The 54,377-nt window shown below is 63.6% G+C and carries 59 protein-coding genes and 2 pseudogenes (1 of these 61 running past the window's edge); 28 read left to right on the forward strand and 33 right to left on the reverse strand.

The annotated features are described in order from the left end of the window. A pseudogene (locus X730_RS145035) lies at positions 1–668 on the reverse strand (hypothetical protein); the annotation flags it as partial. Between the two features lie 228 nt (positions 669–896). Between X730_RS145035 and X730_RS145030 the strand changes: the two are divergent. Continuing rightward, positions 897–1,319: a metallopeptidase family protein gene (locus X730_RS145030; RefSeq protein ID WP_023702572.1), complete on the forward strand. Its 423-nt coding sequence runs from the start codon at positions 897–899 to the stop codon at positions 1,317–1,319. 163 nt (positions 1,320–1,482) lie between these two features. On the opposite strand, the gene X730_RS145025 is transcribed toward X730_RS145030, so the two are convergent. After that, positions 1,483–1,689 (reverse strand): DUF1737 domain-containing protein, encoded by a 207-nt coding sequence (locus X730_RS145025; protein WP_023673921.1) that lies wholly within the window; start codon positions 1,687–1,689, stop codon positions 1,483–1,485. Between the two features lie 39 nt (positions 1,690–1,728). Continuing rightward, the gene (locus X730_RS145020) at positions 1,729–2,625 is read right to left on the reverse strand and encodes a CoA ester lyase (protein ID WP_023826845.1); all 897 of its coding nucleotides are present in this window, start codon (positions 2,623–2,625) and stop codon (positions 1,729–1,731) included. A gap of 848 nt (positions 2,626–3,473) precedes the next feature. Between X730_RS145020 and X730_RS145015 the strand changes: the two genes are divergently transcribed. The 4 genes from X730_RS145015 to X730_RS145000 are packed head-to-tail and all read left to right on the forward strand — an operon-like array spanning position 3,474 to position 8,492. After that, complete coding sequence (locus tag X730_RS145015; protein ID WP_023826846.1) at positions 3,474–5,012, forward strand: DUF4173 domain-containing protein; 1,539 nt, start codon at positions 3,474–3,476, stop codon at positions 5,010–5,012. Between the two features lie 4 nt (positions 5,013–5,016). Next, positions 5,017–5,712, forward strand: a complete 696-nt coding sequence (locus tag X730_RS145010; protein ID WP_023826847.1) for a response regulator transcription factor — start codon at positions 5,017–5,019, stop codon at positions 5,710–5,712. Further along, positions 5,700–7,295: a HAMP domain-containing sensor histidine kinase gene (locus tag X730_RS145005; protein ID WP_023826848.1), complete on the forward strand. Its 1,596-nt coding sequence runs from the start codon at positions 5,700–5,702 to the stop codon at positions 7,293–7,295. The genes X730_RS145010 and X730_RS145005 overlap by 13 nt, the downstream gene beginning before the upstream one ends. A gap of 30 nt (positions 7,296–7,325) precedes the next feature. Then, a complete protein-coding gene (locus X730_RS145000; RefSeq protein WP_023828759.1) occupies positions 7,326–8,492 on the forward strand; it encodes an FAD-binding oxidoreductase in 1,167 nt (388 codons plus the stop codon). 386 nt (positions 8,493–8,878) lie between these two features. On the opposite strand, the pseudogene X730_RS01000000164625 reads toward X730_RS145000, so the two are convergent. Together X730_RS01000000164625 and X730_RS144995 are read right to left on the reverse strand one after the other, a co-directional pair. Then, positions 8,879–9,361: pseudogene (locus X730_RS01000000164625) on the reverse strand (DUF72 domain-containing protein); the annotation flags it as partial. A 146-nt stretch (positions 9,362–9,507) separates the two neighbouring features. Beyond that, positions 9,508–9,933, reverse strand: a complete 426-nt coding sequence (locus X730_RS144995; RefSeq protein WP_023826851.1) for a GNAT family N-acetyltransferase — start codon at positions 9,931–9,933, stop codon at positions 9,508–9,510. 166 nt (positions 9,934–10,099) lie between these two features. Between X730_RS144995 and leuD the strand changes: the two genes are divergently transcribed. From leuD to leuB, 5 genes are all read left to right on the forward strand, one after another. Beyond that, positions 10,100–10,705: a 3-isopropylmalate dehydratase small subunit gene (leuD, locus tag X730_RS144990; protein WP_023687648.1), complete on the forward strand. Its 606-nt coding sequence runs from the start codon at positions 10,100–10,102 to the stop codon at positions 10,703–10,705. Between the two features lie 64 nt (positions 10,706–10,769). Beyond that, positions 10,770–11,693: a hypothetical protein gene (locus X730_RS144985; RefSeq protein WP_023826852.1), complete on the forward strand. Its 924-nt coding sequence runs from the start codon at positions 10,770–10,772 to the stop codon at positions 11,691–11,693. 306 nt (positions 11,694–11,999) lie between these two features. Beyond that, entirely contained in the window at positions 12,000–12,383 is a 384-nt protein-coding gene (locus X730_RS144980) for a RidA family protein (RefSeq protein ID WP_023826853.1), read from the forward strand. Between the two features lie 13 nt (positions 12,384–12,396). Further along, positions 12,397–12,747 (forward strand): VOC family protein, encoded by a 351-nt coding sequence (locus tag X730_RS144975; RefSeq protein WP_023826854.1) that lies wholly within the window; start codon positions 12,397–12,399, stop codon positions 12,745–12,747. 148 nt (positions 12,748–12,895) lie between these two features. Beyond that, positions 12,896–13,999 (forward strand): 3-isopropylmalate dehydrogenase, encoded by a 1,104-nt coding sequence (gene leuB, locus X730_RS144970; protein ID WP_023826855.1) that lies wholly within the window; start codon positions 12,896–12,898, stop codon positions 13,997–13,999. Between the two features lie 8 nt (positions 14,000–14,007). Here the strand turns inward: leuB and X730_RS144965 are convergent, their stop codons facing one another. The 4 genes from X730_RS144965 to X730_RS144950 all read right to left on the reverse strand — a co-directional run bounded on the left by X730_RS144965 (position 14,008) and on the right by X730_RS144950 (position 17,966). Next, positions 14,008–14,406: a MarR family winged helix-turn-helix transcriptional regulator gene (locus X730_RS144965; RefSeq protein ID WP_245261393.1), complete on the reverse strand. Its 399-nt coding sequence runs from the start codon at positions 14,404–14,406 to the stop codon at positions 14,008–14,010. Positions 14,407–14,455: 49 nt separating this feature from the next. Further along, a complete protein-coding gene (locus tag X730_RS144960; protein ID WP_023826857.1) occupies positions 14,456–14,884 on the reverse strand; it encodes a polyketide cyclase in 429 nt (142 codons plus the stop codon). A gap of 193 nt (positions 14,885–15,077) precedes the next feature. After that, complete coding sequence (locus X730_RS144955; protein ID WP_023826858.1) at positions 15,078–15,800, reverse strand: DUF805 domain-containing protein; 723 nt, start codon at positions 15,798–15,800, stop codon at positions 15,078–15,080. 324 nt (positions 15,801–16,124) lie between these two features. Next, positions 16,125–17,966: a DEAD/DEAH box helicase gene (locus tag X730_RS144950; protein WP_023826859.1), complete on the reverse strand. Its 1,842-nt coding sequence runs from the start codon at positions 17,964–17,966 to the stop codon at positions 16,125–16,127. A gap of 423 nt (positions 17,967–18,389) precedes the next feature. Between X730_RS144950 and X730_RS144945 the strand changes: the two genes are divergently transcribed. Together X730_RS144945 and X730_RS144940 are read left to right on the forward strand one after the other, a co-directional pair. Beyond that, positions 18,390–19,424 (forward strand): aspartate-semialdehyde dehydrogenase, encoded by a 1,035-nt coding sequence (locus X730_RS144945; protein WP_023671698.1) that lies wholly within the window; start codon positions 18,390–18,392, stop codon positions 19,422–19,424. A gap of 226 nt (positions 19,425–19,650) precedes the next feature. Then, complete coding sequence (locus X730_RS144940) at positions 19,651–20,103, forward strand: GNAT family N-acetyltransferase (RefSeq protein WP_023826860.1); 453 nt, start codon at positions 19,651–19,653, stop codon at positions 20,101–20,103. A 3-nt stretch (positions 20,104–20,106) separates the two neighbouring features. On the opposite strand, the gene X730_RS144935 is transcribed toward X730_RS144940, so the two are convergent. Continuing rightward, positions 20,107–20,508 (reverse strand): ACT domain-containing protein, encoded by a 402-nt coding sequence (locus X730_RS144935; RefSeq protein WP_023826861.1) that lies wholly within the window; start codon positions 20,506–20,508, stop codon positions 20,107–20,109. Positions 20,509–20,865: 357 nt separating this feature from the next. Between X730_RS144935 and X730_RS144930 the strand changes: the two genes are divergently transcribed. The 3 genes from X730_RS144930 (at position 20,866) to X730_RS144920 (ending at position 22,235) form a co-directional block, all read left to right on the forward strand. Beyond that, positions 20,866–21,276, forward strand: a complete 411-nt coding sequence (locus X730_RS144930) for a DoxX family protein (protein ID WP_031197130.1) — start codon at positions 20,866–20,868, stop codon at positions 21,274–21,276. A 14-nt stretch (positions 21,277–21,290) separates the two neighbouring features. Continuing rightward, a complete protein-coding gene (locus X730_RS144925) occupies positions 21,291–21,818 on the forward strand; it encodes an SRPBCC family protein (RefSeq protein ID WP_023826863.1) in 528 nt (175 codons plus the stop codon). A 153-nt stretch (positions 21,819–21,971) separates the two neighbouring features. Next, positions 21,972–22,235, forward strand: coding sequence for a YMGG-like glycine zipper-containing protein (locus X730_RS144920; protein WP_023687657.1), 264 nt, complete (start codon positions 21,972–21,974; stop codon positions 22,233–22,235). A gap of 88 nt (positions 22,236–22,323) precedes the next feature. On the opposite strand, the gene X730_RS144915 is transcribed toward X730_RS144920, so the two are convergent. From X730_RS144915 to X730_RS144885, 7 genes are all read right to left on the reverse strand, one after another. Further along, complete coding sequence (locus X730_RS144915; RefSeq protein WP_031197131.1) at positions 22,324–23,169, reverse strand: acyl-CoA thioester hydrolase/BAAT C-terminal domain-containing protein; 846 nt, start codon at positions 23,167–23,169, stop codon at positions 22,324–22,326. An 86-nt stretch (positions 23,170–23,255) separates the two neighbouring features. Further along, positions 23,256–23,657: a 30S ribosomal protein S16 gene (gene rpsP, locus X730_RS144910; RefSeq protein ID WP_023671705.1), complete on the reverse strand. Its 402-nt coding sequence runs from the start codon at positions 23,655–23,657 to the stop codon at positions 23,256–23,258. A gap of 104 nt (positions 23,658–23,761) precedes the next feature. Continuing rightward, entirely contained in the window at positions 23,762–24,088 is a 327-nt protein-coding gene (locus tag X730_RS144905; RefSeq protein WP_023671706.1) for a chorismate mutase, read from the reverse strand. Positions 24,089–24,095: 7 nt separating this feature from the next. Continuing rightward, a complete protein-coding gene (gene ffh, locus X730_RS144900; protein ID WP_023826865.1) occupies positions 24,096–25,682 on the reverse strand; it encodes a signal recognition particle protein in 1,587 nt (528 codons plus the stop codon). A 383-nt stretch (positions 25,683–26,065) separates the two neighbouring features. Further along, complete coding sequence (locus X730_RS144895) at positions 26,066–27,016, reverse strand: type II CAAX endopeptidase family protein (RefSeq protein WP_023736747.1); 951 nt, start codon at positions 27,014–27,016, stop codon at positions 26,066–26,068. A 147-nt stretch (positions 27,017–27,163) separates the two neighbouring features. Then, positions 27,164–27,763, reverse strand: coding sequence for a DUF1236 domain-containing protein (locus X730_RS144890; RefSeq protein WP_023671709.1), 600 nt, complete (start codon positions 27,761–27,763; stop codon positions 27,164–27,166). Between the two features lie 62 nt (positions 27,764–27,825). After that, a complete protein-coding gene (locus X730_RS144885; protein WP_023726017.1) occupies positions 27,826–28,923 on the reverse strand; it encodes a putative zinc-binding metallopeptidase in 1,098 nt (365 codons plus the stop codon). A 294-nt stretch (positions 28,924–29,217) separates the two neighbouring features. Here X730_RS144885 and X730_RS144880 point away from each other — a divergent pair, with 294 nt between their 5' ends. Beyond that, positions 29,218–30,015, forward strand: a complete 798-nt coding sequence (locus tag X730_RS144880; protein ID WP_023671711.1) for a lytic transglycosylase domain-containing protein — start codon at positions 29,218–29,220, stop codon at positions 30,013–30,015. Between the two features lie 100 nt (positions 30,016–30,115). On the opposite strand, the gene X730_RS144875 is transcribed toward X730_RS144880, so the two are convergent. The 3 genes from X730_RS144875 to X730_RS144865 all read right to left on the reverse strand — a co-directional run bounded on the left by X730_RS144875 (position 30,116) and on the right by X730_RS144865 (position 32,403). Then, complete coding sequence (locus X730_RS144875; RefSeq protein ID WP_023671712.1) at positions 30,116–30,394, reverse strand: hypothetical protein; 279 nt, start codon at positions 30,392–30,394, stop codon at positions 30,116–30,118. Positions 30,395–30,609: 215 nt separating this feature from the next. Then, positions 30,610–31,032 (reverse strand): hypothetical protein, encoded by a 423-nt coding sequence (locus X730_RS144870; RefSeq protein ID WP_023834707.1) that lies wholly within the window; start codon positions 31,030–31,032, stop codon positions 30,610–30,612. 138 nt (positions 31,033–31,170) lie between these two features. Further along, complete coding sequence (locus X730_RS144865; protein WP_023745437.1) at positions 31,171–32,403, reverse strand: argininosuccinate synthase; 1,233 nt, start codon at positions 32,401–32,403, stop codon at positions 31,171–31,173. Positions 32,404–32,591: 188 nt separating this feature from the next. Between X730_RS144865 and X730_RS144860 the strand changes: the two genes are divergently transcribed. Next, positions 32,592–33,233: a LysE family translocator gene (locus tag X730_RS144860; protein ID WP_023826867.1), complete on the forward strand. Its 642-nt coding sequence runs from the start codon at positions 32,592–32,594 to the stop codon at positions 33,231–33,233. Here the strand turns inward: X730_RS144860 and X730_RS144855 are convergent. The 5 genes from X730_RS144855 to X730_RS144835 all read right to left on the reverse strand — a co-directional run bounded on the left by X730_RS144855 (position 33,205) and on the right by X730_RS144835 (position 36,608). Continuing rightward, positions 33,205–33,672 (reverse strand): hypothetical protein, encoded by a 468-nt coding sequence (locus X730_RS144855; protein WP_023694539.1) that lies wholly within the window; start codon positions 33,670–33,672, stop codon positions 33,205–33,207. The genes X730_RS144860 and X730_RS144855 overlap by 29 nt on opposite strands. Continuing rightward, positions 33,669–34,901: a 23S rRNA (adenine(2503)-C(2))-methyltransferase RlmN gene (gene rlmN, locus X730_RS144850; RefSeq protein ID WP_023826868.1), complete on the reverse strand. Its 1,233-nt coding sequence runs from the start codon at positions 34,899–34,901 to the stop codon at positions 33,669–33,671. The genes X730_RS144855 and rlmN overlap by 4 nt, the downstream gene beginning before the upstream one ends. Before the next feature lie 110 nt (positions 34,902–35,011). Then, positions 35,012–35,515, reverse strand: a complete 504-nt coding sequence (locus X730_RS144845; RefSeq protein WP_023671718.1) for an invasion associated locus B family protein — start codon at positions 35,513–35,515, stop codon at positions 35,012–35,014. Positions 35,516–35,829: 314 nt separating this feature from the next. Further along, positions 35,830–36,192, reverse strand: coding sequence for a YkvA family protein (locus X730_RS144840; RefSeq protein ID WP_023826869.1), 363 nt, complete (start codon positions 36,190–36,192; stop codon positions 35,830–35,832). A 119-nt stretch (positions 36,193–36,311) separates the two neighbouring features. Beyond that, positions 36,312–36,608, reverse strand: coding sequence for a 4a-hydroxytetrahydrobiopterin dehydratase (locus tag X730_RS144835; protein WP_023671720.1), 297 nt, complete (start codon positions 36,606–36,608; stop codon positions 36,312–36,314). Between the two features lie 104 nt (positions 36,609–36,712). Between X730_RS144835 and X730_RS144830 the strand changes: the two genes are divergently transcribed. Then, positions 36,713–37,240, forward strand: a complete 528-nt coding sequence (locus X730_RS144830; RefSeq protein ID WP_023702599.1) for a low molecular weight protein-tyrosine-phosphatase — start codon at positions 36,713–36,715, stop codon at positions 37,238–37,240. Here the strand turns inward: X730_RS144830 and thpR are convergent. Then, positions 37,144–37,740, reverse strand: a complete 597-nt coding sequence (gene thpR, locus X730_RS144825; protein ID WP_023671722.1) for an RNA 2',3'-cyclic phosphodiesterase — start codon at positions 37,738–37,740, stop codon at positions 37,144–37,146. The two genes, X730_RS144830 and thpR, sit on opposite strands and share 97 nt — an antisense overlap. A gap of 273 nt (positions 37,741–38,013) precedes the next feature. Beyond that, positions 38,014–38,658, reverse strand: a complete 645-nt coding sequence (locus X730_RS144820) for an arylesterase (RefSeq protein ID WP_023702600.1) — start codon at positions 38,656–38,658, stop codon at positions 38,014–38,016. Between the two features lie 86 nt (positions 38,659–38,744). Between X730_RS144820 and X730_RS144815 the strand changes: the two genes are divergently transcribed. From X730_RS144815 to X730_RS144800, 4 genes are all read left to right on the forward strand, one after another. Continuing rightward, on the forward strand, positions 38,745–39,446 hold the full coding sequence (locus X730_RS144815; RefSeq protein WP_023732872.1) for an ABC transporter ATP-binding protein: 702 nt from the start codon (positions 38,745–38,747) through the stop codon (positions 39,444–39,446). Then, positions 39,446–41,995, forward strand: a complete 2,550-nt coding sequence (locus X730_RS144810; protein WP_023826871.1) for an ABC transporter permease — start codon at positions 39,446–39,448, stop codon at positions 41,993–41,995. The genes X730_RS144815 and X730_RS144810 overlap by 1 nt, the downstream gene beginning before the upstream one ends. Positions 41,996–42,234: 239 nt before the next feature. Next, positions 42,235–42,975, forward strand: coding sequence for a Bax inhibitor-1/YccA family protein (locus tag X730_RS144805; RefSeq protein ID WP_023826872.1), 741 nt, complete (start codon positions 42,235–42,237; stop codon positions 42,973–42,975). 117 nt (positions 42,976–43,092) lie between these two features. Further along, positions 43,093–43,674, forward strand: coding sequence for a GNAT family N-acetyltransferase (locus X730_RS144800; RefSeq protein ID WP_023698867.1), 582 nt, complete (start codon positions 43,093–43,095; stop codon positions 43,672–43,674). A 112-nt stretch (positions 43,675–43,786) separates the two neighbouring features. Here X730_RS144800 and X730_RS144795 read toward each other — a convergent pair whose 3' ends face one another. The 3 genes from X730_RS144795 to acnA all read right to left on the reverse strand — a co-directional run bounded on the left by X730_RS144795 (position 43,787) and on the right by acnA (position 48,611). After that, entirely contained in the window at positions 43,787–44,173 is a 387-nt protein-coding gene (locus X730_RS144795) for a DUF2794 domain-containing protein (RefSeq protein WP_023683844.1), read from the reverse strand. Positions 44,174–44,783: 610 nt separating this feature from the next. Beyond that, positions 44,784–45,563 carry a thioredoxin family protein gene (locus X730_RS144790; protein ID WP_023683845.1) on the reverse strand — a complete coding sequence of 260 codons (780 nt, stop codon included), beginning with the start codon at positions 45,561–45,563 and terminating at the stop codon, positions 44,784–44,786. Between the two features lie 357 nt (positions 45,564–45,920). Continuing rightward, entirely contained in the window at positions 45,921–48,611 is a 2,691-nt protein-coding gene (gene acnA, locus X730_RS144785; protein ID WP_023715753.1) for an aconitate hydratase AcnA, read from the reverse strand. A gap of 285 nt (positions 48,612–48,896) precedes the next feature. Between acnA and ccmA the strand changes: the two genes are divergently transcribed. The 4 genes from ccmA to X730_RS144765 all read left to right on the forward strand — a co-directional run bounded on the left by ccmA (position 48,897) and on the right by X730_RS144765 (position 51,292). Continuing rightward, a complete protein-coding gene (ccmA, locus tag X730_RS144780) occupies positions 48,897–49,505 on the forward strand; it encodes a heme ABC exporter ATP-binding protein CcmA (protein WP_023747386.1) in 609 nt (202 codons plus the stop codon). A 229-nt stretch (positions 49,506–49,734) separates the two neighbouring features. Further along, positions 49,735–50,400: a heme exporter protein CcmB gene (ccmB, locus tag X730_RS144775; RefSeq protein ID WP_023826875.1), complete on the forward strand. Its 666-nt coding sequence runs from the start codon at positions 49,735–49,737 to the stop codon at positions 50,398–50,400. A gap of 122 nt (positions 50,401–50,522) precedes the next feature. Then, positions 50,523–50,714 carry a heme exporter protein CcmD gene (gene ccmD / locus X730_RS144770; RefSeq protein WP_023671735.1) on the forward strand — a complete coding sequence of 64 codons (192 nt, stop codon included), beginning with the start codon at positions 50,523–50,525 and terminating at the stop codon, positions 50,712–50,714. Then, positions 50,711–51,292, forward strand: coding sequence for a DsbE family thiol:disulfide interchange protein (locus X730_RS144765; RefSeq protein ID WP_023826876.1), 582 nt, complete (start codon positions 50,711–50,713; stop codon positions 51,290–51,292). Before ccmD ends, X730_RS144765 begins: the two co-directional genes overlap by 4 nt. Before the next feature lie 181 nt (positions 51,293–51,473). On the opposite strand, the gene X730_RS1000000168200 is transcribed toward X730_RS144765, so the two are convergent. Continuing rightward, entirely contained in the window at positions 51,474–51,641 is a 168-nt protein-coding gene (locus tag X730_RS1000000168200) for a hypothetical protein (protein ID WP_023742107.1), read from the reverse strand. 286 nt (positions 51,642–51,927) lie between these two features. Between X730_RS1000000168200 and X730_RS144760 the strand changes: the two genes are divergently transcribed. Together X730_RS144760 and X730_RS144755 are read left to right on the forward strand one after the other, a co-directional pair. Further along, on the forward strand, positions 51,928–52,848 hold the full coding sequence (locus X730_RS144760; RefSeq protein ID WP_023706748.1) for an SMP-30/gluconolactonase/LRE family protein: 921 nt from the start codon (positions 51,928–51,930) through the stop codon (positions 52,846–52,848). A 165-nt stretch (positions 52,849–53,013) separates the two neighbouring features. Beyond that, positions 53,014–53,220 (forward strand): 4-oxalocrotonate tautomerase family protein, encoded by a 207-nt coding sequence (locus X730_RS144755; protein WP_023683852.1) that lies wholly within the window; start codon positions 53,014–53,016, stop codon positions 53,218–53,220. Positions 53,221–53,303: 83 nt separating this feature from the next. Here the strand turns inward: X730_RS144755 and X730_RS144750 are convergent, their stop codons facing one another. Together X730_RS144750 and X730_RS144745 are read right to left on the reverse strand one after the other, a co-directional pair. Further along, positions 53,304–53,852: an NADPH-dependent FMN reductase gene (locus X730_RS144750; RefSeq protein WP_023683853.1), complete on the reverse strand. Its 549-nt coding sequence runs from the start codon at positions 53,850–53,852 to the stop codon at positions 53,304–53,306. 59 nt (positions 53,853–53,911) lie between these two features. Beyond that, on the reverse strand, positions 53,912–54,377 hold the 3' portion of the coding sequence (locus tag X730_RS144745; RefSeq protein ID WP_023683854.1) for a pyridoxamine 5'-phosphate oxidase family protein. Its footprint extends 155 nt past the window's final position; only the last 466 of its 621 coding nucleotides appear in the window; its start codon lies off the right edge, out of view — the gene reads right to left on this strand; the stop codon is at positions 53,912–53,914.

Raw genomic sequence — 54,377 nt, forward strand, 5'->3', positions numbered from 1 at the left:
GGCTCGGCTTCGCCGGCCTGGCGCAGCAGGAACACCGGCCGGCCGGCGTTTTGGGCGCGCGCGTGCAGCCGGCGCGTCGCGGTGAGGTCGAGCCGCTGCGGGCTGCCACGGATTTCGAGGATGATTGCGGCGAGCGCCGTCATCTTCGCGGCCTCCTCGGCTACCCACAGCGCATCGGTGAGTTTCGGCGCCTCGGAAAACAGCAATTGCTCCGGTGCGATACCGAAAATGCCCTGCAATCCCCTGGCATAGGGAAAGCCGGCCTCGCGAAAAATCTCCGATGTGCCGATCCACAGCACGGGCAAGGGCTGGCCCTTGAGGATCAGGCTGACAAGCGACAGCACAAAGCCGGCGACGGCCCCGGCATTGCGGGTCTCAAGGCCATGGATTTCGCTCAAGGCGGCTTTCGGAAGGCCGCCGCTGAGGGCCGCATCGAGGCGCTCGACGCCGGTGGCCAGGAAAGCATCCGGCGAAGCCACGGCAAGCCCGCGCCGGATGATGGTGACATCGGCATCGGGTTCAGGCGCGGCGTCGAGACCGCCGCCAGGACCCGCGCGCAGCCCCTCGCCGGCCGGCGCGGCCAGGCGCTCGGGCAGCGTTCCCTCGATCTTCGCGATCTGGCGGCGCAGGGCAAAAACAGTCTCCCGCGCCACGGCTGATGTCGCCATGACGGTCAATTTCTCTCACAACTGTTCCTGTTATGTTCCTATAGATTCCAGAGGGTGCCGGAAGAGTCAAGCGGAGTCAGAAGGAATTTATTCCTTGATCAAAGGTGGCGAGGCCAACCTTGGACTTTGGTCGCAGCCATTCGGCGCAAAGAAACAGTCATTGGCCAGGTACCCGTCCATTTGCCGAGTCCGGAGGGAAAGCCTATATGCCGGATCAAAGGACAAAGCATGGCCCGCATCTACAAGACCCGCACCTGGCACGATGAACTCTCGCCCTCGATCGAGGAGATGGAGTTTCTGGCGCTGGAGGCGTACGCGCATCTGCCCGACGATTTCCGCAAGCTGACCGGCGAGATCGTCATCATGATCGCCGAATTCCCGACCGACGAGATCATGGACGATCTGTCGCTGGAGACGCCGTTCGACCTGCTCGGCCTGTTCGAGGGCCGCGGCATCGCCGAGCGCTGGAACCCGCAGACCGGCGAAGGCCCGAACCGCATCACCCTCTACCGCCGCGCCATCCTCGACTACTGGGCCGAGAACGAAGAGACGCTGGGCGACATCGTCACCCACGTGCTGATCCACGAGATCGGCCACCATTTCGGCCTGTCGGATGATGATATGGAGAAAATCGAAGAGGCGGCGGAGTGAGGCTGCGCCGATATTCAGGTGAAGCCGGCCTGCGAACGGCAGCTTCCTGCGCTTCCGGTGCTCGCGTACTTTAAGTACGCTCCGCTCCGGTTCTCGGAAACCACTGTTCTCGGCTCGGCCTGACCTGAATCTCGACACAGCCTGCGTCCGTGCCTGGCAAAGCCTACCAGTCGCTCAGCTTGGTATCCGGCCCGTATTCCTGGCCGTCGATATCCTTCACCACCGCCTGGCCGCAGCGCATCGATTTGGTCTTCTTGTCGTAGGCGTAGGTCGGTGAGCCGTACAGGTGCCAGCCCTTGTTCAGCGCCGCGGTGACCTTGTGGCAGAAGGTTGAATCGTCGGGGGCGGACAAAAAGCGGTAAAGTCTCATGGGTCAGATCCTGTCGTGAGTTCGTCTTTTCGGGGCGGATCATGCGCCGATGGCGGCGGCCTTCGCCAGCAATTTCTCGGCCTGCGCCAGATGCAGCCGCTCGACCATCCTGCCGTTCAGAGCAATCACGCCCTTGCCGGCATTTTCCGGCAAGGCGAAGGCATCCTTCACCGCGCGCGCCTCGGCGAGAGCTTCGGGCGCGGGCGCAAAGGCGCGGTTGGCGGTTTCGATCTGGGCGGGGTGGATCAGCGTCTTGCCATCGAACCCCATGGCCGCCCCTTCCGTGCATTCGCGCGCAAACGCGTCGAGGTCGCGAAAATCGTTGGAGACGCCGTCGAGCATGTCGATGCCGCCGGCCCGCGCCGCCAGCACCATCTGCATCAGCCAAGGCACGAGGTAGCGCCGATCAGGCGTCGCCAGAATGCCGGTTTCCTTGACCAGATCGTTCGTTCCGGCAACGAAACAAGCTAGGCGCGAGGCCGGGTCGCGGCCGAGTTCGGCAATGGCGCCGATATTGAGCATGGCCTTGGGCGTCTCGATCATCGCCCAGAGCTTGACGCTGTCGGGGGCAAAATTATCGTCGAGCACGTCGCCGACTTCGAGGATATCGCGCGGCGTGGCGACCTTGGACAACAGGATGCCGTCGGGCTCGAATTTCGCCGCGGCGAGCAGGTCATCGTTGCCCCATTCGCTGGACAGCGCGTTGACGCGCACGATCATTTCGCAGCGGCGCCCATGCTGATTGGCAACTGGTCGGCTGGCGAAAATGCCGGCCAATTTGTCCCGCGCGGCGATCTTGTCTGAGGGCGCGACGGCGTCTTCGAGGTCGATGATCACGGCATCGCAGGCCAGCGTCGCGATCTTGGCCAGCGCCTTGTCATTGGAGGCGGGGACGTAAAGCACCGAGCGGCGCGGGCGGTAAGGTTCGCTTGTCATGGCCGATCTATGCCGCGTGGGGGCGGGGGAGGCAAGCGTCCGACCGGTACCTGATGACGAGCCAACTGCGAAAGCTTGCGCTGCCCCGCCCGTCCCGCAGCAGTTGCGGAAGGGGGGCCTTTCCTCTCCCCCGTCGATCGGGGGAGAGGTGTCGAGCGAAGCTCGACGGAGTGGGGGTCGACGGAGTGGATNTTGGCGCTGCGGCGGACACATAGGGGGAGAGAAGTGTCACCTATGTATCCGGTTCAAAGTGTTACCCATCTATCGGCTGGACAAGCCAGGCGCATAAGTTCGCGCCCCTGCAAGGCTCGCGCCTTTCCTCTCCCCCGTCGATCGGGGGAGAGGTGTCGAGCGAAGCTCGACGGAGTGGGGGTCGACGGAGTGGATGTCGACCCTTGGGGCGCAAGGCGAGGCGATGTTTGCACCGAATGCCCTTCCTGTGTCCGTTCGCGGCGACTGCCAGGTGGTTCCCCCACTCCGTCTCGGCTTCGCCGAGCCACCTCTCCCCCCTCCGGAGGGAGAGGAAAGGAGCCTGGCTGGGACAGCGCCAACGTCCGGAAAGATGGGGGGGAGCGCCCCGGCCGTAAGCGCAGGTCCTGCACGAAAACTGCACATCCCTGCGGAAAACCTCCTCCGCTCCGCCCCGCCGTTTCCATGCGAGCCCGCGACAACAGCGGCATGCAACAGCGAAACGCTCACCTTTGGTCCTTGCCCTATCGCCTGCGCAGCGAAAGCTGGTGGTTGGTCGATCCGCCCCGGGCGGAGGCCCGCCCTTACCTGGAAGCGAGCCTGCTCCCTTTTATCCGCCCACCGGCCGAGCGGACCCAGCCCATCAGGAAAATCCGCGCATGACATCGTTTGCAAGCTTTTCCAGCCGCTTCGGCATCGCCGTCCTGCTCGTCGCCCTGGCGGATTTTTTCTTCTATGGCCAGCCCGCCGGGATCACGGTGCTGCTGTTTGCCATCCTGATCGCCGGCGCGGTGGTCGCTGTGCATCCTGCCGCGCTGAATTCCACCCGATCCTGGCTCAAGCCGGCCGCTTTGTTCGTCGTGCTGCTGCCGTTGGCCGAGAACGTCAGCCCGCTGTCGGTGGCGATAGCTGTCGTGGCGCTGGTGGTGTTTGCGCTGTCCCTGTCCGGGCGGCTACGGCACGGCATCGCCCGCATTGCCGGCCAGGTCGCGCTGTTCCTGCTGGCGGCGCCGCTGCGCCTTATCCGTGACTTTTTCCAATGGCGCCGCACGGTGCGCCGGCTTGGCGGCCGCCGCATCCGCCTGGCGTCCATCATCGTCTGGGTCATGCCGGTGACGCTGGGCGCGGTGTTCCTGCTTTTGTTCGGCGCCGCCAACCCGGTTATCGAATACTGGCTGTCGCTGATCGACCTGATGAAGCTGCTCGATCTCATCCAACTGGCGCGGATCGTCTTCTGGCTGCTCGTGCTCGCCGGCGTCTGGGCTTTCCTGCGGCCTCGCCTGCCGCGTTTCCTGCGCCGCCTTCCACGCCGCCTTCCACCTTTGACGCCGCCTGCAGCTGTGGCCGCACCGGCCGCGACTAAACCAGCGACAACGATCGAGGCCGTCGTCTTCGGCAAGGCCGCGATCCTGCGCGCGCTGATCGTCTTCAACGCCTTGTTTGCGCTGCAGACCGGGCTCGACGCAGCCTATCTCTGGGGTGGGGTCGCCCTTCCGGACGGGTTGAGCTATGCCGCCTATGCGCATCGCGGCGCCTATCCGCTGATCGCCACCGCGCTGCTGGCCGCCGGCTTCGTGCTGGCGGCGCTGCGGCCGGGCAGCGAAACCTCAGGCGATCCGCTGATCCGCCGGCTGGTCTATGCCTGGGTCGCGCAGAACATCGTGCTGGTCATCTCGTCGATTCTCAGGCTCGATCTCTATATCGGCGTCTATGCACTGACCTACTGGCGCATCGCCGCCTTCGTCTGGGTGGGGTTGGTGGCGTCAGGGCTTGCACTGATCATTGCCCGCATCGCGCTTGGAAAATCCAACGAATGGCTGCTCTCCGCCAATCTTGCGACGCTATCGGCGACGCTTTATGCCTGCTGCTTCATCAACTTCGCCGCAACGATCGCCAATTTCAATGTCGACCATTCCCTTGAAATGACCGGCGACGGCACGCCTATCGATACCGAATATCTGCGCTCGCTCGGCGCTGCCGCCATGCCGGCGCTGGACCGCCTCTACATGCACCAATTCGGAAACCAAACCACCTATCTGGCCGAGCAAATGATGATCGACGACACTATCGCCGAGCAGAAGCAGTGGCGCGCCTGGAGCTTTCGCGGCTGGAGGCTCGTGCAGGTTCTCGACAAGAGAGGTCCGCTCGTGCTTCCTCCCCCTACCCAGCCCTCGCAACCTTCAGTGCCGGACCGTTAGATCCATGCCGCATCAGATCCTGGTCGCCGACGACGATCCGCACATTCGCGAGATCATCTGCTTTGCGCTGGAGAGGGCCGGGATGAAGACGCAGGCCGTCGCTGACGGCGCAGCCGCCCTGCAGGCGATCGAAGGCCGCGAGCCCGACCTCGTCGTGCTCGATATCGGCATGCCGGAGATGGACGGGCTGGAAGTCTGCCGGCGGCTGAGGCAGCGCTCCGATGTGCCGATACTGTTCCTGTCGGCGCGAGACGAGGAGATCGATCGCATCCTCGGGCTCGAAATGGGCGGCGACGACTATGTGACGAAACCGTTCAGCCCGCGCGAGCTGGTGGCGCGCGTCAACGTTATCCTGCGCCGCGCCCGCCCGGTGGCGCCCGACCCGGCCGACGACAAAAACTTCGCGCATGGCAAGCTCAGCCTGGTGCCGGCCAGCCACGGAGCCAGTTTCGACGGCAAGGCGCTGGCGCTGACGGCGATCGAGTTCTCGATCCTCAGGGGATTTCTGGCGCGGCCGGCGCATGTGCTGGGCCGCGACCTGGTGGTCGCCAGCGCCTATGCCGCCAACATCCACGTCGCCGACCGTACCGTCGATAGCCACATCCGCAACATCCGCGCCAAGCTGGCGGCGGCGGGCTGTCTCGACGCCATCGAAACCGTGCATGGTGTCGGTTTCCGGCTCGGCCGATGCGGCGCCTGAGCGACGCCAAATGGATCGGCACCAAATGGCGGCCAAGGCTGGCCACGGTGGTTCTCGCCATCCTCATCATGGTGCTGGCGCTGCCGCTGGTCGGCCTGTTCTTCTTCCGGCTTTATGAAAACCAGCTGATCCGCCAGACCGAGGGCGAGTTGATCGCGCAAGGCGCCGTCATCGCCGCCATCTATGCACAGAATATCAGTGACGCCGCCATTGCCCCGGAGAAGCTAGGGGTGCCGATGCAGGCTGACAGCGGCGATGCCAGCCGCGGCGACGACTCGCCTTACCAGCCGATCGAGCCGAGCCTCGATCTCGCTTCCGACTACCTGCTGCCGACCCGACCCGCCGGCATCGCCGCGGCCATCGATCCAGCCTTCGCGGCGATCGGCGCCAGCCTGTCCGGCATTCTCGACACGACGCAAAAAACCACGCTGGCCGGCTTCCGGCTGCTCGATCCGCGCGGCGTTGTCATTGCAGGGCGCGACGAGGTCGGACTATCGCTGGCCAATGTCGAAGAGGTGCGCACCGCCCTTGCCGGCCACTACGCCAGCGTGTTGAGACAAAGAATTCCCGACCAGCCGCCACCGCCCCTCTATTCGGTCAGCCGCGGCACGAAAGTTCGCGTCTTTGTCGCCATGCCGATCGCGGTCGACGGCCATGTCGCCGGCGTGATCTACCTGTCTCGAACGCCGAACAACATCGTCAAGCATCTCTATGGCGAACGCGGCAAGGTGACGCTGGCGGCCATCGCCATGCTCTCTGGCACGCTGGTGATCGCGCTGGTGTTCCTGCGCACCGTGAGCCGGCCGATCTACGCGCTGATGGAGCGCACGAGGCGCATCGCCGCCGGCGACCGCGACGCGATCCGGCCGCTCGACCATCACGGCACGCGCGAAATGGCCGAGCTGTCCGCGGCCTTTCTCGACATGGCGGAAAAGCTGCAGGCGCGCTCCGACTCGATCCAGACCTTTGCCACCCATGTCTCGCACGAGCTCAAATCGCCGCTGACGGCGATCCAGGGCGCGGCCGAACTCTTGCGCGATTCCGGCGAGGCGATGGACGCGGCAGAGCGCAAGCGGTTTTCCGGCAACATCGTCAACGATGCCGGAAGGCTCAATCTGCTGGTACGGCGCCTGCTCGATCTGGCGCGCGCGGAAAACCTGGCGCCGAGCGGCGAAAGCACATCGCTCGATGCGGCGCTGGCATTGCTGCCGGTGGACGGCAGGCTGGCTGTGACCATCGAGACGGGCGGCGAAACCGGTCTGCGCATCTCGGCCGAGAATGCGGCGATCGTGCTTGCCAACCTGATCGACAATTCCGCCAGGCACGGCGCGACCCAGGTTTTGCTGGCGGCTGCCAGCGCCGACGGCAAAGTGACGATTGCGATCAGCGATGATGGCGCCGGCATTTCGCCGAGCAACAGGGCGCGCATTTTCGAGCCGTTCTTCACCACGCGGCGCGAATCCGGCGGGACCGGCATGGGCCTCGGCATAGTGCTGGCCCTCCTGAAAGCGCATGATGGCACGATCGCGCTGGTTGACTCCGGGCGCGGCACGCGCTTCGAGATCATTGTGCCGGGGGCATGAAGGATGCCGGCGGCCGGATCGGAGAAAAACGTGCGCTACGACATCGTCATCATCGGCGGAGCCATCGTCGGCTCCTCGGTCGCCTATTACCTTCGCGAGGAAGGCTTTTCCGGCTCCATCGCGCTGATCGAACGCGACCCGCAATTCGCCCATGCGGCAACGACGCTGTCCATGGCCTCGATCCGTCAGCAATTCTCGATTCCGGAAAATATCCGGCTGTCGCAGTTCACGCTAAACCTGTTCCGGCGGCTGAAGGAGACCTTCGGCACCGACGCCGATATCGGTTTTCGCGAAGGCGGCTATCTCATCCTGGCCGGCGAGGCCGGGTTGCCGATCCTGAAAGCCAACCACCAAGCACAGGTCGCCGAGGGCGCCGACATTCTGCTCGAGGATGCCGACCAGCTGGCAAAGCGCTTTTCGTGGCTGTCGACGGAAGGCATCAGCGCCGGCGCCTTCGGCCGCAGCGGCGAGGGCTGGTTCGACGCTCATGCGATGCTGACGCTGTTCCGCAAGGCGCTGCGCGACAGACAAATCGATTTCATCGCCGCCGACGTCACCGGCATCGAGAGGCAGGGCAACCGCGTCACCGGCGTGGACCTCGACAACGGCGAAAGACTGCAAGCCGGCATCGTCGTCAATGCCGCCGGGCCGAATGCCGGCAAGGTGGCCGGCATGGCGGGACTCGTGCTGCCCGTCGAGCCGCGCAAGCGCAACGTTTTCGTCTTCGAGGCGCGGGCAAAATACGCCGACATGCCGCTGCTGGTCGACCCATCCGGCATCTATGTCCGGCCTGAAGGCTCGGTCTATCTCACCGGCGGCGCCGAGCTGGAGGAGGGCGATGGCCCCGCCGACCCCCGGGATTTCGACGTCGACTGGCCGCTGTTCGAAGAGGTGATCTGGCCCGTGCTGGCAACCCGCATCCCCGCCTTCGAGGCGATCAAGCCGACCCGCGCCTGGGCAGGCCACTACGACTACAACACGCTCGACCAGAACGCGGTGATCGGACCGCATCCCGAGGTCGAGAATTTCATCTTCGCCAACGGGTTCTCAGGGCATGGGCTGCAGCAGGCGCCGGCCGTCGGCAAGGCGCTGGCGGAGCTTTTGGTGCATGGCGGGTATCGGACCGTGGATTGCTCGGCGTTCGGGTACGCCAGAGTGGCCGAGGGAAGGGCGTTCCGGGAATTGAATGTGATTTGAGGCGGGCGGAATAGGATCGCTCTGTCGAGTTCCCGCCCACCCCCCTCTGCCCTGCCGGGTATCTCCCCCGCAAGGGGGCAGATTGGCAGCTTCGGCGAAGGCGCCATTCTTGCAACGTCGGCGATTGGCGAAAGCGGTCGCGGCATCTGATCTCCCCCCTTGGGGGGGAGATGGCCGGCAGGCCAGAGGGGGGTGCTGTCCCGCGAGAGTCTAAGCAACCATCGCACTGACAGCCATCGCGTTGCCCAGTGCATGCCCGGCGGCCGTGTTGTCGAAAATGCCCCAGACCTCGGCACCGGAAGCGGCCGCTGCTTCCACTTGCCGCGCAAACCGGTCGAGCCACCTGGCCCTGCTGCCTCCGGAACCGAAGCCGGGTCGGAGGCGACCCGTGCGACCTGGTGACCGGCCAGCAGTGCGTCCGCCTCGGCACTGAACCAGGTGGGATGGCGCGGCTCGCATGCCAGCCTTGCCCGGATACGCCTGCCCAACATGTCGAAGAAGCCGCCGGCGACCTCCGGCTCGAAGGGCAAGCTCGGCGGCAGCTGCACCAGAAGCACGCTCAGCTTTTCGCCGAGACCTTCGACCTGCCCGAGAAAGTCCTCTGTCAGCCCCTCGCAATCGGCGAGGCGATGATCATGGGTCATGTTCTTCGGTGCCTTGACCGCGAAGCGGAAGTGCTCCGGCACGGCGTGCGCCCAGCGCTCATAGGTCTCGCGGCGGTGCGGCTTGTAGAACGTGGTGTCGATCTCGACGGCCGGAAAGCGTTTTCCGTAACGTTCGAGATGCGAACCGGATTGCGGAAAGTCAGCCTTGTATCGAGACGGAATTCCCCAGCCGGCGGTGCCTATGAGAGATCGGCGATTTCCCATGCTGGGGATGTGGACCGGATGAAGCGCGGGTCAAGGGCGGCGCCGGCAGGCGTTGTTCCGCGGGGTCCTGAACACCGTTCCGCATTGCCCGAGAACCTTGCCCGCCTTGACTGCCCAACCCGATCGGCAATTGCGCCCGACGCTCGTCAGCCCTCGCGGGAGAACCAGAACGCGTCGGCCATTCGCGTCATGCCAATACGCTCATAGAAGCCGACGGCGTCGGGCATCGAGATCAGGCTGATGGCGACCGAAGGCCCAAGCTGCCGGCGGGCCTCGTCCATCAGGCCCTTGCCGATGCCGACGCCTTGCGCCGATTGCGACACGGCGAGCTCTGAGACGTAGCACACCCAGGAAAAATCGGTGATGGCCCTGATAACGCCGATCAGCGGCCTGCCTTCGATGTCGAGCCGCGCCGTGAGCACCAGGTTCGCGCCTGAAAGCATCGCCTGCAGCCGGGCGTCGTCATCGACGGGGCGTGTTTCGCCGAGCGTGGATTCGACCAGCACGCGGCGGAACTCGGCGACGTCGAGCTCAGGCTCCCTGGCATAGATAATCTTCGATTGTCCGGTCATGGGCGTAAGGTGCACCAGCGGCAGCCGGTTTTAAAGACAGTGCCGCGTCGATCTTTCTATCGGGCCGCGCACCAACAGTTGCCTTTTATTTGCCGGCGGCTTTGTGTAAACCGGGCGCCAGCAAACCCTGACGCAACGAATTATCGATCAAGAACGGGCAAAAGCCATGGAAAAATTCACCAAGCTCACCGGCGTCGCCGCACCGATGCCGATCGTCAATGTCGACACCGACATGATCATCCCCAAGGATTATCTCAAGACGATCAAACGCACCGGGCTCGGCAGCGGCCTGTTCGCCGAAATGCGCTACAAGGACGATGGCTCGGAAAACCCCGACTTCGTGCTCAACAAGCCGGCCTACCGCAAGGCGCAGATCCTGGTCGCCGGCGACAATTTCGGCTGCGGTTCGAGCCGCGAACACGCGCCGTGGGCGCTGCTCGATTTCGGCATTCGCTGCGTCATCTCGACCTCGTTCGCCGACATTTTCTACAACAACTGCTTCAAGAACGGCATCCTGCCGATCACCGTCAGCGCCGAAGACCTGGAGAAGCTGATGGACGACGCCTCGCGCGGCTCCAATGCGACGGTGTCCGTCGACCTCGAGGCCAAGGAAATCCGCGGACCGGATGGCGGCGTGGTGACGTTCGAACTCGACGACTTCAAGCGCCACTGCCTGCTGAACGGTCTCGATGATATCGGCCTGACCATGGAGAAGGCCGGCGCCATCGCCTCGTTCGAGAAGAAGAACGCTGCCGAGCGTCCTTGGGCCTGAGTGGTACGAGATGGCCCGGCCGCCACAAAGCCGGGTTCGTGGCGGCTGAACGGAGGGGACAGTCATGACACGTTTTCTTCTTGCCGGCGCCTGCGCGCTGGCGTGGATGCTGATGCCGGTGGCCGGCGCGCAAGCACAGACCGACAAGATACTCGTGCCGGCAGAAGATCCGTCCGCCGCCGATCCGGGCGCGTCGGGCAATGCGGCCCTGGCGGACGATGACAGCCAGGGGCCGGTCCCGTTCGAGGGCGGGCAGCTGACCATCACCCAGCCGGAGCAGGATGGCGAAAAGGTGCTGGCCTATGACGGCGAGCAGCTGGCCAGCAATTACGACGTGTTCTTCGACAGAACAGTCAAGGTCGGCGGCGTCGACGTGGCGCTGGTCGATGTCGGCGACGGCGGCAACCAGTGCGGCCCGGCCAAGGTCATCGTCTGGAAGCCGGAAGGCGGCGAGATACAAAGCCTCAAGGTCGAACAGGACGAATGCGGCGCGCCGCCGGCGGCGGTGGCCGACAACGCCATCTATTTCGTGCCGTATCTGTTGCCGGGCGATACGAAGCAAGCGCTGCAATGGTCGCCCAGCGACGGGCTGACGATCTCGGGCGACCTGACCTACGCGCCGGAGCCGGGTACGGACTGGAAGGACGTCGATCCGGCCAAATACCAGAACATCATCGACGCCTTCCACAATGAGGCCGTCTACAAGGCGGCGCAGACGCTACTCGGCGACACCATGCCCGACATGGCGACCAGCCTGCTGGTCGGCGGCGGCACCGAAAAGACGGCGTCGGGCGCCTTCTACGCCACCGGCTGCGTGCCGCACGCATGCGGCAGCAATGACGGTTTCATGGCGGCCGACCCGGCCAAGCACACGCTCTACTTCGCCCGGCGCGGCGACAATGGCGAGCCGCAGGCGTGGCCTGACGTGAAGACCTGGCCTGCGGATGTGAAGGAAGCAATGGACAAGGCGCAGGAGTCGGGGAACTAGAGTTCGCGGCAGCGCGGCGAACACTCGGTGTTCATGCTTGTTCCGTCGCGATCCGTCACACCCCCTCTGCCCTGCTGGGCATCTCCCGCTCAAGGGGGGAGATCAGACGTCACTCTGGCTTTCGCCAATCGCAAATGTGGAAAGCGAGAAAGGCGTCCGAACTGCTAATCTCCCCCCTTGAGGGGGAGATGGCCGGCAGGCCAGAGGGGGGTGCTGTCCCGCCGACGACCAAGATTTGCACCTGACTTGGTCCATGGCCTGGCCGGCCCTTTTCCTGCAAAGTGTCCGAAACCACAGCGAGGCTCCATGCGCACACTCATCTCCACCGGTTCGCCCTTCGAAAAAACCGCCGGCTATTCGCGCGCGGTGGTGCAGGGCGACTGGTGCTTCGTGTCGGGAACGACCGGCTACGACTATGCGACGATGACCATGCCGGAAACGGTGGAGGCGCAGACGCGCAATTGCCTGGCGACCATCGCCGAGGCGCTGAGGGATGGCGGCTTCGACATGGCCGATGTGGTGCGGGCGCATTACTACATCACCGACCAGGCCATCGCGGACGTCGTCTTCCCCATCCTCGGCGAGGCTTTCGGCGAGATCAGGCCGGCGGCGACGATGATCGTGTGCCAGCTCAACAAGCCGGAAATGAAGATCGAGATCGAAGTCACGGCGCTGCGGCGCACGGCTTGAGGAGGCCAAAGCCATGACGGTCCGGCGCATCGTAGCCAATATCGGGACGCAGGACGCGGCGGCGGCGAAACGCTTCTATCAGGACGTGCTTGGCCTCGATGTGCTGATGGATCAGGGCTGGATCGTCACCTACGGGTCCGACGAACGGATGCAGGTGCAGATCAGCTTCATGGCCCGGGGCGGCTCCGGCACGCCGGTGCCGGACCTCTCCATCGAGGTCGACGATGTCGATGCGGCGCTGCAAGGCATGAAGGCCGCCGGCTTTGCCGTCGAATACGGTCCGGCCGACGAGCCGTGGGGCGTACGGCGGTTTTATGTGCGCGATCCGTTCGGCCGGTTGGTGAATATTTTGTCGCACAAGTGATTTGTTCCTCTCCCCCGCCTCTGGCCACGGCGAGGAACCCAGGTCTTGAGAGGCGGGCGCCGTCGTAGCGTTCTTCATCCCCTTGCGCCGCAAGCTCTTGGCGTTTAGCAAGGCCGCGGTTTCTCCAAACAGCATCGGACGGTTCTCCATGGCTTCGAAAAATCTTCTCCTGCTCGCCGGCGACGGCATCGGCCCCGAGGCGATGGCCGAGGTGAAGAAGCTGATCGCCGCCATGAACGCAAAGCTCGGCAGCGGTTTTGCCACTGATGAAGGCTTGGTCGGCGGCTGTGCCTACGACGCGCATGGCGCGGCGATTTCGGATGGCGACATGGCAAAGGCGATGGCTGCGGACGCCGTGCTGTTCGGCGCCGTCGGCGGGCCGAAATGGGACAAGGTGCCTTACGAGGTGCGTCCCGAGGCCGGGTTGCTACGGCTGCGCAAGGATATGGAGCTGTTCGCAAATCTGCGCCCCGCCATCTGCTATCCGGCGCTGGCGGCGTCCTCCTCGCTCAAGCAGGAGGTGGTCGAGGGCCTCGACATATTGATCGTGCGCGAGCTTACCGGCGGCGTCTATTTCGGCGAGCCCAAGCAGATCATCGATCTCGGCAACGGCCAGAAGCGCGGCATCGACACGCAGGTCTACGATACGTTCGAGATCGAGCGGATTTCGGGCGTCGCCTTCGAGCTGGCGCGCACGCGCAAGAACCACGTGACATCGATGGAAAAGCGCAACGTCATGAAATCCGGCGTGCTGTGGAACGAGGTTGTCACCCAGACTCAGAAGACTCGCTATGCCGACGTCAAGCTCGACCACATGCTGGCCGATGCCGGCGGCATGCAGCTGGTGCGCTGGCCAAAGCAGTTCGACGTCATCGTCACCGACAATCTGTTCGGCGACATGCTGTCCGACATCGCCGCCATGCTGACCGGATCGATCGGCATGCTGCCGTCGGCCTCGCTCGGCGCGCCCGATGTGAAGACCAAGAAGCGCAAGGCGCTGTACGAGCCGGTGCATGGCTCGGCGCCCGACATTGCGGGACAGGGCATCGCCAACCCGATCGCCATGATCGCGTCGTTTGCCATGTGCCTGCGCTACTCCTTCGGCATGGTCGATGAGGCCGACAAGCTCGAAGGCGCCATAGCCGCCGTGCTCGACGACGGGCTGCGGACGAAGGATATTTTGTCCGAGGGCATGACCGAAGTCGGCACTGTCGCAATGGGCGATGCCATCATCGCCAAGTTCCTGGCTTAGCGGCCGACTCAGCGGATCTCGCCGGCCAGCCGTTTCAGCAGGCCGACGAGTTGCGCCTCATCCACGGCTGAGAAAAAAGCAGCGTCGGCGGCTTCGACGGCGACGATAGCGCGCTGGACTGCGGCCGTCCCCGTCGTGGAGACGCGGATCACCTTGGCGCGGGAATCCCGCGGGTCGGTGTCCCGCACAATCAGTCCCTTTGCCTCAAGCCGGGCGACGACGTCCGATGTCATCTTCACCTCGGTGCCGGCCTGGGCGGCGAGCTGCACCTGGTTGGGCGGCTCGCCATAGCGGCCGAGCCACATCGCCGAAGCCAGCAGCACGAACTGGACATGGGTAAGGTCAAGCGGGGCCAGCGCCGCCGTCATGACGCGCTGCCAGCGCATGGTGGTTCGCCAGAGCAGCAAGCCGGGGCTCTCGGATGGTCCGCTGAAGCGCGTGTTCAGATCCCCCCGATCAGCCACCGTTCGCCAACACCCTTGCCTGCTCGAACAGTTTGGCCATCGAAGTGTCGAAATCGCCGCTGATCTGCGGCCCGAGCTCTGGTCCGACCTCGGCGGCCGATGGGCCGGAAATTTCGAGGCGATGAGTCACTTGAGTGCCACCCTCGACCGGCGTCAGCGTATGCCTGAACAGCAGTTTCGTGCCGCCGAACGAGGTCTCGTCGGCATAGGTTACAGCGTCGACGAGGTCGATGATCGTCGATTCGAAGGTGTCCTGCCCGACGGGCGTTACAGAGACGCGGGTGCCCTTGGCGAACGGGCCGTGCAGCACGAAGGTATCGGACCCTTCGTAGGTGACGCGGCCTTCGTGCAGCGCCTTGAGCGCGTTCCAGATGGCCTGCGCCGAAAGGGGGGAAATTGCGGTGTACTCGTTGGTCCACATTTGTCTTGGCTCCATCATCCGTTTTCGATGGTCGATTTGATGATTGCACAGATTATCTGTGCACAGACTAAATGGCAAGAGAAATATTTCGTTCGTTCGGTCAAAACAGCAGCTGCCTTCCCGGCTTCGACCTAAGCCATTGTTATAGCACGGCTGTCCGCAAACAGCCGGCTGCTCATTTCTTGGTGCGGGTCTAGGCTCCGCCTCCTCCAGGCACCGGCCCCCACTGGTTTTCGTGGGCCTGGGTCGGGATCAATCCGAGGATCAGCGCGAGGATCAGCGTAGCCGGAGCGAACATGAAGGTGATTGCGAAGTAAGGTATTGCCAGCCAGCCGGTCAGGCCGATGTCGTGCAAGCGGCGCACGACGAGCCCGACCCAGGGCAGGAACGTCGCTAGCCAAAACAGCCCCCAGACGCCGATCATCACAATCGGCCAGTTGCCGGCATCGAAATTGCCGACGGCCTGGTCGGCGAGGGCGCCGGCAATTCCGACCAGGATGAAGCTGACGGTCCAGAACAGGCAGTAGCCCCAGAATTCCTTGCGGCGGGCGCGTTCGGCGAAGTTGATGTAGTTGCGCGTCACGCCTCGCCAGAAATAACCCGGCAGTCCGCTATCGCGAACCGCGCCGTCTTCCGCCAGGCGGCCGAAATGCTGTGGCGCGGCTGAAGCGGCAGCCGCCTTGGGCGGCGCGGCGCTTGCCGCTGGCGCAGCGGTGGCGGGACTGGCGGGCTGGGCGCGGATTGAAAAAACCTCGCGCGCCTGACCGCTTGCCGGCAGAAACTCGACCACGGCGCCGTTCGCGATCACGGTATCACGGCGCAGATCCTCGCGCGCGAAGGTGTAGCGGTTGCCGTCCGCCCCGGTGATGAAGCCGAAACCTTGGGCCTCGTCATAGTGAAGAACTTCGCCGCGCATTTAGCCTCGCCCCCGTGCAGGCACAGACTGTTCAAAGTTGCGGCGGACTGCAAGGGGGTGGACGAAATGGAGGGCAAACGGTTCAGGCATGAGTTGCTTTATTTTCCGGTGCGTTGGCGCTGCCCCTCACCTGCCTGCCGGCATCCCCTCCCCGTATAGTGACGGGGAGAGGGGTCGCTGTTATCGACGATTCCGCCAATCACCAACGCTGCAAGAAGAGCGCCAAGGCTGCGGTCCGCCCTTTCTCCCGTCACTATACGGGGAGAAATGCCCGGCAGGGCAATGAGGGGCAGCGCCTGCATTTGTAATTGGCCGATAAGAGCCTCAAACCGGCCGCTTCTTCGGCTTCTTGTTCTTCGGCGGTCCCGCCTTGTCGAATTTCGGTTTCCCGGCCCAAGGCTTTGCATCCCCGGCGGGCCGTTCCCGCTTCTCGAATTTCGGCTTGTGTGCGCTTTGCGGCGCCTCGAACGGGCGCTTGCCGCGATGCGGCTTCTTGTCGGGCTTCGGCGCCTGGTAGCCGGCGCGCGACAGGTCGGGCGTGCCGTCCAGCCGCTTCACCACGATGTTGCCCTGCAGCTTCTTGTCGGGGCCGATGGCGGCGAGGAAGCGATCGGCCCAGTCGGCCGCGATCTGCACGTAGGTCTCATCCTGCTGCATCTTGATGGAGCCGATCTCGCGCTTGGAGATGTTGCCGGTGCGGCACAGCATCGGGATCAGCCAGCGCGGCTCGGCATTTTGCTTGCGCCCGATCGACAGCGAGAACCAGACACTGTCGCCGAAGTCGTCGCGCCGGCTTGGCGCTTCATCGCGGCGCTCGAATTTTTCGCCCGCCGGTTTGTCACGCGAAGGCGTGAACGGTGCGACATCCGTAAGCTCCTCGGGCGCCGAGCGGCTGGCGCGGCATTGGCGCACGAAGGCGGCCGCAATCTGTTCGGCGCCATGCCTGGCCAGAAGCGTGTCGACGAAACCGCGCTCGTCCTCGGCTACCGGCTCGTCGAAGGCTGGATCGGCAAGGATGCGCTCGTCGTCGCGCTTGATCACGTCGTCGGCGGAGGGCGGGCTCGCCCATGTCGCCTTGAGGCCGGCATTCTGCAGCAGGCGCTCGGTGCGCTTGCGGGCGCCGTTGGGCACGATCAGCGCGCTGACGCCCTTGCGTCCGGCGCGGCCGGTTCGGCCGCTGCGGTGCAGCAGCGTTTCGGGATTGGTCGGCAGATCGGCGTGGATGACCAGTTCGAGATTGGGCAGGTCGATGCCGCGCGCCGCGACATCCGTGGCGATGCAGACCTTGGCGCGGCCGTCGCGCATCGCCTGCAGCGCGTGGGTGCGTTCGTTCTGGCTGAGCTCGCCCGACAGTGCGACGACGGAAAAATTGCGGTTGTTGAAGCGTGCCGTCAGATGATTGACGGCGGCGCGGGTGTTGCAGAACACCAGCGCGTTCTTCGCTTCGTAAAACCGCAGCACGTTGATGATGGCGTTCTCGCGGTCGGGATAGGCGACATTCAGCGCCCGGTACTCGATATCGAGATGCTGCTTTTCCTCGCCGCCGGCCGAGATGCGTACGGCGTCGCGCTGATAGCCTTGCGCCAGCGTGGCGATCGAGCGCGGCACGGTGGCCGAAAACATCAGCGTGCGGCGCTGAGCCGGTGCGGCATCGAGGATGAATTCGAGGTCCTCGCGAAAGCCGAGGTCGAGCATCTCGTCGGCCTCGTCCAGCACCACGGCTTTCAGCGCCGACATGTCGAGAGAGTTGCGGGTGATGTGGTCGCGCAGGCGGCCGGGCGTGCCGACGACGATGTGGGCGCCGCGCTCCAGCACGCGCCGTTCGGAGCGCATGTCCATGCCGCCGACGCAGGACGCGACGGTGGCGCCGGTCGGCGCGTAGAGCCATTGCAATTCGCGCATCACCTGCAGAGCGAGCTCGCGCGTCGGCGCCACGGCCAGCGCCAGCGGTGCGCCAGCCTGGTCAAAACGCTCGGCGCTTCCAAGAAGGGTCGGCGCCAAAGCGAGGCCGAAGGCGACAGTCTTGCCTGAGCCGGTCTGCGCCGACACCAGAGCGTCGGACTCGCCGAGCTCCAGCACGGCCTTCTGCACTGGCGTCAGCTCGGTATAGCCGCGTTTTTCCAGCGCTTCTGCCAGCGCAGGAACAATAGCTTCGAAATTGGACATCTCACTCTTTCGGAATTCAGGGTCTGGGCTCATCATGGAGCACATGCCGGGGCTGACGCACGCCAGCCAAACACTATTTGGGCGTTCGTACTTCTTGCGGCCGCTATTGTACAGGGCAGGCGTGTGCCTGGCCGCAATTGACTCCTGACGCAAACCGCGTAAAAGCCGGCATCGAACGGGATCATTTTCGATGCGCGGCCTTCTGATGGCTCTTCTTGCATTCGACTTCCCCGGCCACAATCATGGGGCCGGGCGCGTTGGCGCGTCTTACCGTTCCAGCAAAACTATGGCCAAAACCACCACCAAAACGGTGTGATTCCCTTGGCCTAACCACCCTCTCCCGGGTCCGGCCCGGGGGACGGAACCCGCATTGGCCGGCGGGTTTTCTCCAAAAACCAAGCGGAGAGGGACAGGAGATTTCTGATGAGTTTCAAGGTTGCGGTAGTCGGCGCCACGGGCAATGTGGGTCGCGAAATGCTCAACATACTGGAAGAGCGCGGCTTTCCGGTAAGCGAAGTCGTGGCGCTGGCCTCGCGGCGCAGCCAGGGCACCGAAGTGTCGTTCGGCGACCGTTCGCTGAAGGTCAAGACGCTCGACCAGTATGATTTTTCCGACACCGACATCTGCATCATGTCGGCCGGCGGCAACGTCTCGAAGGAGTGGTCGCCGAAGATCGGCAAGCAGGGCTGCGTCGTCATCGATAACTCGTCGGCTTTCCGCTATGACCAGGACGTGCCGCTGATCGTGCCGGAAGTGAACCCGGATGCGATCTCGCTGTTCACCCGCAAGAACATCATCGCCAATCCGAACTGCTCGACGGCGCAGCTGGTCGTGGCGCTGAAGCCGCTGCACGATGTCGCCACCATCAAGCGCGTCGTCGTCGCCACCTATCAATCGGTATCCGGCGCCGGCAAGGAAGGCATGGACGAACTCTTTACACAGACCCGCGCGGTGTTCGTCGCCGATGGCGTCGAGGTCAAGAAGTTCACGAAGCGCATCGCCTTCAACGTCATTCCGCATATCGACGTCTTCCTCGACGACGGCTCGACCAAGGAAGAGTGGAAGATGGTCGCCGAGACCAAGAAGATGCTCGACCCCAAGATCAAGCTGACGGCGACCTGTGTGCGCGTGCCGGTGTTCATCGGCCATTCCGAAGCCGTCAACATCGAGTTCGAAAAGCCGATCACCGCCGACGAGGCGCGCGATATCCTGCGCGAAGCGCCGGGCTGCCAGGTCTTGGACAAGCGCGAGGATGGCGGCTACATCACGCCGCTGGAATCGGCCGGCGAGGACGCCACCTTCATCTCGCGCATCCGCGAGGATTCGACGATCGACAACGGCCTGTCGATGTGGATTGTCTCCGACAATCTGCGCAAGGGCGCGGCGCTGAACGCGGTGCAGATCGCCGAGCTTCTGGTCGAGCGCGGCCTGATCCAGCCGAAGAAGAAGGCGGCCTGACGGCTGGTTTGTTTTCGCTCACGGGGTTCGGCCTTCGGCCGATTCCGTTTATCGCTCACGGGCCGTATCGCCGCTGCCGCGGCTGGCCCTCCGCGGGGCGCCGGAAAGCCGGCGGCCCGCAGTCGCGGGCTCGGCCTTCGGCCGAAGCCTTCCTTCTCCCCGTTCACGGGGAGAAGGTCCCGGCAGGGGGATGAGGGGCAGCGCTGACCTCTGTTGAGAAACGCCTTTGAACGATCCCACCAAAATCGTGCTCCGCCCCGCCACGGCTTTGGATGCCGCGACCATCGCCATTGTCATGCGGGCCGCACTTGGCTCGTTCTCCTGGATGCCGGTCATCCACACGCCGGATGAGGATATTGCCTTCATCCGCGAGATCGTGCTGTCCCGGCAGCAGGTGACGGTCGCCGAGACCGGCACCGGCATTGTCGGCTTCATTGCCCTCAGCGGCGATTGGGTGGAACAGCTCTATCTCGAGCCCGCCTGGACGGGGCAAGGCATAGGCAGCCGGTTGCTGGTGCAAGCGACGGCGGCACTGCGGATCGTTAAACTGCATTGTTTCCAGGCCAACACCGGCGCGCGTCGCTTCTACGAGCGCCATGACTTTCGCCCCGAGGCGTTCGGCGACGGCACCACCAATGAAGAAGGCCTGCCGGATATCCTCTACGTGCGTCGAGCTTGATACTCAGCCGGCGCTATCCTTGGCCAGTTGGCGCAATAACTCCATCGCTTCCTCGGCCCGCTCAGCGGGCACGAACAGATGGTCATGATAGAAAGCAGAGACCGGATTGACGCCCATGCCGGCGGCGGCCAGCCGGGCGGTGATGGCGGCGAGGAAGCCGACGGTTTCCAGCGAGGAGTGGACGTTCAGGGTGATCATGCGGCAGCGGAAGGCGGACTGCAGCCCGGCGGCCTGGTCTTCGGGCAAGATCAGCGTCGTGCCCTCCTTCTCGCGAAACAGCATCACCGGATTGAGCGTCTCGGGAACCGGTGCACCGGGGACCAGGGTGGCGAAGACATGGACGCCGGGAAGCAGTTCCGGCGTCATCGCCGCCAGCAGCTTTTTCAGATCAGTCTCTCCGGCCATTCGCTCGTCTCTCGCCCAGCCTTATCAATAGCCGTGACTGGTGGATGTCGATAGTCCGTCAAGGTCGAGGGACAGCACCCCCCTCTGCCCTGCCGGGCATCTCCCCCGCAAGGAGGGAGATCGGCGGTTTAGATGCTCCGCTCATTCATGGAACATTGCCGAAACGGTCGAGCGTGTAATCTCCCCCCTTGCGGGGGAGATGGCCGGCAGGCCAGAGCGGGGTGTGAAGGATCGCCACGCAGCGGCTTTTGCTTGCTGCTACCCAAAAAGAATCCGCACCCTGTAGGATCGCCGCCCCATCGCTCGTCCTTGGTCCGAAGCCAGCAAACGGCTCGAACCACTTAGGAGGGAACACCCGTGAGTATTTCTCAAACCATGCCCGTCTCGTCGGGCGCCCTGTGGACCGGCCGCGTGCTCAGCGGCCTCATCATCCTGTTCATGATCTTCGACGGCGTCATCAAGCTGCCGCCGCTCGATGTCGTCACCCAGACCATGGTGCCGCTCGGCTGGCCGGCCGATGTCAATGTCGCGCGCACGCTCGGCATTATCGGGCTGATCTCGACCGCGCTCTATGCGCTGCCCCGCACCTCGGTGCTCGGCGCCATCCTGCTCACCGGCTATCTCGGCGGCGCCATCGCCACAAATATGCGCGTCGGCAGCCCGTTGTTTTCGCACACGCTGTTTAGCGTCTATCTCGGCATCATCCTGTGGGGCGGTCTCTATCTGCGCGACCCAAGCGTGCGCACCCTGATCCCGTTCAGCCGTTAAGCGAGGAGAAAAACATGCTCAGCACCATTCTCATCATCCTGGTCGTCATCATCGCCGCCGTGCTCATCTATGCGGCGACGAGGTCGAATGATTTCGTCACCGCCCGCACCGCCAGCATCAAGGCCGCGCCGGAAGCGATCTTTCCGCTGATCAACAATTTCAAGCACTGGCCGGAGTGGTCACCTTACGAAAAGCTCGACCCGCTGATGAAGCGCACGCTGTCGGGCGCTGATGCCGGCAAGGGCGCCGCCTACGCCTGGGAAGGCAATGCCAAGGCCGGCAAGGGACGCATGGAGATCGTCAATTCCGTGCCATCCTCGCTGGTGTCGCTGAAGCTCGACTTCGAGAAGCCGTTCCGGGCCAGCAACAGCGTCGACTTCACCCTGAAGCCCTCGGGCGACACCATCGCAGTCACCTGGGCAATGCGCGGCAGCCGGCCCTTCATTGCCAAGCTGATGGGCCTGTTCATGAGTTTCGATACGCTGATCGGCAAGGATTTCGAGGCTGGCCTCGCCAATCTGAAAAAGGCAGCCGAAAGGTAGAAAAGCCTGGAATTTCAACGAGCTCGGCGGCGGTCGGTACGAATGTGACCGGCGCGGACACCGCGATCTCTCACGTCATCGGGATCAAATCAGCCGTCTGGGAGTTAGAGCCGTGGCGGCGAGGACGGCGATCCGCGTGAGAGAGGAACGATAATGAAAAGAGCGATGATCATTCTGGTACTGGCGACCGCGCTGGGCGCGTGCTCGCAAACCGAAAAGGGTGCCGCGGTCGGCGGCCTCGGCGGCGCGGCGGTTGGCGCAGCTGTGGCAAATGATCCGGTTCAGGGCGCCGTCGTCGGCGGCGCCGTCGGCGCCGTGGCCGGCGCGCTGATCGGCCGTGCCAGCGAAAGCGGTCAATGTCGCTACCGCGGCCGGAACGGGCGCACCTATATCGCCAGCTGCCCCGACGGTTATTGAACACAGACAGGTCCAACATCGGAAACCGGCGGCTATAGATCGCCGGTTTCGCTGTTGCCCCAAGGCAGCTGGACCATGGCTGCCTGCGCTACAGCAATCCCCGGATATGCTCCCAAGCCAGGCGGCCCAGGCGTGTGTCGGCGTCGTCATTGCCGCCATGGGCATGCAGCCTCGAGCGCGGCGTGATTTCGCCCGGCAGCAGAATGCGGTGGCCGGCGTCGGGCACTGAGACGAGGCAGGTGGTCATTGCGGTGTCCTGGCGACGCCGAACGATCGACTGGGCAAAATCCAGCGATGGCCATAGCGCGTCGTCGCCGCCCGCAACCAGAACAATGTCGGCTGAAATAGCTTCGACGGGAATGGCAGCCTTGGCCGCTGCGTCCTTGAAGGTTTGCAAGGCACGCAGGAAGAGCCCCCGGTAGGACACCAGACCATCGACATACTCAGCGTTCCAAGCGGGATTGCTTGGGACAAACGGCAAAGGAATCCCCTCGATCGTCCACGACGATCGTTCCGGCCAGCTGACGCCGTCGCGGCCCGGCCCGATATTGCCCCAGACCACCGATGTCGGGCTGATCGCAACCACGACGCCGATGCGTGGACCGTGAGCCGCCGCAAGCAGGGAGGCCTCGGCGCCTTTCGAGGTCCCGACATAGACGATGCGCCGGCATCCCATCTGGACAAGATAGCCGGTCGCCGCGAAAAACGTTTCGAGCGGGATCTCGCAAATGCCGGGCACCTGACCTTCGCCGCCAAACCATTGCAGCGCGAGAGCGGATGCTCCTTCCTTGGCAAAGAGCCGGGCGCGGGTGACGTCGATGCGGCCGCTCGATCCGCTGAGCACGACGACGCCTGTCGTGGCGCCGGCGCATCGCAACAGCGTTCCGGCTACGCCGCCGAAAAGGGTCTCTTCCGTGACGGTCCGCTCAGTCATCTTTCGTTCGAACGCATATGACATCGCCGCACATAGCAAAACGGCGGGCACAGGCCCGCCGTTTTGTCGATGCGATGACGCGATGCTTATTCGGCGGTGGCGGCTTCCGCTTCGGCCGGGGCTGCAGCAGCGGCGGCAACGGCGGCGGCAGCGTCTTCCTGGGCCTTCTTCAGCAGAGAGGCGCGTTCCTGCGCCTTCTTGCCGGGCTCGGCCTTCTTCGGGTTGGAGCGGGCTTCGCGCTTGAGGAGGCCGGCCTCATCGAGGAAGCGCAGCACGCGGTCGGTCGGCTGAGCGCCGTGCGACAGCCAATGCTTGACGCGGTCGGCGTCGACCTTGACGCGCTCGCCGTCCTTGGGCAGCAGCGGGTTCCACGAGCCGATCGACTCGATGAACCGGCCGTCGCGCGGCGAACGGGCGTCGGCAATGACGACGTGGTAGTAAGGGCGCTTCTTCGAGCCCGCACGGGCCAGTCTGATCTTCAAGGGCATTTCATTTCTCCTAAATTTCTGATTTCAGTGTTGGGTTAATGGCTTTGTCTGGTGCAGGTCGTTGTCCCAAAACCGCTGCGCACTTTTGGGCGACATGCACTTTGTTAGCCGGTTTTGCTTGCGCCGTTGGACGCGGCGATCTGCTCGTGATGGCGGATCACTTCGCGGACGACGAAGTTGAGGAATTTTTCCGCGAAATCGGGGTCGAGATGAGCGTCCTTCGCCAGCTGGCGAAGGCGGGTGATCTGCTCCTGCTCGCGCGCCGGGTCGGCGGGCGGCAGGCCATGCTCGGCCTTGAGCACGCCGACCGCCTTGGTGCAGCGGAAGCGCTCGGCCAGCATATGAATGAGGGCGGCGTCGATGTTGTCGATCGAGGCGCGATAGCCGGCCAGGATGGTGCGTGCGTCGGCCATGTCTTTTTCTTCGTTCATAGCGTCCTCACTTCTTCTTTCCGAGGCCGGGCAGACCACCGCCGCCAAGGCCGGGAAGCTTCATGCCGCCGGGCAGACCGGGCAGGCCACCGCCGCTCGGGGTGGGCGGGCCCTTCATGCCGCCAAGGCCGGGCATCTGCTTCTGCAAGGCTTCGAGCTGCTTGGGATCCATCTTGGAGAGGTCGGGCATGCCGCCACCCATCATGCCGCCGGGGCCACCCGGCATCATGCCGCCGAGGCCCATCTTGGAGGCAAGGCCGCCCATCATGCCGCGCATCAGGCCGCCGCCTTTGCCCTTGCCGCCCATCGCCTTCATCATGTCGGCCATGCCGCGATGCATTTTCAAGAGCTTGTTGATCTCGGCCGCATCCGTGCCTGAGCCGGCGGCGATGCGCTTCTTGCGCGAATGTTTCAGCATGTCCGGATTGGCGCGCTCGGCCTTGGTCATCGACGAGATGATGGCGAGCTGGCGGCCGAACATCTTGTCGTCGAGGCCGGCGGCCGCCATCTGGTCCTTCATTTTGCCCATGCCGGGCATCATGCCCATGATGCCGCCCATGCCGCCCATTTTCGACATCTGCTGAAGCTGGCCGGCAAGGTCGTTCAGGTCGAACTTGCCCGACTGCATCTTCTTGGCCATCGCCGCCGCCTGCTCGGCGTCGATGTTTTCGGCGGCCTTTTCGACCAGCGAGACGATGTCGCCCATGCCGAGGATGCGGTCTGCAATACGCTTGGGGTGGAATTCCTCCAGCCCGTCCATCTTTTCGCCGGTGCCGATCAGCTTGATCGGCTTGCCGGTGACGGCGCGCATCGAAAGCGCGGCACCGCCACGGCCATCGCCGTCCATGCGAGTCAGCACCAGGCCGGTGATGCCGACGCGCTCATCGAAGCTTTTGGCAAGGTTGACGGCGTCCTGGCCGGTCAGCGAATCCGCGACCAGCAGGATTTCGTGCGGGCTCGACACCTTCTTGATGTCGGCCATCTCCACCATCAGCGGCTCGTCAATATGGGTGCGGCCGGCGGTGTCGAGGATGACGACGTCATGACCGCCGAGCTTGGCTGCCTGGACGGCGCGCCTGGCGATGTCGACCGGGTTCTGGCCCGCAATGACAGGCAGCGTCGCGACTTTGACCTGCTCGCCGAGCTGGCGCAGCTGCTCTTGTGCCGCGGGCCGCCGCGTGTCGAGCGAGGCCATCAGAACCTTCTTGTTCTGGCGCTCGGTCAGGCGCTTGGCGATCTTGGCGGAGGTCGTCGTCTTGCCGGAGCCCTGCAGGCCGACCATCATGATGACGACCGGCGCCGGCGCATTGAGGTCGATGGCGACGCCCTCGGCGCCGAGCATGTCGACCAACTCGTCATGGACGATCTTGACGACCATCTGTCCGGGCTTGATCGACTTGACGACAGCCGCGCCGACGGCCTTCTCGCGCACCTTGTCGGTGAAGGAACGCACCACTTCCAGCGCAACGTCGGCTTCGAGCAGCGCACGGCGCACCTCGCGCAACGCCGCCGAGACATCAGCCTCCGACAGCGCGCCGCGGCCGGTCAGGCCGTTCAGGATGGAGCCAAGGCGCTCCTGAAGTGATTCAAACATTGGTCAACCCGCCGCGCGAGAGCGCCTTGGATTCATGGTGATCCCTGTCGGGCCGATGGCCCTCCACGCCTCTTGTGCGCTCCTGCAGCGATTCAAACATTCCGTTTCCTTTTTCTCAGGCACCCCGATGGTGCCCGAGAGGTAGTGCGTTCGCGCCGCTCATCCAAGCAAAGCTCAAAACCAAAAAGCACCCGGGGGCGCTCAGCGCTGCCGGGTGTTGGCCTCCAGGATCTGTTTACAGCACCCACCTCAAAAGGTTTTGGCGTCCTGGTCGGCTTGCTCGGAGGGATACTCGTCGCGGATTTCGGGGCTGTAGACAGGAAATCGGCCGAAGAGTCAAGACAAGGGCGGCTTCCCGGTCTCTGGATCGGTCCCTGTTTAGTTCACCCTGCATCCCGAGGGTCGGCCGTAACCTTCAGCGGCGAGCGCGGGTGCAGAAGCAGCAGGATCGTCAGCAAGGTGCAGACGATACCGATGGCGGCGATGATGACGGCATCCGTCGTCGTCCAGTCCGGACCTTCCAGCGGCTTGGCGTTGAACAGGGCGAAGGAATTGTAGTTCTCCTGATGCGAGATCAGCAGGAAGCCGGTGAGATTGTTGCCGAGATGGGCGCCGAAGGCGGCGCCGAGATTGCCGGTGACATAAACCACCAGCGTCAACAGCAAGGCGAAGGCGGCGATCGAGGCCAGCACGCAGGCGTTGATGGCGGGGGTCGAGCCCGGGCTCCAATGCAAGGAGGTGAACAGCAAAGCGGGCAATAGCGCCCACACGTAAGGGCTCTCGAAGCGCCTGGCCAGGCCGCGCAGCAGATAGCCGCGAAACAGCATCTCCTCGGACGAGGTCTGCAGCAGGGTCAGCGCCACGATCGGGAGCAGGAACAGCAGCCAGGTCGACAGGTTGATCGTGCCGCGGGCGATTTCGGGCTGTAGCCAGTAGAGCAGGATTTCGGAAAGCGCCGATGTGATCAGCACCGCGACCAGGCCCTTGAGGAAGCCCGACAAGGACACGCGGCGACTGGCGCCGAAAAGCGCCGAGAGCGGCTCGCCATGGACGAAACGCATGGCAAGCCAGAGGCCGAGCCAGATGCCGGTAAACGAGGTGAGTGCGGCGAGTATGCCGATGGGCGAGGCCAGAAAGCCCTGAAGCGGCCCGCGCGGATCGTCCGGCAATACATGCCAGACGATCGCGACATAGGTGCCGCCAAGCACCACAACCAGGGTGATCGCCACCCAGAACAGGACGACGACTGCCGTTCCAATTATCAGCCGCGGCAGGTTCGTCTTTTCGGTGGCCGTGTTGCTATAGCGCTCGAAGGCGGCTGAATCTGATATCACGCGAGTTCCTCTGCCGAACGCATCGGGTCGCATGATCTAGGGGATCGTCGGCTCTCGCGCAATTGCTGCTGTTCAGCGACCCTTTTGCCGCCCTCAGCCTCGGCAGGAGGGCGGCACGAGTTCACTTGTCATTCTTTCCAGGCAAAATCAGCGCACGACGTACATGATGCGCCGTGTCTGCGGGTCGACCAGCGCCTGCTGGCCATTCACATAGACGTAGCGGTAGCGGTAGTCGGGGATTTCGCGCAGTTCGACCGTGTCGGGCAAGGTGGCACCGGTCACCACCTCGCCTTCGAGATAGACAGGATCGAGCCGGTGCGTGCTGACATAGGTGCCGACTTCCGCCGGTGGCCTGTCGATGGCGTCGACGGGGCCGTCGTCGGACAGAATCGCACCGGTATAGGTATCGGGATAATCATCCTGCGGCGGTGTAACCACGGTGATGGCGGCGTTGGCGGGGCGGCGTGTCAGAACGACCCGGTTGCCGCCGAAATCGGCCGTGACATAGTCGGAATAGACCCAGCCCTGGCCTCCGGCTTCGGCAATGGTGCACCATTTGCTGTTTTCGATGCAGCCATTGAGCGTCGCCGACTGGCCGGCGGCGAGCACGCCGATCACAGGATATTGCGGGCCGGGGCCGGCGCGCACATTAAGATCGGTGACGGCCGAGACGGCGGTATCGGCAAGTGCCGCACCCGACATCGCGACAAGCGCCCCGGCGACGGCCGGAAACAATATGCGTCTCATGGTTTCTCTCCCTTTCATGGTCCCTCGCGACACCAAACGAAACCAGAACGCATGCGTTCCGGCTAAAATACCGACGCCAGCTCACGATTTGTTCCGGTTTCTTTCGGCAAACCGGTCAAAAGCTCATGCACGAAGCTGAGTTTCTGCGCCGTCACGTCCGAAATGACGAAGGGATAAAGGTCGGGCAGGCCCATGCAGCGGTTGATCGAGTTGGAGGCTTCCGAGAGTACCAGCCAGCGGGCGAGAATCTTTTCGAACGGCTCGGGCACGGCGTCAGGTTCCGCGGGCGCCGCCTGCAACCGGCCGCCGGTGTCGCCTTGCGGCAGCACATTGGTCTCCATCGTCTCAAGCTGGCCGAGTGGAAAATTCAGCGCGTGCACCATCTCCAGCGTGTCGGTGATGTGGAGATGGTGCGCCCAGGTCTCGGCCCAGTCTTCCCATGGATGCGACGTCGCATAGGCGGAGATGTGGTTCTGCTGCCAGTCGGGCGCAGCGCCATTGGCGTAATAGGCCTTCAGCGCCTGCTCGTAGTCGGGGCGTTCGTCGCCGAACAGCGCCCGGAAGGCATCGAGCCGTTGCGGCTCGTCGCGGATCAGCCGGTCCCAGTAGTAATGGCCAAGCTCATGACGGAAATGACCGAGCAGCGTGCGGTAATTTTCGCCCATCTCGACGCGACGCCGCTCGCGCTCGGCCGAGTCCGCCTCGGCGACGTTGAGCGTGATCAGGCCGTTGTCGTGGCCGGTAAGGATGCGTTCGCCGCCGGGACCGCCGCCGATCGGATCGGCAATGAAGTCGAAGGCGAGGCCGATTTCGTCGCCGTGCTTGTGCTTGGGCGCGACCGGAAGGCCGAAGGCGAGCAGCGAATAGACGGCGCGCTTCTTGGCCGCCTCGACGCGAATCCAGCGGCGGCGGTTGCCGTCGACGGAGAGGTCGGGGATCAGCTGGTTCAGCAAGCAGGCGCGGCAGTAGGTATGGCCCGGTTCGGCCATCCAGTTGCAGGCGCATTCATCCGCATTGGTGCAGTGGAAGATGCCGTCGACGTCAGACAAGGCAAAGCGCGCATGCTCGGGATCGTAAAGCACGAGACTCCCGCAATTCAGGCACTGCGCATTCTCGAAGTAGAGGCGGTGGCCGCAATGCGGGCAGTCGAACAGTTTCATGTCGATCTCGATGCGTCAGGCGTTGGCGTATGGCGTCAGAGGAGGAATATGGTGCGGAGCGGCGCCTCGCCCAAACGCCCGCCACGGGCCGCCGTTCCATGCCCCCGTCACCTCTTTTTACCCGAGCAGCGAATTCGCCTGCCCGGCGCCCGGGCGTTTCGGCCACAATAAGCACTTGATCGTAAGCAAATTCCGCTGCATTGGCCAGCGTAGCGCCGGGGGTACGGTGACAATGGCGCGTTTCGCTGGCAAGTTCGCAACCGGGACGTGATTCAGGCAATCAGGAGAAAAAGCATGGCATTGCTTGCCAAGGGAAAGATTATTGCTGCCGCGGTGGTCGCGGTACTTGCGCTGGCGACGGGCGCGCAGGCGGCGGCCAGCTGCGGCAAGACCGGCGCGGGCTTCGAGGCGTGGAAGCAGGACTTTGCCGCGCAGGCCAGGTCCGAAGGTGTCGGCGGGAAGGGTCTGGCTGCTCTGGCCGGTGCCAGCTACGCGACAAAGACAATCTCCGTCGACCGCGCCATCCACAAGGCTTTCAGCGGTTCGGTGGACGCCTTCATGAAGCGCCGTGGCGGAGCTGCGATCATTTCCAGGGGCCGTGCGCTGAAGAAGTCGAATGCGGCGATGTTCGACAGGATCGAGAGCAATTACGGCGTGTCGCCGGGCGTGTTGCTGGCCATCTGGGGCATGGAAACCGGCTTCGGAGCCTCCCTGGGCAACCAGAACACGGTCTCCGCCATTCTGACGCTTGCCTATGATTGCCGTCGCCCGGGCTTCTTTTACCCGCATGCCATTGCGGCGCTGAAGCTGGTCGATCGCGGCGCGCTGAGCGCCTCGTCGGTCGGCGCTGCGCATGGCGAGATCGGCCATACGCAGTTCCTGCCCGGCAATGTCCTGAAGTATGGCGTCGGCAACGGAAATCTGCGCGACAAGGCGACGGCCTTGGCTTCGACGGCCAACTTTCTCAAGGCTCATGGCTGGCGGGCGGGTGCGAGCGCGAGTGCGAATATGGGGGCCATCGCCGGCTGGAATTCCGCCAGCGTCTACCAGCAGGCCATCGCCCAGATCGCCGACGCGATCGACGGCGGCTGATAGAAATATCCAGATCGAAGAACGGAAAGCCCGGCCATGCGCCGGGCTTTTCTGCAAGGACTGGAGCTTTTGGCGTTCAAACCGTTCAGCAGCCGAGCGGCTACCCGCCTTTTATGACCTTCCAGATGTCCGTGGACTGGTCGAACTGGAGGCGGTTTATGTCGGAGAAGGTCAGCCGGCCGGTCTTCATGGCATCGACAAGGCGGCGGCACAGCAGTGGCGGCATGCGCTCCAGGGAAACGCCCATAAAAGCGGCGATCTCGTGTTTGGCCGATATATTCGATATGGCCACCTTGCTGACGCAGCGATCGAATGCCGCCTCGGGATCCTGTCTCACTTGCTCCTGCCCAGTCTGGCAACCGGCCAGCATGACGACCATTGCAGGCAGGGCCACAAACCACGGCTTCATTGTCAGCTGCCCCCATCGATTGTGAGGAGGCTAGATAAGGGCCCGAAAAGATCAAGCAGGAAAAGCACTGAGTTCTTTGCCGCCGCTCTATTTCTTTGTTTTTACGCAGTTACGGACGAAGTCGGGCATGCTCTTTCTCGAATTGCTCGATCGTTGGCGCAAATGCCGGCTGAGCGACTGGGCTCTCAATAATGTGCGTAGCCGCTCAACGGGCACTTCTGGGAAATAGGAACCTCGAAGGCGCCTTCAGTACCTTTGCAGCTCCGGAATTTGGAGTTGCGCAGCACCGGCGCGGCCCTGGCAGCCGCCTTTGACTTGCCCTTGATGACCAGCCATATCTCGGTCGGCAGGTCTAGCTGCACTCTGTTCAAATCGGAGTAGCTGATCCCCCCGCTGCGTACGCCTTCGGTGATACGCTGGCAGAACAGGGCCGGCATGCGCTCCTGCGAGACGCCCATGAAAGAGGCGATTTCGTGCTTGAACGTGATGCTCCACAAATGGACTGCGGAGATGCACCCGTCCTGCTCGCGTTTCGCGGCCGCCTGCGAGGACTGGCATCCGGTAAAGACGATGGCCGCCGCAAGCATGAGAAAAATGGCGTTTTTCACGATCGGAATCCCTCGTCCCGCGAAGGAATTTAGATGAGGCTTTTAAAAGGTCAAACGGAAACCATGTCAGCCAGCTTGGCCTCTTATATTAGAGGTATCAAATAAAAACCCTGCGTGACCGCCGGGTTTTCCTGAACACTAGTTTGGTTCACCCTTGCGGCTCCTTGCCGCCAGCGTCCTCAGCCGCAGCGCATTGAGGCGGATGAAGCCGGCGGCGTCCTTCTGGTCGTAGGCGCCGCGGTCATCCTCGAAGGTGACCAGCGCGTCGGAATAGAGCGTCTTCTTGGATTTGCGGCCGGTGACCATGACATTGCCCTTGTAGAGTTTCAGGCGCACCGTGCCTTCGACGTCTTCCTGGCTCTTGTCGATCATCGCCTGGAGCATCAGCCGCTCGGGCGAGAACCAGAAGCCGTTGTAGATCAGCTCGGCGTAGCGCGGCATGAACTCGTCCTTGAGGTGGCCGGCGCCGCGGTCGAGCGTGATCGATTCGATGGCGCGGTGGGCGACGATCAGGATGGTGCCGCCGGGGGTCTCGTAGACGCCGCGCGATTTCATGCCGACGAAGCGGTTCTCGACCAGATCGAGCCGGCCGATGCCATTGTCGCGGCCAAGATCGTTAAGCGCCGTCAGAATGGCGGCCGGCGACAGCTTCTTGCCGTTCAGTGCAATCGGATCGCCCTTCAAAAATTCGATCTCGATCTCGGTGACCTTGTCCGGCGCCTCCATCGGCGAGACGGTGCGCTGATGGACGAATTCCGGCGGCTCGCTCCACGGGTCTTCCAGCACCTTGCCCTCGGAAGAGGAGTGCAGAAGGTTGGCGTCGACCGAGAACGGCGCCTCCCCCCGCTTGTCCTTGGCCACCGGGATCTGGTGCTGCTCGGCGAAGTTGATCAGGTCGGTGCGCGACTTGAACGACCAGTCGCGCCACGGCGCGATGACCTTGATGTCGGGATTCAGCGCATAGGCCGACAGCTCGAAACGCACCTGGTCGTTGCCCTTGCCGGTGGCGCCGTGCGCAATGGCATCGGCGCCGACCTCCTGGGCGATCTCGACCAGGTGCTTGGAAATCAACGGGCGGGCGATCGAGGTGCCGAGCAGGTAGGTGCCTTCATAGACGGCGTTGGCGCGAAACATCGGGAAGACGAAATCCGAGACGAATTCCTCGCGCACATCGACGACGCGGATATCCTTGATGCCCATCATCTCAGCCTTCTGGCGCGCCGGCTCCAGCTCGCCACCCTGGCCGAGATCGGCGGTGAAGGTGACGACTTCGGCGCCGAGCTCGGTCTGCAGCCATTTCAGGATGATGGAGGTGTCGAGACCGCCGGAATAGGCGAGCACGACCTTCTTGACGTCTTTTGTCTTGGGCATTGCTGGGGACATTTTGGCGGTTCCGCGCGTGAGTTTCGCGGGCGAGGTATCACGGCATTTCCGGCCAGCGCAAGGGATGAACGGGCGCCGGCCGCCGCAGCCGCTGGACCAGATGCGACGCCAGTCAGTTGCTGGCGTGAGCGGGGAGGCTGCGTTATAGACCGACGATCATTCGCCAGGGGCCACCGATGTCCTTCATTCCCGACACCACAACACTGATCCAGTTCGCCATCGCCACCATGATCCTGGCGATCACGCCGGGGCCGGATATGACGCTGTTCGTCTCGCGAACACTGAGCCAGGGCCGCGCCGCCGGCTTTGCCTCGCTGGCGGGTGCTCTGTTCGGAACGCTGATCCATACAACTTTGGTGGCGGTCGGCATCTCGGCGCTGATCGTCGCCTCGCCAATGGCCTTCCTGGTGCTGAAAATCTTCGGCGCCGCCTATCTGGTGTTCCTGGCCTGGCAGGCGATGACCAAGGGCTCGGCGTTTTCACCGCAGAAGAAGAACGGGCCGCAGATTTCGCTGTTCCGCAGCTGGGCCGCCGGACTCGGCGTCAACCTGCTCAAGCCGAAGATCATCCTGTTCTTCATGACGTTTCTGCCGCAGTTCGTCTCGGCTCACGATCCGAACGCGCCGGGAAAACTGTTCTCCCTCGGCCTCATGTTCATCGTGCTGTCGATCCCTGTGACGGCGCCGATGGTGTTTGCCGCGGAAAGGTTTTCGGCGGCGATGAAGGCCAGCCCGCGCGTAACGCGGGTCGTCGACTATCTCTTTGCCGGTGTGTTTTCGGCCTTCGCGCTCAAGATCCTGACCGCTCAGGCGAAGTAGCGGCCTGCCACCAGCTTCCGGCCCATCGGCCGGCGCTTAGCCAGTAGAAGATGCCGCCGACCATGCCGCAGCCGATCACCGCGGCGATGGCGCGCGGTTCGGTGACGTCGAAATCCACGTTCTGGTGGACGAAGCCGAGGAAGGCCGCGGCCACCAAGCCGCCCGCGAGTGCATAGAACAGCCAGTCGCGGCGGCTGAGGACCTCGGAGATCAGGATTGCGACCACCGCCGGTATGAAAGCGAAATAGGCGACAAACAGCGCCACGAACGGGATCGAAAAATACAGCGCCGCGGCCGCCGCTGGGTGCGCATCGTCCGGCATATAACCGACGGAAGCCAGGAACAGCACGTTGAGAAAGGCGCTCGCCGCCAATGAGGCGACGACATAGCCGAACAGGATGACAGCGAAACGGAGGATATAGGCGAAGAGGCGGCTCACGCCTCGCCATGCCCCGCAATCATCATGGCTTCCAGCGCCAGGCGGTCGACCTTGCGCATGCGTTCGGAGTCGGATTTGAGCTGCCCGCAGGCGGCCAGGATGTCGCGGCCGCGCGGCGTGCGGATCGGCGAGGCATAGCCGGCATTGTTGATGTAGTCGGCAAACTTCTCGATCGTCTCCCAGTCCGAGCACTGATAGTTGGTGCCCGGCCACGGGTTGAACGGGATCAGATTGATCTTGGCTGGAATGCCTTTGAGCAGCTTGATCAGCCCCTTGGCGTCCTCGATGGAATCGTTGACGTCCTTCAGCATCACATATTCGAAGGTGATGCGCTTGGCGTTGGACAGGCCGGGATAGGCGCGGCAGGCCTCGATCAGTTCCTTCAGCGGATACTTCTTGTTGATCGGCACAAGCAGGTCGCGCAGATCGTCATTGGTGGCGTGCAGCGAGATCGCCAGCATGACCCCTATCTCCTCGCCGGTGCGGAAGATCTCGGGCACCACGCCGGAGGTCGAGAGCGTAATGCGGCGCTTCGACAGCGACAGTCCGTCGCCGTCGGAGGCAATCAGCAGCGCCTTCTTCACCGCCTCGAAATTGTAGAGCGGCTCGCCCATGCCCATCATGACGACGTTGGAGACTTTTCTGCCCTCGGCAGGGACGATGGCGCCGTCGGGTGTGTCGCGGTCGGGGAAATCGCCGAGCCGGTCGCGGGCGGTGAGCAATTGCGCCAGGATCTCTTCCGCCGTCAAATTGCGCACCAGCTTCTGCGTGCCGGTGTGGCAGAACGAACAGGTCAGCGTGCAGCCGACCTGCGAGGAGATGCAGAGCGTGCCGCGGCCTTCTTCGGGGATGTAGACGGTCTCGATCTCGACGGGACGGCCGGCACCGCGCGGCGGAAAGCGGAACAGCCACTTGCGCGTGCCGTCGGAGGAAATCTTCTCCTCGACGATTTCGGGCCGGGCGACGGTAAAATGCTTGTCGAGTTCGGCGCGCAGATCCTTGGAGATGTTGAACATGCCGGCAAAATCGGAGACGCCGCGCACATACATCCAGTGCCAGAGCTGCTGGGCGCGCATTTTCGCCTGGCGCTCGGGCACGATGCCGGCACTGACAAGGGCTTCACCGAGCTCGGCCCGGGTCAGGCCGATCAGCGACGGCTTCTCGGGCGTGGCGCGAGCGCGCAACGCGTCGCGTGCGCCCTCAGTGGTGAGATCGAAGGAAAGGGTCATATCAGCGCCAATATAAGCGAATTGCGGCCGATTTCATCCATCGTGCCGAAAAGAAGCGCGGCGCATAGCACAGGTTGCGGCGAGAGTCATGCGGCGGGAACCGCGCTAGCCTACTTGCACTTGGCGATCGACGTCAGCGCGGCCGAGATGCCTTTCAGCGAAAACACATAGGTCGTCGGATTGCCGCGGCCAGACTTCGCCGAGACCTTCATGTCGGTGCCGGTCTTCATGGCGGCGATCAGCACCGGCTCTTCGGCGGCGTTCTCGACCCAGGCCGACTTGCCGCGGGTGAACATCGAGAACGTCTTCTTGTCGATGGTGACGGTGGCCTTGGAGCCTTCCTGGAATGTGTAGCCGGCGATGAATTGCGGCTCGTAGGACACTTGCTGGCCCGGCCGCTGGCTGACGAAGAAGAACATGTCGCCGTGATCGAGCGTCGGCGGCTGCTTGTCGGTCGGCACGGTGAGCACATAGCAGACCTTGCCGCCCTGCGCCTGGTAGCTGTAGGTGCCCCAGGCATTGTGCTGGCCGATCTTGGTCGCCTGCTGCGCCAGCGCCGGCGCGGCAAAAGCCACCAGGACCAGGCTCGAGACTAGTGCAATCAATCCGCGCATCGCTTTTCCCGTATTCCAAATGGTGCGGGGCAGGCCGGCTTGGCGTCCTGCCCGTCGCTTCATTTTGATTTAATCTGGGTTACCAAACGGTGAATTTCCCTCGGAAAAGGACATTCACCCATGGAAACCACCGCCATTTCCGCGCCGCTTCTTGAAAAAACGGCTTTCGCAATGTCCCTGCGGCGACTTGGAGGCCACGAAAGCGGCAAGAGTTTGACTTTTCCAACGGCCGCAGCGGAACCCGAAGCCCAGCCGCTATCGTCCTGTTTGAGCGGAGGATTTCTTCTGAACCAAGTTGCCAACGCGACGCCGATTCAGCTCTTGTCGGCGATCGCCTCCTTGGCGGCCTTGCGGTGCGCAGGGGTGATATGGGCGCTTACCGCGGAGATCGCGGCGGTCAGCACGGCGATGTCGTCGGTGAAGCCGAGGCCGAAGACGAAATCGGGTATGACGTCGACCGGCAGCACGAAATAGCCAAGCGCTGCCAGCAATATGCCCTTGGCACGCAAAGGCGTCTTCCTGTCGAGCGCGCAATAATAGCCGGCGACGACCTCTTCCGTGAACGGAATCTGCCGGGCGGCCTTCTTGGCCGTGCGCCAGAATTTGGCGCGCACTTCACTCTCGTCGCCGAGCTTGCTGCCGAAGCCGAAGAAATCAAAACCGGGCTGCTGCGCCATCAATCCTCTCCTTGCCGGCCGTCGCGCTACGCGTTGCGCGCGGCCGCCACGGAAAATGTGGTGAAAGTCCCGGTCCACTGCAAGAGGATGGCGCCGATTTGGCGTTGCCGCCCCAGCGTTCAGCCGCCAGCATACCCATTCATCTTCTTGGCCAGCGCGATGTCGAGCGCAGTGACACCACCGGCATCATGGGTGTTGAGCGTCACGTCGACAGTCTTGTAGACGTTCGACCAGTCGGGATGATGGTCCATCTTCTCGGCGGCCAGCGCGACGCGGGTCATGAAGGCGAAGGCTTCGGAAAAATTCTTGAAGTCGAAGCTGCGCTTGATGGAGGCGCCATCGGCTGCCTGCGACCAGCCGGCCAGTTCGGCCAGTGCGGCGGCGATGGCGTCCTTGCTGAGTTTCTCTCTCGTCATGATGATTTCCCGTGCTATCCCAGATATCGACCCTCACCATAATGCAAGTCGCCCAAAAGTCCTTTGCGTTTTGGGCTTCCAAATGCACGAACGGCGCATATCGAATGAGCGTAAAGCCGATAAATTCCATACTCTTCGTCTGCCTCGGCAACATCTGCCGCTCACCCCTGGCCGAAGGCGTGTTCCGCGCCGTGCTGGCGGAACGCGGCCGCGACATGGTGCTGGACGATATCGTGCTGGACTCTGCGGCGACCGGCGGCTGGAACCTCGGCGAAGCGCCCGACCCGCGCTCGATCGCGATTGCGGCCCGCCACGGCCTCGACATATCAGGGCAGCGGGCACGCAAGGTCAGGCCGGAGGATTTTTCGCGCTTCGACCTGATCCTCGGCATGGATCGGCAAAATGTCCGCGACCTCAAGGCGTTGGCGCCGGCCGGTGCGCGGGAACGTATTCATCTCTTGGCAGAGTTTGCGCAGGGCAAAACCCGCGACGTGCCGGATCCCTATTATGACGGGGCCGAAGCGTTCGCTTCGGTCTACCGCATGATCCGCGAAGCGTCGGAGGCGCTGGCGACGAGATTGGTGGCGCGGGCGTCGACGCCGGAGAGCGGCCACGCCTCCTCGACAATGTAGGGACCGCCGCCGACCGAATCGCGCGACGACATCAGCACGAAGCGGCCGACGCGAAACGGTAGCGTCGCAAAATTGCCGCGCGCCGACAGGTACTGGGCGACGTCGAGCGGGCTCGAATTGCGCAAGCGTGCCAGCGTAACATGCGGGGTGAACTTGCGCGGGTCGGCGGGCAGGCCGAGCCGCTGGCAGATGCGGTCGATTTCGCTCTGCAGCGCCGAAAGGTCGGGCGAGGCGAAGACGCCGGCCCAGACGGCGTGCGGCTTCTTCTGGCCGAAAGCGCCAACTCCGGACAGGGTGAGCGAGAAGGATGGGCGGTGCACCCGGTCGAGCGCGTTGGCGATTTCGTCGGCGATATGGCCTTCGACGTCGCCGATGAAGCGCAGCGTCAGATGGTAGTTTTCGACATCGATCCAGCGGGCTCCGGGCAGGCCGCCCCTGAGCAGGGACAGCGAAAGAGCGGCGTCACGGGGTATTTCGAGGGCGGTGAAAAGACGCGGCATGGTGAGCCTCCCTTCCTCGAATCGAACTGTGCCCCTAGCGAATCATCGATAGTCAAACGGGGCAAGTGGTTTGTTGGTTGCAGGCATTTTTACGAACAGGCGCCTCCAAGCGATGAATAAGCACTATTGCCGTGCCGCCTCGGCGCTTGCATTACCCAGATGCTGCATATGCTCTTCGAGCGCAGCATGGATGACTCGGGTCATCGGCAGCCCGGTCTTTTGTTTCAAAGTTCGCGCGAGGCGAACGCCGCGTTATTCTCGTCAGACCGGCGTTCAACCGCCACCCTCAACTGCCGCAATCGCCTTCTCCACGGCGGGCATGATGCGCTCGACCATCGCTGCGATGCCCTTCGGATTGGGATGCAGGCCATCCTCCAACTGCAGGCCGGACTGCCCGGCGACGCCATCGAGAAAAAACGGATAGAGCGGCACATCGTATTTCGCGGCCAGCTTTGGGTAGATCGCATCGAAGGCGTTCTGGTAGTCGGCGCCGAGATTGGGAGCGGCGCGCATGCCGGCCAAAAGCACCGCGATCTTGCGCGCTTTCAGCTTCGCCAGCATGTCGTCCAGGTTCTTTTCCGTAATGCTGGGCGAGACGCCGCGCAGCATGTCGTTGGCGCCGAGTTCGAGGATAACCAGCCTTGTCCCATCCGGCACCGACCAGTCAAGCCGCGCCAAGCCGCCGCTCGAGGTGTCGCCTGAAACGCCGGCGTTGGCGACGGTGACGTCATGGCCTTTGGCGCGCAGCGCAGCTTGCAATTTGTCGGTAAAGCCATCGCCAGGCCCGAGGCCGAAACCGGCCATCAGGCTGTCGCCGAAGCCGACGATGGTGAACGTCTCGGCGCGCACAGACGAAATGGCGCCGCAAAGGGTGACGAAAAGGACGAGCCCTGCGGCATTCAAGCGTTTGAAAGACATGTGGCAGCCCCCATATACCCGAGGAATTCTTCCGGCGACGGCTTTCGGCAAGCAGAGCCTTCATCCTGATATAGGACGCTTTAATTGTGACAGAAGCCGTCATCGCGCTTAAAGACATATCCCTGACCCTGGGCCAAGGGGCTTCGTCTGTGCATGTGCTGAAAGGCGTCAGCCTTGACGTGACGCGCGGCGAGGCGACCGGCGTTGTCGGCCCTTCGGGTTCCGGCAAGTCGACCTTGCTGATGGTGCTGGCCGGGCTGGAGCGGGTCGATTCGGGGACGGTGAGGATCGCCGGCGAATTGCTGAACGGCAAAAGCGAGGACCAGCTCGCCTCGTTTCGGGGCCGAAACATTGGCATCGTCTTCCAGTCCTTCCATCTCATTCCCAACATGACGGCGCTCGAAAATGTCGCGGTGCCGCTGGAACTGGCCGGCCATGCCGATCCGTTCGGCGTCGCCGCGCAGGAGTTGGCGGCCGTCGGCCTGAGCGACCGCGTCACCCACTATCCCGGCGAACTCTCCGGCGGCGAACAGCAGCGCGTGGCGATCGCCCGCGCGCTGGCGCCGTCGCCGCGCATTCTGATTGCCGACGAGCCGACCGGCAATCTCGACCAGGCGACGGGGCGGCAGGTCGCCGACCTTTTGTTCGCCAAGGCGGCCGAGCGCGGCATGACCTTGGTGCTGGTCACGCACGATCCGGCCCTTGCGGCGCGCTGCTCGCGCCAGGTGTCGATGCGCTCCGGCCGCATCGAGGATGCGCCGGTAGCGCAGGTCAAGGTGCCGGCCTGATGCCACTGTCGCAGACGCTGAAGCTCGCGTTCCGCTTTTCGCTGCGCGAGATGCGCGGCGGACTGTCCGGCTTCATGATCTTCCTTGCCTGCATCGCGCTCGGCGTCGCTGCAATCGGCGGGGTCAATTCGGTGGCGCAGGCGATCACCGCAGGCGTTGCCGACCAGGGCCAGACGCTGCTTGGCGGCGACTTGCGCTTCCAGCTTAACCAGCGCGATGCGACGCCAGCCGAAAGCACCTTCCTCGACCGCCTCGGCACTGTGTCGCACAGCGCCAATATGCGCTCGATGGCGCGGCTGGATGACGGCTCCGACCAGGCGCTGGTCGAGGCCAAGGCCGTCGACGACGCCTATCCGCTCTATGGCGCGATCGAGACCGCGCCGCGGCTTGGCAGAAAGGATTTGTTCGGCGAGAAATCAGGCGTCTTTGGCGCCGCCGCGCCCGACCTGTTGTTCGACCGGCTGAATGTGAAGATCGGTGACCGGCTGAAGGTCGGCAGCGCGACATTCGAATTGCGGGCCAGGCTGGTGAGCGAACCGGATGCGGTGTCGGACGGTTTCGGCTTCGCGCCGCGGCTGATGGTCTCGACCGCGGGGCTTGCCGCCTCTGGGCTGATCCAGCCAGGCAGCCTGGTCGAGAATGCCTACAAGGTTCGGCTGCCGGCCGGCGCCAGCGAGGCCGATCTCAAGACCATCCAGGATCGGGCGGCGAGCGATTTCCCTGAAGCCGGCTGGTCGATCCGCACGCGTTCCAATGCGGCGCCGGCGCTGTCGGCCAACATCGAGCGCTTCTCGCAATTCCTGACGCTGGTCGGGCTGACGGCGCTGGTCGTCGGTGGCGTCGGCGTTGCCAATGCGGTGCGCGCCTATCTCGACGGCAAGCGCGGCGTCATCGCCACCTTCAAGAGCCTTGGCGCCTCGGGCGGCTTCGTCTTCACCGTCTATCTCGTGCAGATCCTGATGATCGCCGGCCTCGGCATCGCGCTTGGCCTCATCCTCGGCGCCGCCATGCCGTTTGCTGCCAGCGCTGCGCTCCAGTCGGTCATTCCGGTGCCGGCTAAAGGCGGCTTCTATCCCGGTGCGCTGGCTCTTGCCGCGCTGTTCGGGCTGCTGGTGACGCTTGCCTTCGCGCTGTTGCCGCTCGGCCGCGCCCGCGATGTGCCGGCGACCGCGCTGTTTCGCGAAATGGGTTTTGAGGGCCGCGGCTTTCCACGCCTGCCCTATCTTGCCACGGCGGTCGGCATCGCGGTCGCTTTGGCGGCGCTCGCCATCCTGTTTTCCGGCGACCGGCGCATCGCCTTGATCTTCGTCGGCGCGACGGTCTTTGCCTTTCTGGTGTTGCGCCTGGTCGGTGCGCTGGTGCAGTGGGTGGCGCGCAAAAGCCCGCGTGTGCGCCCGGTCGCGCTCAGGCTCGCCATCGGCAACATCCACCGGCCCGGCGCGCTGACGCCGTCCGTCGTGCTGTCGCTGGGCCTCGGGCTGACGCTTTTGGTGACGCTGGCGCTGATCGACGGCAATCTCAGGCAGCAGATCTCCGGCAGTCTGCCGGAACGGGCGCCGAATTTCTTCTTCGTCGACATCCAGAATAGCGAGGTCGATGCCTTCTCGACATTGATCGGCAATGAGGCGCCGAAGGGAACGCTGGTCAAGGTGCCGATGCTGCGCGGCCGGGTGATGGCGCTGAACGGCGTTAGTGTCGACAAGGCCAATGTGCCATCGGAAGGCGCCTGGGTGCTGCGCGGCGATCGCGGCCTGACCTACGACGCCAAACAACCGGCCAATGCGACATTGACCGAGGGCAGCTGGTGGCCGGAGAACTACAGCGGCGAACCGCTGGTCTCGTTCTCCAACGATGAAGGCAAGGCGCTCGGCCTGAAGCTCGGCGATACCGTCACCGTCAATGTGCTCGGACGCAATGTGACGGCCAGGATCGCCAATTTCCGAGAGGTGCAATGGGAGACGATGGGCATCAACTTCGTCATGGTGTTCTCGCCCAACACTTTTGCAGGCGCGCCCCATGGCTGGCTGGCGACGCTGACCGAAAAGGATGCCACGGCAGCAGAGGATGCCCGCCTGCTCAACGCCGTCACCCGCGCCCTCCCGGCGGTGACGACAGTTCGGGTCAAGGACGCGCTCGACGTCGTCAACCGGCTGGTCGGCCAGCTCGGCACGGCGATCCGGGCGGCGGCCGGCGTGGCGCTGATCGCTTCGGTGCTGGTGCTTGCCGGCGCGCTCGCCGCGGGAAATCGCGCCCGCATCCACGATGCCGTGGTGCTGAAGACGCTGGGCGCCACGAGGCGAACGCTGATCACGGCGTTTTCGCTGGAATACATGCTGATCGGCCTGGCCACCGCGGTGTTCGCGTTGGCTGCCGGCGGCATCGCCGCCTGGTACATCGTTGCCCGCATCATGACGTTGCCGTCGCATTTCATGCCGGAGGTGGCAGTGGCGACCTTGGTGTTTGCGCTGGTGATCACAGTCGGCATCGGCCTTGCCGGCACCTGGCGGGTGCTCGGGCACAAGGCGGCGCCGGTGCTGCGCGACCTCTAGGCCCAAAACGGCAAGGTTGGCCGAATCTGCCGTTTCCGATTAAATCTTGGTAATGTGCAGTCATGGAAGCCCAAGAAAACCGGCTTCCGGAGATTCACCAAGCGTTGCAGCCCGTTACGGTCTTGTTCTTGACGTCAAGAACCATCATATTTCGCCACAGGCATGCTGGAGCCCCGCCAGCGGCGCCCAGGTCCGAAAGGGCCTGACACCGTACGGGGCAGAAGCAACAGAGGATTCCAATGGCTGAGCCCATTCGCAACTACCAGACTTCGGCCGTGCCGGGCGCGCGCGCCGACATCGACCAAGGCCTGCGCACTTACATGCTCAAGGTCTACAATTTGATGGGGCTTGGCCTCCTCATCACCGGCGTCGCCGCCTGGGGCGCTTTCCAGCTCGCCGTCACCGGCGACGGACAGCTGACCGCTTTCGGCACGCTGATCTATGCCAGCGCCTTCCGCTGGGTGGTCATCCTGGCTCCGCTCGCCGCCGTCTTCTTCCTGTCGTTCAGGATCCAGTCGATGAGCGTGGCCGCGGCGCAAACCACCTTCTGGGTCTATTCGGGCCTGGTCGGCCTTTCGCTGTCGACCATCTTCCTGGTCTACACCGGCGCCTCGATCACTCAGACCTTCTTTGCCACGGCGGCCGCCTTCGGCGCGCTGTCGCTCTACGGCTACACGACCAAGCGCGACCTTTCGGCGTTGGGCTCGTTCCTGGTCATGGGCGTGGTCGGCCTGGTGATCGCCATGCTGATCAACATCTTCCTGCAGTCGTCGGCGCTCGGCTTCGCCATCTCGGCGATCGGCGTGCTGATCTTCGCCGGGCTCACCGCCTATGACACGCAGACCATCAAGGAAATGTACTACGAAGGCGATCAGGCCGACGTTGCCGGCCGCAAGGCGATCATGGGCGCGTTGAGGCTATATCTCGACTTCATCAACCTGTTCATGTTCCTGCTGCAGTTCATGGGCGATCGCCGCTAGGCGGTCTTCCCATCAGGCAACTGGACCAGCGGATATCAAGAGGGCGGCCAACGGCCGCCCTTTTCTTTTGTGCCGGCCTTTGCTGTCATGGAGGCAGATGAATCGTCTGCATAAATCATGAGCACTATTTCCATCCGCGCGGCCTTGGAAGGCGACCTCGGCCGAATCACCGAGATCTACGGCGATGCCGTGACGCATGGCACCGCGAGCTATGAGCTCGAGCCGCCCAGCCGCACTGAGATGGGTGGGCGCTTCGACAGCCTGACGGCGGGGGGCTTTCCCTATCTGGTGGCGGAACGAGATGGCGCGCTGCTCGGCTACGCCTATGCCGGCGCGTTCCGGCCGCGCCCGGCCTACCGCTTCATCGTAGAGGATTCCGTCTATGTCGCGCCTGATGCGAAGGGCCAGGGCGTCGGGCTGCTGCTGATGCAGGCGCTGATTGAAGCCTGCCGTATGGCGGGCTTTCGCCAGATCGTCGCGGTGATCGGTGACGGCCATGCAGACAGCGCCTCGGTGCGGCTGCATGAAAAGCTCGGCTTTCGCCATTCCGGTCGCCTGGAAGGCTCCGGCTACAAGCATGGGCGCTGGCTTGACACGGTGTTCATGCAGCTGTCGCTGAATGGCGGCGCAACGGTTCCGCCCGATCCGCATTCGCTGCCGGAGCGGAAGTTTCGTGAGAGCCTGAGGAGCGGGAATTGAGGAGTTGAAGAACTGAAGAATTGAGGATTTGAATAGCAACAAACCCGGCGGTATTTCGACCGTTACATCCTCTTTTTTCAATTCTTCAATTCTTCAATTCCCCAATTCTCAATTAGGCCTGGACAATCTTCAGCTTAGCATCGAAGACGTTGAGCACGCGACCGAGTTCCTGGCCGCGCTTGAGGATTCGGCCGCCGGCGGCGATGACGGCGAAGGCGCCTTGCCGGCGCGCCAGTTTCGGATCCTTGACGATCTGGAACAGCGGCACTTCGCTGGCCCGGCGGAAGACTGAAAACACAGCCCGATCAGACAGATGATCGATGGCATAGTCGCGCCATTCGTTGGCGGCGACCATGCGTCCGTACAGCCTCAGGATCTCATCGAGCTCACGCCGGTCGAAACGGACCGGCTGGTCGAGGCGTTCGCGTCGCGCCTCGTGCAGCGGGATCAATATTGCGGATGCGTCCCCATCCTCCGTCCCACCGCTGCGATCGGTCATCCCGCGATCCCTTTGAAAATGAATCTCGCTTGCAGAAGTTGGCGTGTTCGCCGTGGAATTGCAAGGCCCGGCCAACCATCCCGGGACCGCGCTGTTTTCGCAACGTCCAGTCACTTTTATAAAACGCGGTGTTTGAATTGGTGATGCCTCGCCACATTTCCGCCCTTTTTTATCCGCGCTCATGCCCCAATGTCCGACGAATTTACCGGCGTTGCCTGAGACGGTTCGGTCCGGCACCGGCTCGTAAACCCCAAGCCCCCCGCCCACGGGTCTGCGTCGGATCGAACCAACCTCGGACTTTCCCCAGGGAGAGACCGGGTGCGACGATCCCAAAGCCTAAATGACCGACGTCAGAAGCAAGCTGACGTCGGTTTTTTTGTTGGGCGGCACCAGACACTTGTCGTCGTGATCCTTCACACCCCCCTCTGTCCTGCCGGACATCTCCCCGCAAGGGTGGAGATCAGATTTCGCGTTTGCTTTCGCCAATCTCAAACGTGGGACAGGATGGCGGATGTGGCGAAGCTGCCAATCTCCCTCCTTGCGGGGGAGATGGCCGGCAGGCCAGAGGGGGGTGCTGTCCCGCCGATATCAAAAGGTATGGACCAGCCTCTTAAGGCTTGTGAATAAACGCCGCGCCCAGAATTGGCCCCGGCAGGCCGTCCTTGCCAACCGATTGCAGCAGCACGGCGCAGCCGCCTTTCTTGGCGATCTCGGTCATCGGCAATTCGTAGCGCTGCGCCTTGCCGTGCCACATGCCGGCGGTCTGGATGCCGGTGACGGCGTTCCAGTAGGTCATGCTGCGGCCGGTGTTCTCGCCCTTGGCGATAGTCACCGTCTGCGGTGGTTCGAAATAGACGATGACGACATGGGCGTCGCTGGGGCCGCTACCGGCGTCGCCGGCATCGATCATGACGCGATCGCTGGTGCGGCTGACCTTGACGCTGACCCGCATGCCTTCACCGGATTTCTCCATGCGGGCAAGCGCGCCGTCGACCTCCTTGCGGCTGGCGCCGTTGACATGGCTGCGACCATTGATGACGGCTTGCGGCGTGTAGACGGAGCGGGTGCCGAAGGCGCGCATATAGTCATATTGCCGGTCGGTATTGTCCTTGCTGCTCAGCGTGTCCTGCCAGCCGAGATAGTCCCAGTAATTGACGTGGTAGGCGAGCGCGACGACGTTGTCCTTGGCCGCCAGCTCGGCAAAGAAAGCGTCCGCCGGCGGGCAGGAATTGCAGCCCTGGCTGGTGAACAGCTCGACCACGCCCAAGGGCCTGTCAATCTGCGGTTTGTCGGTCTGGGTCGTTCCCGATTCCTCGGCGAACCCGGTCCCGGCAAGCGCCGAGAAGGCCAGCGCAAAAGCCGCAAGCCGGAGAGGGTGTCGAGGTGCCATGATCGTTCCGATTCCCGCCGGTGACGCCGGCCTTGTTCTGGTTGCCCAGATTTGTGGCAGAAGCGACAGTCAACGGGAAGTCACGTTGCGGTGAAATTTTTGCTGCCGCAACCATGGGTATGGCCATCACAGGGGGAGCACTTCACCGCCCGGTTCGATCGGGAGCATGGCATCAGGAGCGTGGGGCAGATCTTGCTGAGCCCAGCCGGTTTTTACTCCTGTCGTACAGGGCGGGGCTTCGATCGGGTCGGGCAATGCTTTGGAAAGACTGGGAGTAGGGAGTAGGGAGTAGGGAGTAGGGAGTAGGGGATGTCGTTCCCCGCTACCGCCCAATCCCTACTGCCTAAGCCCTGGCCGCTACGCGGCCAGATCGCGCAGCACGTATTGCAAAATGCCGCCATTCTTGAAGTAGTCGAGTTCGTCCAGCGTATCGATGCGGCAGATGATCGGCACGTTCTTCACGGTGCCGTCGCCATAGGTCACCTTGGCGATCATCGTCTGGCGTGGCTTGATGGTGCTTATGCCGTCGATCTCGACCAGCTCGTCACCCTTGAGGTTGAGCGAGGCCCATGAGGTGCCTTCCTCGAAGACGAAGGGGATGACGCCCATGCCGACCAGGTTGGAGCGATGGATGCGCTCGAAGGACTGGGCGATGACGGCACGGACACCGAGGAGATTCGTTCCTTTAGCTGCCCAGTCGCGGGAGGAGCCGTTGCCGTATTCGACGCCGGCGAAGATGACCAGCGGCACGCCTTCCTTTTTGTACCTCATCGCCGCGTCGTAGATCGATTCCTCTTCCTTCGACGGGTAGTGGATGGTGTAGCCGCCCTCGCGGCCGTTCTCGCCCAGCATATGGTTGCGGATGCGGATGTTGGCGAAGGTGCCGCGCATCATCACCTCATGGTTGCCGCGCCTTGTGCCGTACTGGTTGAAGTCGGCAACGCCGACGCCATGGTCGGTGAGGTATTTGCCGGCCGGGGAAGCGGCCTTGATCGAACCCGCCGGTGAGATGTGATCGGTGGTGATCTTGTCGCCGAACAGGCCGAGCACGCGCGCGCCCTTGATGTCGCCGATCTTGCCGAAACCGGAGGTCATGCCGGCGAAATAGGGCGGGTTCTGCACATAGGTCGAGTTGTCGTCCCAGGCATAGGTCTGGCCTTCCGGCGCCTTGACGTTCTGCCAGTATTCGTCGCCCTTGAAGACGTCGGCATATTTGCGGGCGAACAGCTCACGTGTGACGTTCTTCTCGATGAACTCCTGGATCTCGGCCGAACTCGGCCAGATATCCCTGAGATAGACCGGCTTGCCGTCGCGGCCTTCGCCGAGTGGCTCGGTGGTCAGGTCCTTGGTGACGGTGCCGGCCAAAGCATGGGCTACCACCAGCGGCGGCGACGCCAGATAGTTCGCCTGCACGTCAGGTGAAACACGGCCTTCGAAGTTGCGGTTGCCGGAGAGCACTGCGGCGGCGATCAGGCCCTTATCGTTGATGGTCTTGGAGATCGGCGCCGGCAGCGGGCCGGAATTGCCGATGCAGGTGGTGCAGCCGAAACCAACCAGGTTGAAGCCGATCTGGTCGAGCTCCTTCTGCAGGCCGGACTTTTCCAGATATTCGGCGACCACCTGGCTGCCCGGCGCCAGCGAGGTCTTCACCCACGGCTTCTGCTTGAGGCCGAGCCGGTTGGCGTTGCGCGCCAAGAGGCCGGCGCCGATCAGCACGCTCGGGTTGGAGGTGTTGGTGCAGGACGTGATGGCGGCAATGACGACATCGCCATGACCGAGATCATGGTCGGTGCCTTCGACGGCATAGCGCTTGTGGATTTCGGCAGCCTTCTTGTACTCGGTTTCCATCGCCTTTGCGAAGCCGGCCGGAATGCCTTCGAGCGGAACGCGGCCTTCGGGGCGCTTGGGACCTGCCATCGACGGCACGACGCTGTCGAGCTCGAGTTCGAGCAGGTCAGTGAAGACAGGGTCGGCCGAGCCGGCGTCACGCCACATGCCTTGCGCCTTGGAATAGGCCTCGACCAGGGCGATGCGGCTTTCCTCGCGGCCCGACATTGTGAGGTAGCGGATGGTCTCGCCGTCGACCGGGAAGAAGCCGCAGGTGGCGCCATATTCGGGCGCCATGTTGCCGATGGTGGCGCGGTCGGCCAGCGTCATGTTGGATAGGCCCGGGCCGAAGAACTCGACGAACTTGCCGACGACGCCCTTCTTGCGCAGCATCTGGGTGACGGTCAGCACCAGGTCAGTGGCGGTGATGCCTTCCCTGAGTTTGCCGGTAAGGCGGAAGCCGATGACTTCGGGCAACAGCATGGAAACCGGCTGGCCGAGCATCGCCGCCTCGGCCTCGATACCGCCGACGCCCCAGCCGAGCACGCCAAGGCCATTGATCATGGTGGTGTGCGAATCGGTGCCGACGCAGGTGTCGGGATAGGCGGTCGTTTCGCCGTCTTCCGTGTTGGTCCAGACGACCTGACCTAGATATTCGAGGTTGACCTGATGGCAGATGCCGGTGCCGGGCGGCACGACGCGAAAATTGCGGAACGCCTGCTGGCCCCATTTCAGGAATTTATAGCGCTCTTCGTTGCGCTCATATTCGAGCTCGACATTCCTGGCAAAGGCCAGTGGCGTGCCGAATTCGTCGACGATGACGGAGTGGTCGATGACGAGGTCGACCGGCACCAGCGGATTGATCTTCTGCGGATCGCCGCCGAGCGCCTTGAGGCCGTCGCGCATGGCGGCCAAGTCGACCACCGCCGGGACGCCCGTGAAATCCTGCATCAAGACACGCGCCGGGCGATAGGCGATCTCGACGCCGGCGGTGCCCTTGTCGGTCAGCCAGCCGGCAACAGCCTGGATAGAGTCCTTGGTGACGGAGCGGCCGTCTTCATTGCGCAAAAGGTTTTCCAGCAGCACCTTCATCGAATAAGGCAGCTGGGCAATGCCGGTGAGGCCGTTCCTCTCGGCCTCGACCAGATTGTAATAGACATAGTCCGCGCCACCCACGGTGAGGGTGCGGCGGCAATTGAAACTGTCGAGGGATTTTGACACGTGCGGTCCGTCCTTGTCTGTTCAGCCTGAAAGGGAACGGACGCCGATGGGCATGCAATCACGCGCAAAGGTGCGGGTACGGCCATTTCCGCTGTCCGTTCCCAGCCAACCCGAGCCGTTCAAGGCGGCGCGTGCGCTGGTTCGGCGCAAATTCTGTTCCCGTGCCGACCGCTGGCACGGATGTCCCGCATATAGAGAATTTTCTGGAATAGTTCTAGACAGTTGCGGAGCAAATTTGTGCGATGCGGCAGCTATCGCGCGGTAGAGTTTTCGGGACGGGCAGGCATGCGGCTGATTGCCGAAAATCTGGGCGGCGAACGCGGCGGCGAGACGGTCTTTTCCGGCATCGGTTTTGCGCTCGACAAGGGCCAGGTGCTGGTCGTCACCGGGCCGAACGGCTCGGGCAAATCGACGCTGCTCAGGGTCATCGCCGGGCTGCTGCCGAAGGCGCAAGGCGATGTGCGCATCGAGGGCGGCGGCGAGACGTTTCCGACGATCGCTTCGGCGGTCCACTATCTCGGCCACCTCAATGCAATGAAGACGGCGCTCAGCGTGGCGGAGAATCTGCGCTTCTGGCGCGATTTCAACGGCGACGGGCAGTCGGGTGTGGGGGAGGCGCTGGAGACGGTTGGTCTCGGCGGCATCGGTCATCTGCCTTTCGGATATCTGTCGACCGGGCAAAGGCGGCGGGCGGCGATTGCGAAATTGCTGGTCAGTCATAAGCCGCTGTGGCTGCTGGATGAGCCGACGGCTGGGCTGGACAAGGCCTCGGAGGCGCGGTTTGCGGGGCTGATGACGAGGCATTGCGCAGAAGGTGGAATCATTGTCGCGGCGACGCATTTGCCACTGGGATTGGATGGAGCACAGGCATTGAGGATGGGAGCAACAGGGTGATGTCGGCATTCCCGCCCACCCCCCTCTGCCCTGCCGGGCATCTCCCCCGCAGGGGGGGAGATCAGATGTCATGCCGGCTTTCGCCAATCACCGGCATTGAAAAAGAGGCGTCAGCAGTGGAGCTGCCAATCTCCCCCCTTGCGGGGGAGATGTCCGGGAGGACAGAGGGGGGTGTGAAGGAACGCCACCTTCGGCAAGATGGCGATCAAACCGCAGGCGCGGCTTGGCAATGCTAGCCCTCTTCCTGCGCGACATCCGCCTCTCCGTCCGCGCCGGCGGCGGAGCGCTCACCGGCGTCATCTTCTTCCTCGCCGTCATCGCCACCATCCCCTTCGGTGTCGGACCGGACCTGAAGCTGCTCGCCCGCATCGGTCCGGCGATCCTTTGGATCGGCGCTCTGCTCGCCTGCCTGCTCGGCCTCGACCGGCTGTTTCAGGCCGATCGCGAAGACGGTTCTCTCGATCTTCTGGTGCTCGGCAATGACCGCCACATGCTGGCGCTGACGGTGCTGGTGAAGTGCCTGGCGCACTGGATGGGCAGCGTTCTGCCGCTGGTGGTCGCCGCTCCTCTGCTCGGTCTGTTCATGAACATGGAGCCGCTCAGCATCGGCGCCACCGCGCTCACGCTGCTGGTCGGCACGCCGGCGATCACTTTCATCGGCGCGGTCGGGGCGGCGGTGGCGGTGGCGCTGCCGCGTGGCGGGCTGCTGATCTCGGTGCTGGTGCTGCCGCTGACCATCCCGGTGCTGATCTTCGGGGTGTCGGCGAGCTACGGCGCGGTGGCCGATCCTGATCCATTCCTGCAGCCCTTCCTCATTCTTGCCGCGCTGACGCTGTTTCTTGCCGTGCTGGGTCCGGTGGCGGCAGCACTGGCGCTGCGGCATGGAACGGATTGATATGACCGCTGCGGCGCGACGATCAATTGCGAAGCCCCAGCCGCAAAGCTAAGAAAGCCGCAAAGCCATGGGAAGCCCATGATCGAGCACGACGAAGTGACGGTGGAAGGGGAGCGAAGCGCATGAGTGCACACGCACTCTATGTCGCGGCCGCCTATGGCATTACGGTGATCGTGCTGGCCGGGCTGATCGGCTGGATCCTGCTCGACCAGCGGACCCGCAAGCGCGAACTGGCAGACCTCGAAGCGGCCGGCGTGCGGCGTCGCTCGGACAAAGCCGGTACTGGGGCCAGCACTGGGGCCAGCAAGCCATGAGCACGGAAAGCGAAACGCCGGCGTCGCCGCGCCGCCGCCTGATCGTGCTGTTGCCGCTGCTGGTTTTTCTCGGCCTCGCCGGATTGTTCCTGTCGCAGCTTTTGTCGGGACGCGACGAGGCGGCAGTGCCGTCGGCGCTGATCGGCCTGCCGGCGCCGCAGACCAACCTGCCGGCGCTGGAAGGATCAAACCTGCCCGGGCTGGATTCAAAAGCCTTCGCCGGCAAGGTAACGCTGGTCAACGTCTTTGCATCGTGGTGCGCGCCGTGCCGGGAAGAGCATCCGGTGCTCCTGGCGCTGTCGCAGGACAAGCGCTTCGTCATGGCCGCGCTAAACTACAAGGACCAAGCGCAAAACGCGCGCCGGTTCCTTGGTGATCTCGGCAATCCGTTCCAGGCGATAGGTGTCGACCAGGCCGGCCGCACGGCCATCGACTGGGGCGTCTACGGCGTGCCGGAAACCTTCGTCATCGGCAAGGACGGCAAGATTGCCTACAAGCATGTCGGGCCGCTGACAGGGGAGTCGGCGAGGGATGTTCTGTTGCCGCAGATTGAAAAGGCGCTCGCGGCACCGGGCTGACGTTGGCGCCATGCCCCCTCATCGGGCCGCTACGCGGCCCCCTCCTCCCCGTGGGGGAAGAGGGAAGCATCGGCACAGGCTAGCTCCTCTCCCCGAGGGGAGAGGTCGGATTGCCCGAATTGCTCATGCAATTCGGTTTGGCAATCCGGGTGGGGGTCGTGCCCCGCTGCCGTCTGAAAGCTCAGCCGTAGATCTGCTTGTGAACCTGGTAGAGCATTTCCGAGCGGTCGGCGCGCAGGTCGGCCAGATCGCGGCTCGTCAGGTTTTCGATTTCCGCGACGAGGCGGTTGTAGTGGCGGCGCTTGGCCATCGAGGTGCGCGCGCGGGAGAAGAGGTTGTCAAAAGCCATAGCAAGGGTCCTTTCGTACCGCATATCAGCGGTGAATTTGTTCCTCCCTTGGTCGTTCGCAACATGACATAGGAATGGTGCGATGCAAAAAGAAGATGTTGCAATGCACCATTGCGCAGGGCGCATAGCAGGTTAATACAGCGCTAACAGCACCATAAACGGCCGGACAGGCTGGCGGGCCATGCCGGCCGGGCACCTTTTGTCTTACAATTGCGCCTGCGCCACCTTGCCATCGCGCCCGCAGGCTGGCTTGATCCGCGCGTCACGTGATGCCCGGAGGAAATGCATGGCGACCGCAGACTATTACGAAATTCTCGATCCACGTTTCGCGCGGCTGTTCAACGGCAACGCCCAGGTGGAAAAGCTGTTTACCGGATGTCAGTGGGCGGAAGGGCCGGCCTGGTTCGCCGCCGGCCGCTATGTCGTCTGGTCCGACATCCCCAACAACCGCATGCTGCGCTATGACGAGACCGACGGCAATGTCAGCGTCTTCCGTCAGCCCTCCGGCAATTCCAACGGCAACACCGTCGACCGCCAGGGCCGACTGGTGACGTGCGAGCATTCCGGCCGCCGCGTCAGCCGCACCGAGCATGACGGCTCGATCACCACCATCGCGGCCGAATGGAAAGGCAAGCGGCTGAATTCGCCCAATGACGCGGTCGTGAAATCCGACGGCTCGATCTGGTTCACCGATCCGAGCTACGGCATCGACACCGACTATGAGGGCGACAAGGCCGAAAGCGAGATCGGCGCTTGCAATGTCTACCGGGTCGATCCGGATACGGGCGAGGTCGAGGCCGTCATCACCGACATGGTCCGGCCGAACGGGCTTGCCTTTTCACTGGATGAAAGCCAGCTCTATGTCGTCGACACCGGCCGCACCCATGGCGCGCAGAACCCCGCGCATATGCGGGTCTTCAACGTCGGCAAGCACGGCAAGAAGGTGTCGGGCGGCAAGGTGTTCGCCGACTGCACGGCCGGCCTGTTCGACGGCTTCCGGCTCGACGAGGCCGGCCGCATCTGGACCAGTGCCGCCGACGGCATCCATTGCTACGATCCCGACGGCACGCTGATCGGCAAGGTGAAGGTGCCGGAAGTGACCGCCAATTGCGTGTTCGGCGGCAACAAGCTGAACTGCCTCTACATCGCCGGCACGACGTCGCTCTACATGGTGCGGCTGATGGTGAACGGGGCGAAGACGTATTGAGGCTGCTGCAAACGCTTCTCTGGCGGCCCTTGATGGCGTTTCTGCGCATTCCCGCGGCGCCCGTTGCGCTGCGGCTGACGGAACCACCGCCAAGCGGTTCGCCGGAGCGGATTTCGAAGCCGCCCAGCGGCGGCGGTATCAGACACAATTCAAGGGGAGGACGTCATGCCATTCGTCAACATCCGCATCGTCAAGGAAGTGATCGCCGCTGATCCCGCTGGCAAGAAGGCCGACATTGCCAAAAAGGTCACGGCGGCGATCATGGACGCCACCGGGCTTAGCAATGACGACGTCTGGGTGGTGTTCGAAGAGGTCAACGCGCGCGACTGGTATGTCGGTGTGACCGATGTCGAGACGTTGCGGAAGGGGTAGCACAGCGGCACGTTGGGGTGCGCCGCACCCTTTCGTTCGTCATCCTAGGGTCTGCGCCGCGTCGCTTCGCTCCTTGCTCCGCCCTAGGATGACGAGGCAACGTTTGCGCGTATAAAACTCGCGAAAACCTGCACCGCTTCGCGCATGGCCCGCAGGTTCTCGTCCTCTCCCAGGATCGCTTCTATCTCCGGCGGTTTCTTGCCGAGCAAGGCAATCTCCAGAACCGCATTCTCACAAAGCGCGAACGACATGGTGCGCATGATCTCGGCCAGCGCGGCGCGGGCATAGAGCGAGCGCGCGGAGGCGTGGGCCAGCATGGCGGGCTTGCCGACTGCGGCGTCGCGCGAGACCAGCCAGTCGAGAGCGTTTTTCATGCCGCCGGGCACGCCATGGGCATATTCGGGGCAGGAGACGATGATGCCATCGGCGCTGGTGACGGCCTCGATCAGCCGCATGGCCTCGGCCGGTGTGCGCTCGCCTTCGTCATCCGGGTTGAAGATCGGCAGCAGGCCGAGCCCGTCATAGACAGTTACGCGGCAATCCGAAGGCGCGTTCGCGGACAGCGCCGCCAGCAGCGCCGAATTGGTCGAGGCGGCGCGCAGGCTGCCGGAGATGGCGAGGAGTTCGATCACGGGGAAACAGGGCTAGGGAAAACCGGCAAAGGACCGCAATGGCGAATCGTACCCGAAATCTACCACAGGGTCTTGCTGTAGGCTTCGTCCAGCGAGCGGTCGAAATCGTCGGCAGTTTCGGCATGCGCCATCTGATCGGACAGGATCTGACCGAGCGTCGGCAACGTCGCGCGGTCATGCCAGCTGTCCGGCTTCCACAATTCGGAGCGCATGAAGGCCTTGGCGCAGTGCATGTAGGCGGCCTTGACGCTCACCACGACGACGCTTTGCGGTTGCTTGCCGTCGACGGTGAGGCGCTCGCGCAAACCGGCATCGACGGTTATGCGGGCGTCGCCATTGATGCGCAGCGTCTCGTTCATGCCGGGGATGAGAAAAAGCAGCCCGACCGAAGGGTTGAGCAGGATGTTTTCCAGCGTGTCCAGCCGGTTGTTGCCGGGCCGGTCGGGAATGGCGATGGTCCTGTCGTCGAGGACAAGGGCAAAGCCCGGTCTGTCGCCTTTCGGCGTCACGTCGGCGTTGCCGGCG

Source organism: Mesorhizobium sp. L103C131B0 (assembly GCF_000502275.1).
In the GTDB taxonomy this organism is placed as follows: Bacteria; Pseudomonadota; Alphaproteobacteria; order Rhizobiales; family Rhizobiaceae; genus Mesorhizobium.

Bases quoted from the DNA above. Each gene is read 5' to 3' on its own strand.
- X730_RS144795 (WP_023683844.1), bottom strand. From the start codon at position 44,173: ATGACCGATCGCAGCGGTGGGACGGAGGATGGGGACGCATCCGCAATA.
- rlmN (WP_023826868.1), bottom strand. From the start codon at position 34,901: ATGACCCTTTCCTTCGATCTCACCACTGAGGGCGCACGCGACGCGTTG.
- leuB (WP_023826855.1), top strand. From the start codon at position 12,896: ATGGCTTCGAAAAATCTTCTCCTGCTCGCCGGCGACGGCATCGGCCCC.
- X730_RS145030 (WP_023702572.1), top strand. From the start codon at position 897: ATGGCCCGCATCTACAAGACCCGCACCTGGCACGATGAACTCTCGCCC.
- X730_RS144800 (WP_023698867.1), top strand. From the start codon at position 43,093: ATGAGCACTATTTCCATCCGCGCGGCCTTGGAAGGCGACCTCGGCCGA.
- X730_RS144820 (WP_023702600.1), bottom strand. From the start codon at position 38,658: ATGTCTTTCAAACGCTTGAATGCCGCAGGGCTCGTCCTTTTCGTCACC.
- X730_RS144880 (WP_023671711.1), top strand. From the start codon at position 29,218: ATGGCATTGCTTGCCAAGGGAAAGATTATTGCTGCCGCGGTGGTCGCG.
- X730_RS144805 (WP_023826872.1), top strand. From the start codon at position 42,235: ATGGCTGAGCCCATTCGCAACTACCAGACTTCGGCCGTGCCGGGCGCG.
- X730_RS144985 (WP_023826852.1), top strand. From the start codon at position 10,770: ATGACACGTTTTCTTCTTGCCGGCGCCTGCGCGCTGGCGTGGATGCTG.
- X730_RS144905 (WP_023671706.1), bottom strand. From the start codon at position 24,088: ATGAACGAAGAAAAAGACATGGCCGACGCACGCACCATCCTGGCCGGC.
- X730_RS144885 (WP_023726017.1), bottom strand. From the start codon at position 28,923: ATGAAACTGTTCGACTGCCCGCATTGCGGCCACCGCCTCTACTTCGAG.
- X730_RS144865 (WP_023745437.1), bottom strand. From the start codon at position 32,403: ATGCCCAAGACAAAAGACGTCAAGAAGGTCGTGCTCGCCTATTCCGGC.
- X730_RS144980 (WP_023826853.1), top strand. From the start codon at position 12,000: ATGCGCACACTCATCTCCACCGGTTCGCCCTTCGAAAAAACCGCCGGC.
- ccmB (WP_023826875.1), top strand. From the start codon at position 49,735: ATGCTAGCCCTCTTCCTGCGCGACATCCGCCTCTCCGTCCGCGCCGGC.
- X730_RS1000000168200 (WP_023742107.1), bottom strand. From the start codon at position 51,641: ATGGCTTTTGACAACCTCTTCTCCCGCGCGCGCACCTCGATGGCCAAG.
- rpsP (WP_023671705.1), bottom strand. From the start codon at position 23,657: ATGCCCTTGAAGATCAGACTGGCCCGTGCGGGCTCGAAGAAGCGCCCT.
- X730_RS144955 (WP_023826858.1), bottom strand. From the start codon at position 15,800: ATGCGCGGCGAAGTTCTTCACTATGACGAGGCCCAAGGTTTCGGCTTC.
- X730_RS144935 (WP_023826861.1), bottom strand. From the start codon at position 20,508: ATGGCCGGAGAGACTGATCTGAAAAAGCTGCTGGCGGCGATGACGCCG.
- X730_RS144765 (WP_023826876.1), top strand. From the start codon at position 50,711: ATGAGCACGGAAAGCGAAACGCCGGCGTCGCCGCGCCGCCGCCTGATC.
- X730_RS144810 (WP_023826871.1), top strand. From the start codon at position 39,446: ATGCCACTGTCGCAGACGCTGAAGCTCGCGTTCCGCTTTTCGCTGCGC.
- X730_RS144925 (WP_023826863.1), top strand. From the start codon at position 21,291: ATGCTCAGCACCATTCTCATCATCCTGGTCGTCATCATCGCCGCCGTG.
- X730_RS145005 (WP_023826848.1), top strand. From the start codon at position 5,700: ATGCGGCGCCTGAGCGACGCCAAATGGATCGGCACCAAATGGCGGCCA.
- X730_RS145015 (WP_023826846.1), top strand. From the start codon at position 3,474: ATGACATCGTTTGCAAGCTTTTCCAGCCGCTTCGGCATCGCCGTCCTG.
- X730_RS144995 (WP_023826851.1), bottom strand. From the start codon at position 9,933: ATGACCGGACAATCGAAGATTATCTATGCCAGGGAGCCTGAGCTCGAC.
- thpR (WP_023671722.1), bottom strand. From the start codon at position 37,740: ATGCCGCGTCTTTTCACCGCCCTCGAAATACCCCGTGACGCCGCTCTT.
- X730_RS144755 (WP_023683852.1), top strand. From the start codon at position 53,014: ATGCCATTCGTCAACATCCGCATCGTCAAGGAAGTGATCGCCGCTGAT.
- X730_RS144760 (WP_023706748.1), top strand. From the start codon at position 51,928: ATGGCGACCGCAGACTATTACGAAATTCTCGATCCACGTTTCGCGCGG.
- X730_RS144790 (WP_023683845.1), bottom strand. From the start codon at position 45,563: ATGGCACCTCGACACCCTCTCCGGCTTGCGGCTTTTGCGCTGGCCTTC.
- X730_RS144835 (WP_023671720.1), bottom strand. From the start codon at position 36,608: ATGACGAGAGAGAAACTCAGCAAGGACGCCATCGCCGCCGCACTGGCC.
- X730_RS144945 (WP_023671698.1), top strand. From the start codon at position 18,390: ATGAGTTTCAAGGTTGCGGTAGTCGGCGCCACGGGCAATGTGGGTCGC.
- X730_RS144960 (WP_023826857.1), bottom strand. From the start codon at position 14,884: ATGTGGACCAACGAGTACACCGCAATTTCCCCCCTTTCGGCGCAGGCC.
- X730_RS144915 (WP_031197131.1), bottom strand. From the start codon at position 23,169: ATGACTGAGCGGACCGTCACGGAAGAGACCCTTTTCGGCGGCGTAGCC.
- X730_RS145010 (WP_023826847.1), top strand. From the start codon at position 5,017: ATGCCGCATCAGATCCTGGTCGCCGACGACGATCCGCACATTCGCGAG.
- ccmA (WP_023747386.1), top strand. From the start codon at position 48,897: ATGCGGCTGATTGCCGAAAATCTGGGCGGCGAACGCGGCGGCGAGACG.
- ffh (WP_023826865.1), bottom strand. From the start codon at position 25,682: ATGTTTGAATCACTTCAGGAGCGCCTTGGCTCCATCCTGAACGGCCTG.
- X730_RS145020 (WP_023826845.1), bottom strand. From the start codon at position 2,625: ATGACAAGCGAACCTTACCGCCCGCGCCGCTCGGTGCTTTACGTCCCC.
- X730_RS144875 (WP_023671712.1), bottom strand. From the start codon at position 30,394: ATGGTCGTCATGCTGGCCGGTTGCCAGACTGGGCAGGAGCAAGTGAGA.
- X730_RS144845 (WP_023671718.1), bottom strand. From the start codon at position 35,515: ATGCGCGGATTGATTGCACTAGTCTCGAGCCTGGTCCTGGTGGCTTTT.
- ccmD (WP_023671735.1), top strand. From the start codon at position 50,523: ATGAGTGCACACGCACTCTATGTCGCGGCCGCCTATGGCATTACGGTG.
- X730_RS144920 (WP_023687657.1), top strand. From the start codon at position 21,972: ATGAAAAGAGCGATGATCATTCTGGTACTGGCGACCGCGCTGGGCGCG.
- X730_RS144975 (WP_023826854.1), top strand. From the start codon at position 12,397: ATGACGGTCCGGCGCATCGTAGCCAATATCGGGACGCAGGACGCGGCG.
- X730_RS144830 (WP_023702599.1), top strand. From the start codon at position 36,713: ATGAGCGTAAAGCCGATAAATTCCATACTCTTCGTCTGCCTCGGCAAC.
- X730_RS144950 (WP_023826859.1), bottom strand. From the start codon at position 17,966: ATGTCCAATTTCGAAGCTATTGTTCCTGCGCTGGCAGAAGCGCTGGAA.
- X730_RS144860 (WP_023826867.1), top strand. From the start codon at position 32,592: ATGTCCTTCATTCCCGACACCACAACACTGATCCAGTTCGCCATCGCC.
- leuD (WP_023687648.1), top strand. From the start codon at position 10,100: ATGGAAAAATTCACCAAGCTCACCGGCGTCGCCGCACCGATGCCGATC.
- X730_RS144840 (WP_023826869.1), bottom strand. From the start codon at position 36,192: ATGGCGCAGCAGCCCGGTTTTGATTTCTTCGGCTTCGGCAGCAAGCTC.
- X730_RS144890 (WP_023671709.1), bottom strand. From the start codon at position 27,763: ATGAGACGCATATTGTTTCCGGCCGTCGCCGGGGCGCTTGTCGCGATG.
- X730_RS145025 (WP_023673921.1), bottom strand. From the start codon at position 1,689: ATGAGACTTTACCGCTTTTTGTCCGCCCCCGACGATTCAACCTTCTGC.